General features: G+C 66.7%; 55 protein-coding genes (1 of these 55 only partly in view). 37 read left to right on the top strand and 18 right to left on the bottom strand.

Annotated elements, in window-relative coordinates; translation table 11 throughout:
• On the top strand, positions 1–322 hold the end of the coding sequence (locus V2S85_RS09910) for a quinone oxidoreductase (protein ID WP_330702698.1). The gene continues 647 nt to the left of window position 1, outside the view; only the last 322 of its 969 coding nucleotides appear in the window; its start codon lies off the left edge, out of view; it ends in the stop codon at positions 320–322.
• A gap of 175 nt (positions 323–497) precedes the next feature.
• Here V2S85_RS09910 and V2S85_RS09905 read toward each other — a convergent pair whose 3' ends face one another.
• From V2S85_RS09905 to hemE, 5 genes are all read right to left on the bottom strand, one after another.
• Positions 498–1,229, bottom strand: a complete 732-nt coding sequence (locus tag V2S85_RS09905; protein ID WP_330702697.1) for a TerC family protein — start codon at positions 1,227–1,229, stop codon at positions 498–500.
• Positions 1,230–1,244: 15 nt separating this feature from the next.
• Complete coding sequence (rho, locus tag V2S85_RS09900; RefSeq protein ID WP_330702696.1) at positions 1,245–2,501, bottom strand: transcription termination factor Rho; 1,257 nt, start codon at positions 2,499–2,501, stop codon at positions 1,245–1,247.
• Between the two features lie 314 nt (positions 2,502–2,815).
• Positions 2,816–3,157 carry a hypothetical protein gene (locus V2S85_RS09895; protein ID WP_330702695.1) on the bottom strand — a complete coding sequence of 114 codons (342 nt, stop codon included), beginning with the start codon at positions 3,155–3,157 and terminating at the stop codon, positions 2,816–2,818.
• Between the two features lie 7 nt (positions 3,158–3,164).
• Positions 3,165–3,605 (bottom strand): CopD family protein, encoded by a 441-nt coding sequence (locus V2S85_RS09890; protein WP_330702694.1) that lies wholly within the window; start codon positions 3,603–3,605, stop codon positions 3,165–3,167.
• Positions 3,606–3,787: 182 nt separating this feature from the next.
• On the bottom strand, positions 3,788–4,813 hold the full coding sequence (gene hemE / locus V2S85_RS09885) for a uroporphyrinogen decarboxylase (protein ID WP_330702693.1): 1,026 nt from the start codon (positions 4,811–4,813) through the stop codon (positions 3,788–3,790).
• A gap of 322 nt (positions 4,814–5,135) precedes the next feature.
• On the opposite strand from hemE, the gene V2S85_RS09880 reads away from it, so the two are divergent.
• The 10 genes from V2S85_RS09880 to V2S85_RS09835 all read left to right on the top strand — a co-directional run bounded on the left by V2S85_RS09880 (position 5,136) and on the right by V2S85_RS09835 (position 11,561).
• Positions 5,136–5,984 carry a pyruvate, water dikinase regulatory protein gene (locus tag V2S85_RS09880; protein ID WP_330702692.1) on the top strand — a complete coding sequence of 283 codons (849 nt, stop codon included), beginning with the start codon at positions 5,136–5,138 and terminating at the stop codon, positions 5,982–5,984.
• A 10-nt stretch (positions 5,985–5,994) separates the two neighbouring features.
• Positions 5,995–6,579: a nucleoside triphosphate pyrophosphatase gene (locus V2S85_RS09875; protein WP_330702691.1), complete on the top strand. Its 585-nt coding sequence runs from the start codon at positions 5,995–5,997 to the stop codon at positions 6,577–6,579.
• A complete protein-coding gene (gene aroE / locus V2S85_RS09870) occupies positions 6,576–7,430 on the top strand; it encodes a shikimate dehydrogenase (RefSeq protein WP_330702690.1) in 855 nt (284 codons plus the stop codon). Before V2S85_RS09875 ends, aroE begins: the two co-directional genes overlap by 4 nt.
• A 24-nt stretch (positions 7,431–7,454) precedes the next feature.
• Positions 7,455–8,042, top strand: a complete 588-nt coding sequence (gene coaE / locus V2S85_RS09865; RefSeq protein ID WP_330702689.1) for a dephospho-CoA kinase — start codon at positions 7,455–7,457, stop codon at positions 8,040–8,042.
• A gap of 50 nt (positions 8,043–8,092) precedes the next feature.
• Positions 8,093–8,776 (top strand): DNA polymerase III subunit epsilon, encoded by a 684-nt coding sequence (gene dnaQ, locus V2S85_RS09860; protein ID WP_330702688.1) that lies wholly within the window; start codon positions 8,093–8,095, stop codon positions 8,774–8,776.
• Positions 8,777–8,801: 25 nt separating this feature from the next.
• Entirely contained in the window at positions 8,802–9,374 is a 573-nt protein-coding gene (hpf, locus tag V2S85_RS09855; protein WP_330702687.1) for a ribosome hibernation-promoting factor, HPF/YfiA family, read from the top strand.
• A 111-nt stretch (positions 9,375–9,485) separates the two neighbouring features.
• Positions 9,486–9,947, top strand: a complete 462-nt coding sequence (locus tag V2S85_RS09850; RefSeq protein ID WP_330702686.1) for a PTS sugar transporter subunit IIA — start codon at positions 9,486–9,488, stop codon at positions 9,945–9,947.
• Positions 9,937–10,416 carry a PaaI family thioesterase gene (locus V2S85_RS09845; protein WP_330702685.1) on the top strand — a complete coding sequence of 160 codons (480 nt, stop codon included), beginning with the start codon at positions 9,937–9,939 and terminating at the stop codon, positions 10,414–10,416. The genes V2S85_RS09850 and V2S85_RS09845 overlap by 11 nt, the downstream gene beginning before the upstream one ends.
• Positions 10,416–10,757, top strand: a complete 342-nt coding sequence (locus tag V2S85_RS09840) for a DUF1491 family protein (protein WP_330702684.1) — start codon at positions 10,416–10,418, stop codon at positions 10,755–10,757. The genes V2S85_RS09845 and V2S85_RS09840 overlap by 1 nt, the downstream gene beginning before the upstream one ends.
• Positions 10,758–10,940: 183 nt before the next feature.
• Positions 10,941–11,561, top strand: coding sequence for a cell wall hydrolase (locus tag V2S85_RS09835; RefSeq protein ID WP_330702683.1), 621 nt, complete (start codon positions 10,941–10,943; stop codon positions 11,559–11,561).
• Positions 11,562–11,706: 145 nt separating this feature from the next.
• Here V2S85_RS09835 and V2S85_RS09830 read toward each other — a convergent pair whose 3' ends face one another.
• Positions 11,707–13,227: a fumarate hydratase gene (locus V2S85_RS09830; RefSeq protein WP_330702682.1), complete on the bottom strand. Its 1,521-nt coding sequence runs from the start codon at positions 13,225–13,227 to the stop codon at positions 11,707–11,709.
• A gap of 224 nt (positions 13,228–13,451) precedes the next feature.
• Here V2S85_RS09830 and V2S85_RS09825 point away from each other — a divergent pair, with 224 nt between their 5' ends.
• From V2S85_RS09825 to V2S85_RS09810, 4 genes are all read left to right on the top strand, one after another.
• Positions 13,452–14,057, top strand: coding sequence for a protein-L-isoaspartate O-methyltransferase (locus V2S85_RS09825; protein ID WP_330702681.1), 606 nt, complete (start codon positions 13,452–13,454; stop codon positions 14,055–14,057).
• A 2-nt stretch (positions 14,058–14,059) separates the two neighbouring features.
• Positions 14,060–15,538 (top strand): TolC family outer membrane protein, encoded by a 1,479-nt coding sequence (locus V2S85_RS09820; protein WP_330702680.1) that lies wholly within the window; start codon positions 14,060–14,062, stop codon positions 15,536–15,538.
• 51 nt (positions 15,539–15,589) lie between these two features.
• Positions 15,590–16,030: a DUF2497 domain-containing protein gene (locus tag V2S85_RS09815; RefSeq protein WP_330702679.1), complete on the top strand. Its 441-nt coding sequence runs from the start codon at positions 15,590–15,592 to the stop codon at positions 16,028–16,030.
• A gap of 144 nt (positions 16,031–16,174) precedes the next feature.
• A complete protein-coding gene (locus V2S85_RS09810) occupies positions 16,175–16,546 on the top strand; it encodes a (2Fe-2S) ferredoxin domain-containing protein (RefSeq protein WP_330702678.1) in 372 nt (123 codons plus the stop codon).
• 43 nt (positions 16,547–16,589) lie between these two features.
• On the opposite strand, the gene mutS is transcribed toward V2S85_RS09810, so the two are convergent.
• The gene (gene mutS / locus V2S85_RS09805) at positions 16,590–19,187 is read right to left on the bottom strand and encodes a DNA mismatch repair protein MutS (protein ID WP_330702836.1); all 2,598 of its coding nucleotides are present in this window, start codon (positions 19,185–19,187) and stop codon (positions 16,590–16,592) included.
• A gap of 137 nt (positions 19,188–19,324) precedes the next feature.
• On the opposite strand from mutS, the gene V2S85_RS09800 reads away from it, so the two are divergent.
• The gene (locus tag V2S85_RS09800; RefSeq protein WP_330702677.1) at positions 19,325–21,589 is read left to right on the top strand and encodes an NADP-dependent malic enzyme; all 2,265 of its coding nucleotides are present in this window, start codon (positions 19,325–19,327) and stop codon (positions 21,587–21,589) included.
• A 301-nt stretch (positions 21,590–21,890) separates the two neighbouring features.
• Here the strand turns inward: V2S85_RS09800 and trmB are convergent, their stop codons facing one another.
• Positions 21,891–22,607 (bottom strand): tRNA (guanine(46)-N(7))-methyltransferase TrmB, encoded by a 717-nt coding sequence (gene trmB, locus V2S85_RS09795; protein WP_330702676.1) that lies wholly within the window; start codon positions 22,605–22,607, stop codon positions 21,891–21,893.
• 74 nt (positions 22,608–22,681) lie between these two features.
• Between trmB and V2S85_RS09790 the strand changes: the two genes are divergently transcribed.
• Both V2S85_RS09790 and V2S85_RS09785 read left to right on the top strand, forming a co-directional pair.
• The gene (locus tag V2S85_RS09790; RefSeq protein WP_330702675.1) at positions 22,682–23,080 is read left to right on the top strand and encodes a CidA/LrgA family protein; all 399 of its coding nucleotides are present in this window, start codon (positions 22,682–22,684) and stop codon (positions 23,078–23,080) included.
• Positions 23,077–23,775 (top strand): LrgB family protein, encoded by a 699-nt coding sequence (locus tag V2S85_RS09785; RefSeq protein ID WP_330702674.1) that lies wholly within the window; start codon positions 23,077–23,079, stop codon positions 23,773–23,775. The genes V2S85_RS09790 and V2S85_RS09785 overlap by 4 nt, the downstream gene beginning before the upstream one ends.
• Before the next feature lie 189 nt (positions 23,776–23,964).
• Here V2S85_RS09785 and ctrA read toward each other — a convergent pair whose 3' ends face one another.
• From ctrA to V2S85_RS09770, 3 genes are all read right to left on the bottom strand, one after another.
• The gene (gene ctrA, locus V2S85_RS09780) at positions 23,965–24,660 is read right to left on the bottom strand and encodes a response regulator transcription factor CtrA (protein WP_008832472.1); all 696 of its coding nucleotides are present in this window, start codon (positions 24,658–24,660) and stop codon (positions 23,965–23,967) included.
• Between the two features lie 253 nt (positions 24,661–24,913).
• Complete coding sequence (locus V2S85_RS09775) at positions 24,914–26,281, bottom strand: putative O-glycosylation ligase, exosortase A system-associated (RefSeq protein WP_330702673.1); 1,368 nt, start codon at positions 26,279–26,281, stop codon at positions 24,914–24,916.
• Positions 26,274–26,468: a hypothetical protein gene (locus V2S85_RS09770; RefSeq protein ID WP_330702672.1), complete on the bottom strand. Its 195-nt coding sequence runs from the start codon at positions 26,466–26,468 to the stop codon at positions 26,274–26,276. The genes V2S85_RS09775 and V2S85_RS09770 overlap by 8 nt, the downstream gene beginning before the upstream one ends.
• Positions 26,469–26,533: 65 nt before the next feature.
• On the opposite strand from V2S85_RS09770, the gene V2S85_RS09765 reads away from it, so the two are divergent.
• The 15 genes from V2S85_RS09765 (at position 26,534) to V2S85_RS09695 (ending at position 47,012) form a co-directional block, all read left to right on the top strand.
• A complete protein-coding gene (locus tag V2S85_RS09765) occupies positions 26,534–27,772 on the top strand; it encodes a TIGR04063 family PEP-CTERM/XrtA system glycosyltransferase (protein WP_330702671.1) in 1,239 nt (412 codons plus the stop codon).
• Positions 27,773–27,807: 35 nt separating this feature from the next.
• On the top strand, positions 27,808–29,679 hold the full coding sequence (locus V2S85_RS09760) for a hypothetical protein (RefSeq protein WP_330702670.1): 1,872 nt from the start codon (positions 27,808–27,810) through the stop codon (positions 29,677–29,679).
• A 277-nt stretch (positions 29,680–29,956) separates the two neighbouring features.
• The gene (gene gltB, locus V2S85_RS09755; protein ID WP_330702669.1) at positions 29,957–34,594 is read left to right on the top strand and encodes a glutamate synthase large subunit; all 4,638 of its coding nucleotides are present in this window, start codon (positions 29,957–29,959) and stop codon (positions 34,592–34,594) included.
• Between the two features lie 19 nt (positions 34,595–34,613).
• Positions 34,614–36,047 (top strand): glutamate synthase subunit beta, encoded by a 1,434-nt coding sequence (locus V2S85_RS09750; RefSeq protein WP_330702668.1) that lies wholly within the window; start codon positions 34,614–34,616, stop codon positions 36,045–36,047.
• Between the two features lie 277 nt (positions 36,048–36,324).
• Positions 36,325–36,633, top strand: a complete 309-nt coding sequence (locus V2S85_RS09745; protein WP_330702667.1) for an antibiotic biosynthesis monooxygenase family protein — start codon at positions 36,325–36,327, stop codon at positions 36,631–36,633.
• Positions 36,634–36,676: 43 nt separating this feature from the next.
• Complete coding sequence (locus V2S85_RS09740) at positions 36,677–37,417, top strand: sterol desaturase family protein (RefSeq protein WP_330702666.1); 741 nt, start codon at positions 36,677–36,679, stop codon at positions 37,415–37,417.
• Positions 37,372–37,809, top strand: coding sequence for a DUF2141 domain-containing protein (locus V2S85_RS09735; protein WP_330702665.1), 438 nt, complete (start codon positions 37,372–37,374; stop codon positions 37,807–37,809). Before V2S85_RS09740 ends, V2S85_RS09735 begins: the two co-directional genes overlap by 46 nt.
• A gap of 41 nt (positions 37,810–37,850) precedes the next feature.
• The gene (locus V2S85_RS09730; protein ID WP_330702664.1) at positions 37,851–39,152 is read left to right on the top strand and encodes an MFS transporter; all 1,302 of its coding nucleotides are present in this window, start codon (positions 37,851–37,853) and stop codon (positions 39,150–39,152) included.
• 91 nt (positions 39,153–39,243) lie between these two features.
• On the top strand, positions 39,244–40,590 hold the full coding sequence (locus V2S85_RS09725; RefSeq protein WP_330702663.1) for a hypothetical protein: 1,347 nt from the start codon (positions 39,244–39,246) through the stop codon (positions 40,588–40,590).
• A 105-nt stretch (positions 40,591–40,695) separates the two neighbouring features.
• Positions 40,696–42,057, top strand: coding sequence for a M48 family metalloprotease (locus V2S85_RS09720; RefSeq protein ID WP_330702662.1), 1,362 nt, complete (start codon positions 40,696–40,698; stop codon positions 42,055–42,057).
• A gap of 65 nt (positions 42,058–42,122) precedes the next feature.
• Positions 42,123–42,812, top strand: a complete 690-nt coding sequence (locus V2S85_RS09715) for a DsbA family protein (protein ID WP_330702661.1) — start codon at positions 42,123–42,125, stop codon at positions 42,810–42,812.
• A 370-nt stretch (positions 42,813–43,182) separates the two neighbouring features.
• On the top strand, positions 43,183–44,343 hold the full coding sequence (locus V2S85_RS09710) for a sensor histidine kinase (protein ID WP_330702660.1): 1,161 nt from the start codon (positions 43,183–43,185) through the stop codon (positions 44,341–44,343).
• 46 nt (positions 44,344–44,389) lie between these two features.
• Positions 44,390–45,187 (top strand): LytR/AlgR family response regulator transcription factor, encoded by a 798-nt coding sequence (locus V2S85_RS09705; protein WP_008831834.1) that lies wholly within the window; start codon positions 44,390–44,392, stop codon positions 45,185–45,187.
• A gap of 266 nt (positions 45,188–45,453) precedes the next feature.
• A complete protein-coding gene (gene nadC, locus V2S85_RS09700; RefSeq protein ID WP_330702659.1) occupies positions 45,454–46,314 on the top strand; it encodes a carboxylating nicotinate-nucleotide diphosphorylase in 861 nt (286 codons plus the stop codon).
• Positions 46,311–47,012, top strand: a complete 702-nt coding sequence (locus V2S85_RS09695) for a ribonuclease T2 family protein (protein ID WP_330702658.1) — start codon at positions 46,311–46,313, stop codon at positions 47,010–47,012. Before nadC ends, V2S85_RS09695 begins: the two co-directional genes overlap by 4 nt.
• Before the next feature lie 157 nt (positions 47,013–47,169).
• Here the strand turns inward: V2S85_RS09695 and V2S85_RS09690 are convergent, their stop codons facing one another.
• Complete coding sequence (locus V2S85_RS09690) at positions 47,170–47,625, bottom strand: nucleoside deaminase (protein ID WP_330702657.1); 456 nt, start codon at positions 47,623–47,625, stop codon at positions 47,170–47,172.
• A gap of 113 nt (positions 47,626–47,738) precedes the next feature.
• Here V2S85_RS09690 and rpmB point away from each other — a divergent pair, with 113 nt between their 5' ends.
• Positions 47,739–48,023, top strand: coding sequence for a 50S ribosomal protein L28 (gene rpmB / locus V2S85_RS09685; RefSeq protein ID WP_330702656.1), 285 nt, complete (start codon positions 47,739–47,741; stop codon positions 48,021–48,023).
• An 87-nt stretch (positions 48,024–48,110) separates the two neighbouring features.
• Here the strand turns inward: rpmB and V2S85_RS09680 are convergent, their stop codons facing one another.
• The 4 genes from V2S85_RS09680 to xseA all read right to left on the bottom strand — a co-directional run bounded on the left by V2S85_RS09680 (position 48,111) and on the right by xseA (position 51,802).
• On the bottom strand, positions 48,111–49,064 hold the full coding sequence (locus tag V2S85_RS09680; RefSeq protein WP_330702655.1) for an esterase-like activity of phytase family protein: 954 nt from the start codon (positions 49,062–49,064) through the stop codon (positions 48,111–48,113).
• 103 nt (positions 49,065–49,167) lie between these two features.
• The gene (locus tag V2S85_RS09675; RefSeq protein WP_419198188.1) at positions 49,168–49,992 is read right to left on the bottom strand and encodes a M23 family metallopeptidase; all 825 of its coding nucleotides are present in this window, start codon (positions 49,990–49,992) and stop codon (positions 49,168–49,170) included.
• An 82-nt stretch (positions 49,993–50,074) separates the two neighbouring features.
• A complete protein-coding gene (locus V2S85_RS09670) occupies positions 50,075–50,278 on the bottom strand; it encodes a DUF2093 domain-containing protein (RefSeq protein WP_330702653.1) in 204 nt (67 codons plus the stop codon).
• A gap of 27 nt (positions 50,279–50,305) precedes the next feature.
• A complete protein-coding gene (xseA, locus tag V2S85_RS09665) occupies positions 50,306–51,802 on the bottom strand; it encodes an exodeoxyribonuclease VII large subunit (RefSeq protein WP_330702652.1) in 1,497 nt (498 codons plus the stop codon).
• A 5-nt stretch (positions 51,803–51,807) separates the two neighbouring features.
• Here xseA and purD point away from each other — a divergent pair, with 5 nt between their 5' ends.
• On the top strand, positions 51,808–53,091 hold the full coding sequence (gene purD, locus V2S85_RS09660) for a phosphoribosylamine--glycine ligase (protein ID WP_330702651.1): 1,284 nt from the start codon (positions 51,808–51,810) through the stop codon (positions 53,089–53,091).
• Positions 53,084–53,569: a hypothetical protein gene (locus tag V2S85_RS09655; protein WP_330702650.1), complete on the top strand. Its 486-nt coding sequence runs from the start codon at positions 53,084–53,086 to the stop codon at positions 53,567–53,569. The genes purD and V2S85_RS09655 overlap by 8 nt, the downstream gene beginning before the upstream one ends.
• 57 nt (positions 53,570–53,626) lie before the next feature.
• Here V2S85_RS09655 and V2S85_RS09650 read toward each other — a convergent pair whose 3' ends face one another.
• Together V2S85_RS09650 and V2S85_RS09645 are read right to left on the bottom strand one after the other, a co-directional pair.
• Positions 53,627–54,133: an exonuclease domain-containing protein gene (locus V2S85_RS09650; RefSeq protein WP_330702649.1), complete on the bottom strand. Its 507-nt coding sequence runs from the start codon at positions 54,131–54,133 to the stop codon at positions 53,627–53,629.
• 17 nt (positions 54,134–54,150) lie between these two features.
• Entirely contained in the window at positions 54,151–55,143 is a 993-nt protein-coding gene (locus V2S85_RS09645) for an adenosine kinase (RefSeq protein WP_330702648.1), read from the bottom strand.
• Between the two features lie 292 nt (positions 55,144–55,435).
• On the opposite strand from V2S85_RS09645, the gene V2S85_RS09640 reads away from it, so the two are divergent.
• Positions 55,436–56,023 carry a hypothetical protein gene (locus tag V2S85_RS09640; RefSeq protein WP_419198184.1) on the top strand — a complete coding sequence of 196 codons (588 nt, stop codon included), beginning with the start codon at positions 55,436–55,438 and terminating at the stop codon, positions 56,021–56,023.
• The last annotated feature ends 401 nt before the right edge of the window (positions 56,024–56,424 follow it).

Genomic DNA, 56,424 nt, shown 5'->3' with positions numbered 1-56,424 from the left:
GGCGAGCTGGGACGCCTCGCTCGCCAGCCTGCGCCGGCGCGGGACCATGGTAAGCTATGGCAATGCCTCGGGCGCGGTGCCGCCGATCGCGATGCTCGATCTCATGAAGGGCGGCTCGCTCTATGCCACGAGGCCGACGCTGGCGGACTACGTCGCCACGCCGGAAGCACTGGCGGCGAGTGCGGCGAAGCTGTTCGAAGGCATCGCATCGGGCGTGCTGATGCCGAAGATCGGGCAGACTTTTGCGCTGGCGGATGCGGCGCAGGCGCATCGGGCTTTGGAAAGCCGGGCTACGACTGGGTCTACTGTTTTGATTCCATAGGAAGACAATCCTGGGGCCATGGGCCCCAGACCCCCGAACTGTCGTCGTATCGCCCTGCGGCACCGGAGGTGTAGCAGGGCTTTTTCATGCCATGAGCACACAACGTCGCTGCGCGCGTGCGGTCGACGGTATGGGGGTCTGGGGCCCATGGCACCAGAATCTCCCTTAATTCCTGTCAGAACAACGAAACGATCCCGAGCGCCGGATCGACCCACCCTTCGTAGATCATCTTCACCGCGACATAGAGGATCACGGCAAGTCCGACCCAGGCGATCCAGCGATAGCGCTCGATGTACCGTGCAATGAAGTTCGCCGCGAGGCCCATCATCGCCACCGCCACGATCAACCCGACGATCAGGATTCCGGGATGCTCGCGCGCCGCGCCGGCCACGCCGAGAACGTTGTCGATCGACATCGACACATCCGCCACCGCCACCGAAATCGCCGCCGAAGCAAAGCTCCTGGGCGATTTGAGGCCGGAATGCTCGTCCCCTTCGATCTCGGGAGAGCCGGCCGAATGGGCGTCGGAGTGGCTGATCTCGCGGTACATCTTCCAGGCGACCCACAACAGCAGCAGGCCGCCCGCGAAGATCAGGCCGACGATGCCCAGCAGCCAGGTCACCACCAGCGCGAAGCCGATACGCAGAACCAGCGCGGCGATCACGCCGATGGCGATGACTTTCCTGCGCTGGTCCGCCGGCAGCCCCGCCGCCAGTGCACCGACGACGATCGCATTGTCGCCGGCCAGCACCACGTCGATCATCAGCACCTGGAGGAACGCGGAAAGCGCCGCCGGGGTGCCGATGTTCGAGAAGTCGGTGACGATGTGGTGCCAGATCTCCGCCGGGCTCTGGATTCCCCCAGCGATCTGGGGTGCCGCGGCGAGGATCGTCAGGATATCCAACATCGTCTCCCGGGACGCTTACTGGTTCATCGTGGCGAAGAAGTCCTCGTTGGTCTTGGAGTCCTTCATCTTGTCCAGCAGGAATTCCATCGCATCGACGGTGCCCATCTGCATGAGGATACGGCGCAGCACCCACATCTTGGTGAGCTGGTCCTTGGGGACGAGCAGCTCTTCCTTGCGGGTGCCGGACTTGCCGACGTCGAGCGCCGGGAAGATGCGCTTGTCGGCCACCTTGCGGTCGAGGACGATTTCCGAGTTACCGGTGCCCTTGAACTCTTCGAAGATGACTTCGTCCATGCGGCTGCCGGTGTCGATCAGCGCCGTGGCGATGATGGAGAGCGAGCCGCCTTCCTCGATGTTGCGCGCGGCGCCGAAGAAGCGCTTGGGGCGCTGCAGGGCGTTGGCGTCGACACCGCCGGTCAGCACCTTGCCCGAGCTGGGCACCACGGTGTTGTAGGCGCGGCCGAGGCGGGTGATCGAGTCCAGCAGGATGACCACGTCGCGCTTGTGCTCGACGAGGCGCTTGGCCTTTTCGATCACCATTTCGGCGACCTGGACGTGGCGCTGCGCGGGTTCGTCGAAGGTGGAGGAGATGACCTCGCCCTTCACGCTGCGCTGCATGTCGGTGACTTCCTCGGGTCGCTCGTCGACGAGCAGGACGAGGAGGAACACCTCGGGGTGGTTGTCGGTGATGGCCTTGGCCATGTTCTGCAGCAGCACGGTCTTACCGGTGCGCGGCGGCGCCACGATCAGCGCGCGCTGGCCCTTGCCCTGCGGCGAGATCAGGTCGATCACGCGGGCCGACTTGTCCTTGACCGTGGGGTCGAGGCTGTCGAGCTTCAGGCGGCTGTCAGGATAAAGCGGCGTCAGGTTGTCGAAGTTGACGCGGTGGCGCACGGCGTCGGGATCGTCGAAATTGACGCTCATCAGCTTGGTGATGGCGAAGTAGCGCTCGCCTTCCTTGGGGGCGCGGATTTCGCCTTCGACGGTGTCGCCGGTGCGCAGGCCCCATTTGCGGACCTGGTTCGGCGAGACGTAGATGTCGTCGGGCCCGGCGAGGTAGTTCGCCTCGGCGTTGCGCAGGAAGCCGAAACCGTCGGTCAGCACTTCGATCGTGCCCTGCCCGATGATTTCCTCGCCGTCTTCGGCCACTTCCTTGAGGATGGCGAAGATCAGATCCTGACGGCGCAGCGTGGAGGCGCTTTCGACGCCCAGTTCCTCTGCCATTTCGACCAGCTCGGCCGATGACTTCTTCTTGAGTTCCTTGAGATGCATTTCTTGAGATTCCAGATGGATTTAGAGTGTCGGCCGGCGGGATCATCGGGCTTGGGGAAAGCGGATCCAGGCAGGAGACAAAGGCTCGCGCCCTGTTGCCGGAACGAGCCCAGATAAGCGTTCGCAAGCGCGCGGTCAACGAGTCAATCCGCGAGATGGCACCGGAGCGGGGCGAGTGGAGAATTGCCTTCGGACATGGACCGGCACCTCGTGCGGCCGGGGGCTTCGACAAGCTCAGCCTGAGCGGGAATTGAAGCCCAGTTCTCCAACCCGCTCAGGCTGAGCTTGTCGAAGCCCCCCGGTCCAGCGCGCCGTTACTTCGCACCCCCGAACTTGCCCTTCCACGCCTCGAACTGCCCCGCGAGCGGATCCAGCTGCGCATGGCAGCGCGCCTTGTCCGCCTGATAGGTTTCCGGCCCGTACCCCGGCGCATGGAGGATCGCATCGATCCCGGCGGCGATATCGAGCTGCGGATCGCGCGCCTGGATCCGGCCGAAGTAGTAGAGCGCCCCGCCGTCCACTTTCTCGCGCAGGTCGCCCTGCACCTTGCCGGCCGCGACCGAGAGATAGGCCAGGCAGTGTAGATCGTCCTGCTCCGCCTGCGGCAGCGCGGACAGGGACAACGCGGCGGCTAGCAGGGCAGCGATCACGGGCATCACTCCTTCAGAACGGTTTCACGACCACCAGGATGACGATCACCACCGCCGCCAGCCCCGGCACTTCGTTCAGCATGCGCAGCGTCTTGCCGCTCAGCGGACGTTCGCCCCGCGCCAGCTTCTTCGCATAGCCGACCAGCCAGCCATGATAGCCCGAGAGGCCCAGCACGAACAGCAGCTTGGCATGGAGCCAGCCTTCGCTGAACGCGCCGATCGCCAGAGCCGTCAGCACGCCCAGAACCCAGGTGAGGATCATCGAGGGCGTCAGGATGATCTTCCGCAGCTTGGCCTCGCGATCGACCCAGCGGGCCTCTTCCGGCGATCCTGCGTCCGATTCCTGATGGTAGACGAAGTAGCGCGGCAGCATGAACAGCCCCGCCATCCAGAAGATGACGAAGATGACGTGCCCGGCCTTCAGCCAGGGATAGAGACTTGCGAGAATTGCCATGGTGGAAAACCCTTTAGCGAGTCATTCCGCCAGTCTCAACCGAAGCCTTGAACCGCGAGGCCTTCCCCCTGAATCGTCATTGCGAGCGAAGCGAAGCAATCCAGAGCCGCGTAAACCGCCCTGGATTGCTTCGCTTCGCTCGCAATGACGAAGGGTCGGGGTATTTCGAACTTGTGGAGCGCTCAGCGTTCCCAGCCACGGACGGTCGCCAGCAGCTGCTCGACGTTGGGGATCGGCGTGAACTGGCCGATGCCGTGGCCGAGGTTGAAGACGTGGGGCCGATCCGCGAAGGCGTCCAGCACCGCCAGCGCCTGTCGATCCAGCTCCTCCCCGCCCGCCAGCAGCAGCAGCGGGTCGAGATTGCCCTGCACCGGCATGCCTGAAGGCAGCTCGCGCGCGGCCCAGAGCGGGTCGATGGTCTCGTCGATGCCGACCGCGTCCACCCCGGTCTCGCGGGCATAGGCGGGCAGCTTTTCGCCGGAACCCTTGGGGAAGCCGATGATCGGAGTCTGGGGATGGCGCGCCTTCACGGCGGCGACGATCGCTGCATTGGGCGCGATCACCCAGCGTTCGAACTGCGCCGGAGACAGGCTGCCCGCCCATGAATCGAACAGCTGCACGGCTTCCGCGCCGGCTTCGATCTGGCCGCACAGGTATTCCACGGTCACCTGAATCACCGCGTCGATGATCGCCCCGAAGGCGGCGGGATCGCGATAGGCCATCGCCCGGGTGTCGTGCTGGTCGCGGCTGCCCTCGCCGGCGACCATGTAGGTGGCCACGGTCCAGGGCGATCCCGCGAAGCCGAGCATCGTCTTGTCGGCGGCCAGCTGGCTGCGGACCTTGCGGACGGTCTCGTAGATCGGGGACAGCCGCTCGGGCACCGGACTCAGGCCGGCGAGCGCGTTGTCCACCAGGCGGGGAGTCAGCTTCGGCCCTTCCCCGGCAAGGAACTGGAGATCCTGTCCCATCGCGTAAGGGACGATGAGGATGTCCGAGAACAGGATCGCCCCGTCGAATCCGAAACGGCGGATCGGCTGCAGCGTGATTTCGGCGGCCGCGTCGGTATCGTAGACCAGCGCGAGGAAGCCGCCCTTTTCGGCGCGCAATTCGCGGTATTCCGGAAGGTAGCGGCCCGCCTGGCGCATGAGCCAGATCGGCCGCTTGCCTGCGGTGTTTCCGCGCAGAGTGTTGAGGAGAATTCCGGGCATCGCGTCACGTCCCAACAAAAAATAGAATTTTTATAGAAGGATGATGGAGTCTGTTGGCCCTGTGGATATCGGGGATTGGCGCGCCTTGCCCGATTTACCCCCGGTTGAACAGGTCGAAGAGTCATATGCGACTCTTGGACGAGAGTGAGTCAACGAAAGGTTGTTCGCCTTGTCCACAGGGTGTGGGAAGAGTCGGCCCGCCTGTCCAGAAACTGACTCGGTGAATCCCCATAGCGGGCAGGAATCGCCCGAGCCGAGTTGTCACCGGAACGCTCCCATGGTTTATGCGGCCACATATCCACAAGGAGCCCGATAGCCGCCCATGGCGCGTTTCCACCTGCACCTGCTGTCAGATTCCACCGGCGAAACGCTGGAGATGATCGCCAAGGCCGCGCTCGCGCAGTTCGACGACGACGGCGACGTTCTGCGCCATTTCTGGCCGATGGTCCGTTCGCAGCAGCACCTCGACCGCATCATGGGAGAGATCGCCTCCAATCCGGGGCTGGTCTTCTTCACCCTCGTCAACGAGGAGACGCGCGGGCGGCTGGAGGAAAAGTGCCAGCAACTCGGCCTGCCCGCGATCGCGGTGCTCGATGGCGTGACCGACGCGCTGGAAGCGCTGCTCGGCCAGGAAGCCAAGGGGCGCCCCGGCCGCCAGCACCGGCTCGACGATGCCTATTTCGCCCGCGTCGATGCGATCCAGTTCACCATCGCCCATGACGACGGCGTGCTGTGGGAGGAATGGGAAGAGGCCGACATCGTGCTCGCCGGTGTCTCTCGCACTAGCAAGACGCCGACCTCGATCTACCTGGCCAATCGCGGGTACAAGGTGGCGAACATCCCGATCGTGGTGGAAAGCCCGCCGCCGCCACTGCTCTATGGCCTGAAGCGACCGCTGGTGGTGGGGCTGACCACCGCGCCCGATCGCCTCATCCAGATCCGCCGCAATCGCCTGCTCTCGCTCAGCCAGTCGCCCGATACCGACTATGTCGCGACCGATGCGGTGGAGAGCGAGCTGAAATATGCGCGGCGCATGTTCGCGGACAACTCCTGGCCGGTGATCGACGTCACCCGCCGCTCGATCGAGGAGACCGCCGCGGCGGTCATCAACCTCTATAACGAACGCAAGGCCGCCGGGCAGTCCGGACAAGTCGGCCCGAAGCCCATCTGACAGGTTTTCCATGATCGTTCTTGCATCCCAGAGCGGCTCGCGCCGTGCCATGCTCGAGGCGGCCGGCATCCCGTTCCGTGCGCAGCCTGCGCATATCGACGAGCGCGCCCTTGAAGCGAGCCTCGAAGGGGCCGCTGCCGCGGAAGTCGCGGTCGCGCTGGCGACGGCGAAGGCGCAACATGTTTCACGTGAAACATCGGGCGCGGTGGTGCTCGGCAGCGACTCGCTCGTCTCCTGCGGTGGCCGCCGGTTCGACAAGCCCGCCAGCCGGGAGAACGCCGCCGAGCACTTGCGGTTCTTTTCCGGCAAGGTGATGGAACTGCACAGCGCGGCCGCCCTCGTCCGGGATGGCGAAGTGCTGTGGGCCGAGGCCGCGCTCGCGCAGTTGCGGGTGGCCGAGTTGTCCGACTCCTTCATCGCCGGCTACCTCGACGCCGAATGGCCGGAGGTCGCCGCCTGCGTCGGCGTGTTCCGCATCGAGGGGCGCGGCGTGCAGCTGTTCGAGGCGATCGACGGCGACTATTTCACGATCCTGGGCATGCCGCTGCTCAAGGTGCAGTCGGCGCTGCGCCGTCTGGGAGTGCTGGTGCGATGACACGGTATGCCGAAGTCATCGGCGATCCGATCGCGCAGTCCAAGTCGCCGATGATCCACAATTTCTGGCTGGCCGAACTGGGGCTCGAAGGTCGCTACGACCATTGCCTGGTCAGGCTGGAGGATCTCGCCGAATACCTGGCCGGGCGGCGTGCCGATCCCGACTGGCGCGGTTGCAACGTGACGATGCCGCACAAGCTGGCGATAGCGCGGTTGATGGACCGGCTCGATCCCCTCGCCGCGCGGATCGGCGCGGTGAATACGGTCGTGCGCGAGGCCGACGGCAGCCTGACCGGCTACAACACCGACGCCCCCGGCTTCCTGGAGCCGGTGCGCGCGGAGCTGGACAAGGTCCACCTGTTCCGCATGGCGCGGGTGCTCGGCACCGGCGGCGCCGCGCGCGCGATCGTCGCGGCGCTGGCGCAGGAGCATTTCGTGATCGTGCTGGCCGGACGCGATCCCGACAAGGCGCGCGCGATGCTCGATGAACTCGCGCCCGGCGGCGAGCACCATGCCATCGGGCTCGATCATTTCGCCGACGCCACCGATTTCGCCTTCGACGATCGCGAGCAGTGCTTCGACCTGGTCATCAACGCGAGTCCGCTGGGCATGACCGGTCAACCGCCACTGGCCTTCGATTTCAGCCACGCGCCGCCGCGCAGCGTGGTTTACGACATCGTCACCAGCCCGCTCGACACGCCGTTCCTGCAGCAGGCGCGCGGGGCCGGGTTCCAGACGGTGGACGGGCTGTCGATGCTGATCGGCCAGGCGGATGCGGCCTTCACGCATTTCTTCGGCGCCCGCCCTCCCCGCGATCGCGACGCGGCGCTGCGCGAACTGATCCTGAAATGAAGATCCGCTCATGAAAATCCGCTCATGAAAATCCTGGGCCTGACGGGATCGATCGGCATGGGCAAATCGACGGTCGCGCAGATGCTGCGCGACCTCGACGTGCCGGTCTTCGATGCCGATGCCGCCGTCCACCAACTGCAGGGTCCGAACGGTGCGCTGGTGCCACTGATCGAGGCGGCCTTTCCGGGCACTACGGATGCTTCAGGTGTGGTTAGGCCCCTGCTGGGTGCCGTTGTGTTCCAGGACAAGGACAAGCTGGCGGTGCTGGAGCGAATCGTCCACCCGGCGGTGGCGGCGATGCGCGGCGATTTTCTCCGGGACAATGCGGAGGCGCCACTGGTCGTCTTCGACATCCCGCTGCTTTACGAAAAGACCGGCGACAAGGGCCTCGATGCGGTCGCGGTGGTCTCCGCCCCTGCCGCGGAGCAGCGCCGCAGGGTGCTCGCCCGGCCCGGCATGACGAGCGAAAAATTCGAGCAGATTCTGGCACTTCAGGTTCCCGACGCGGAGAAGCGCGCGCGGGCCGACCACGTCATCGATACCGGCACTTCGCTCGAAGCGACGCGCAAACAGGTGGCCGGTATCGTGAAGGCGCTGACCCGAGGGCAATAAACCTCTCCAACCCCTTGCACATCCTTCTGCACAGGCAGATATGGAGAGGGATGAGAGAGATCATCTTCGACACCGAGACGACCGGATTCGACCCGAAAAATGGGGATCGCCTGGTGGAAATCGGTTGCATCGAGATGGTCAACCGGGTGCTGACCGGCCGTACCTATCACGCCTATTTCAATCCCGAGCGCACGATGCCGGCCGAAGCCGAGGCCGTGCACGGCCTGTCCGACGCCTTCCTCGCCGACAAGCCGCTGTTTGCCGCCGGCGCGCTGGAATTCCTCGACTTCATCGAGGACAGCCCGATGGTGGCGCACAACGCGTCCTTCGACTTCAACTTCATCAATGCCGAACTGGCGCTTTGCGGCCTGCCTGCGGTTTCGCGCGACCGGATGGTCGATACCGTGGCGCTGGCCAAGGTCCGCCACCCCGGCGCGAAGCTCTCGCTCGACGCGCTGTGCACGCGTTACGGGATCGACCGCAGCCACCGCACCAAGCACGGCGCGCTGCTCGACTCCGAACTGCTTGCCCAAGTTTACGTGGAACTGCGGGGAGGCCGTCAGATCGGCCTCGAACTTTCTGCAGAAACCACTGAGATCGTGACGGAAATCAAGGTTCTCAATACGAAGGACCGTATCTTCCGTCAGCCGCGTCCCCACGCGGCTACCGAGGCGGAACTCTTAGCGCACGCGGAGTTTCTCAAGTCGGTCGATACCCCGCTCTGGGGTGCCTGAACTCTAAGTCTAAGGAGAAACGCCCATGGATATCCGCGTCTCTGGTCACCAGGTCGAAACCGGCGAGGCCCTGCAGGTCCACGCCAACGACAAGCTCACGGCGATCATCGAGAAGTATTTCAACCGGGCGCTGTCGTCTCACGTCACTTTCGGCCGCGCGCCGGCCGGGGCGTTCAAGTGCGACATCATCATGCACGTGATGCAGAACCTCGTGCTCAAGGGCAGCGGCATGGCGCAGGACGCGCATGTCGCCTGCGACCAGGCCGCCGAGAAGATCGACAAGCAGCTGCGCCGTTACAAGCGGCGCCTCAACGACCGTTCCGAACAATCCGCCTTCGCCGTCGCCGCCGAAGATGCGGCCTACACGATCTTCGAGGAGCCGATCGCCGACAACGACGCGGACGACTATGAGGCAGATGCTCCGGTGGTCATCGCGGAGACCCGCGTGGACGTTCCGGAGGCGACCGTTTCGGATGCGGTCATGATGCTCGACTTGCGCAATACGACGGCACTGCTGTTCAAAAACGCTGGCACCGGCCGACATAATATGGTCTACCGCCGCGGTGACGGGTCGATCGGCTGGGTCGAACCGCACTGAACGCTTTTCGCGTACCGCTTCTGATCGACAGAGAGGAAGAAGAACCCCCGGTTTCCGGCCGGGGGTTTGGGGGCATGCAACACTGGCAACCGGTCTAGTATCAGAAACGCAATGAGTGGGCTTTTTTCGCTGCTGCCCGAGGCCGTCATCACGGCCGATGCGGACGGCAAGGACATCATCCTGGACCAGCTCGCGAGCCGGTTCGCCGCGGTCTATGGTCTCGACCATCAGGCCGTGCTGGCGCGCATCGTCGAGCGGGAGAAGCTCGGCAGCACCGGCTTCGGGCGACGGATCGCGATCCCCCATGCCCGCATGGCCGGGCTGACCCGTCCGGTCGCGGTGTTCATGCGCCTGGCCTCGCCGGTCGAATTCGAATCCGCCGATGGCATGCCGATCGACCTCGTGTTCGGCCTGCTCTCGCCCGAGGGCGCCGGCGCGACCCATCTGCATGCCCTGGCTGCGATCTCGCGCATGATGCGGGACGAGCGCATGCACGAGGCGCTGCTGGCCGCTCCCGGGACCGAGGCGCTCTACAGCCTGCTGAGCAACGTCATCGACCGCGATGCCGCTTGAAGACACGGCAGGCGGCACCGGAGGCGCGCAGCTGCACTGGCGCGCGCTGGAAGGTCTCTATGCCTCTGCGCCGATCAACCAGCTGTTCCGTTCGGAGCTGGAAATCGTCGCCGATGGCCATGCACGCATCACGTTTTTCGTCGAGCCCGACTGCTTTCACGCGGCCGGCGCGGCGCATGGCACAATCTACTTCAAGATGCTGGACGATGCGGCCTTCTATGCCGCCAATACCCACGTCACGGACCGCTTTCTGCTGACGACCTCGTTCAACATGCACCTCAGCAAGCCGATCAAGGGTGGTCGCATCGTTGCAGAGGGACGCTGGGTGAGCGGGCGCCGCCGCGTGATGGTGGCCGAATCCTGGCTGACCGACGAGGACGGCGACGAGTGCGGGCGCGGCACCGGCACCTTCATGCGTTCGCGTATCGCCCTGTCCAGCCTGCCGGGCTATGCGGTGCCGCAGGGTTGATGGACGCGCGTCTCCCGGCTCACCTGGAAGTTTCCGCGTTGATTCGCCGGGTCAATGCCGAGGGCGGGTTCGCCACGGTGCTGGCCAAGGGTGAGCCCGACGCGGGGACGATCCTTGCGGTCCTGTCGCGCAATGGCGCGGATCAGCGTCTCTACGAGCGCATGCCCGAACTCGACGGCACCCGTCGCTGGCGGTGTTCAAAACGGCAGGACGTTGAAAACCCGTTCGAATTCCAGGAGTACCTGGACCGAAGGCGGCGGCAGGATCCCGATGTGTGGATCATCGAACTCGATGCCGCAGACGCCGAACGCTTCATCGGCGTGGACGCCAGCGCGGGTTGACTTGCCCGGCGCACGCCCTAAAGGCCGCTTCCACTGACGCGAAAGCGGCGTGGGCGGCACTTCGGCAGCCCTGCTAGCACGCAGACGGGGAATCGTCGGCAGGCTCGACGGATACTGAACGCCATACCTGGCTTTCCGTTCCAGCCTGCGTCGGACCGGTTCACCGCCTTTGATCAAGTTTGAATGCGAAAGAAAGTTGAGTGGGCGAGCGCGATTGCGCTGGCCGCGACGGTTCTCACCGCTCTTCTAGGCGCCACGGGTTCGGGCGCGGCAGCATCGGATTTCATTCCGACGCTGATCGAAACGAAGCCCGCCCCGCAGTTCGTTTCCCAACCCATCGTCCAGGCGCTTTCCGCCGACGAGGTTGAGGATACCGACACCCCCGATGCGGATTCCCTCGAACAACTGGTGTCCCAGCAGGATGCACCGGACGACATGTCGCGCGACATGCGTTGCCTGGCCGGTGCGATCTACTTCGAAGCGCGCGGTGAATCGCTGGAAGGCCAGCTTGCGGTAGGCCGCGTGATCGTCAACCGTACCAAGTCGGGCCGTTTTCCGGCCAGCTATTGCGGCGTCGTCTACCAGCCATCGCAGTTCTCTTTCATCCGTGGCCGCTCGATGCCTGCCGTGCGCGAGAATTCGCCTAGCTGGCAGGAAGCCGTCGCCATCGCCCAGATCGCCGACGACGGGGCCTGGAAGAGCAAGGTCAAGGGCGCCCTCTTCTTCCACGCCAAGCGCGTTTCCCCGCGCTGGAGCAAGCTGACCAGGCTTGCCCAGGTGGATAACCACGTCTTCTATCGCTGAAGCGTCCGGGGAAGTCCTGAGGCTTCCTTTGAGCCGCAAGGTGGGCAGAAACAAAACACCCCAGGACAGCATAGGCCGTCCTGGGGTGCTTTGTTTCTGGGCCCCGTGATCCCATGGCGCCGTGCCGGGATCACGGGATGCCGGATCACGCCAGCAGGTGTTCCTCGGCGATCCTGGTCTTCCACACCGGCGGGGCCAGCGTGTGGACGTTCTTGCCTTCGCTGTCGACGGCCACGGTCACCGGCATGTCCTGCACGGTGAATTCGTAGATCGCCTCCATGCCGAGGTCCGCGAAGCCGACGACCTTGGCTTCCTTGATCGCGCGCGCGACGAGGTAGGCCGCGCCGCCGACCGCCATCAGATAGGCCGACTTGTGCTTGGCGATGGACTCGGTCGCCGCCGGACCGCGCTCGGACTTGCCGATGCTGGCGAGCAGGCCGAGGTCGAGCATGGTGTCGGAGAACTTGTCCATGCGGGTGGCGGTGGTCGGACCGGCGGGGCCGACGACTTCCTCGCGCACCGGATCGACGGGTCCGACGTAGTAGATCACGCGGCCCTTGAAATCGACCGGCAGTTCCTCGCCCTTGGCCAGCATGTCGGCGATGCGCTTGTGCGCGGCGTCGCGGCCGGTCAGCATCTTGCCGTTGAGCAACAGGCGATCGCCCTGCTTCCAGCTCTGGACTTCCTCAGCGGTCAGCGTGTCGAGGTTGACCTTGATCGCTTCCTTGCTGGGCTTCCACTCGACCTTGGGCCATTCGTCGAGGTTCGGCGTCTCGAGGAAGCTCGGGCCGGAACCGTCCAGCGTGAAGTGCGCGTGGCGGGTGGCGGCGCAGTTCGGGATCATCGCGACGGGCTTGCCCGCGGCATGGCACGGCCAGTCGAGGATCTTGACGTCGAGGATCGTGGCAAGGCCGCCCAGGCCCTGCGCGCCGATGCCCAGCGCGTTGACCTTGTCGAAGATCTCGATGCGCAGCGCCTCGATGTCGTTCTGCGGGCCGCGCTGCTTGAGCTGGGCCATGTCGATCGGCTCCATCAGGCTCTGCTTGGCGAGCTTGACGCAGTGCTCGGCGGTGCCGCCGATGCCGATGCCCAGCATGCCCGGCGGGCACCAGCCGGCGCCCATCTGCGGCAGCATCTCGATCACCCAGTCGACGATGGAATCGCTGGGATTCATCATCTTGAACTTGGACTTGTTCTCCGAACCGCCGCCCTTGGCCGCGACGTCGACCGAGATCTTCGAGCCCGGGACCATCTCCACCGACAGCACGCAAGGGGTGTTGTCCTTGGTGTTGCGGCGGGTGAAGGCGGGGTCCGCCAGCACCGAGGCGCGCAGCTTGTTCTCGGGGTGGTTGTAAGCGCGGCGCACGCCGTCATCGACCACGTCCTGCAGCGAGCGGTCGGATTCGAGGCGGCAGTTCTGGCCCCACTCGATGAAGACGTTGACGATGCCGGTGTCCTGGCAGATCGGGCGGTGACCCTCGGCGCACATGCGGCTGTTGGTCAGGATCTGGGCGATGGCGTCCTTGGCCGCCGGGCCCTGTTCCGCTTCGTAGGCGTCGCCCAGCGCGCGGATGTAATCCATCGGATGATAGTAGCTGATGTACTGCAATGCGTCGGCGACGGACTCGATGAGGTCCTCTTCGCGGATGGTCACCATTTCTGTCATGGAATTCTCCGGTCTTCTTGGCCCGATCTGGCGGATAACGTCGGATTTTTGCCGCTCCATAAGCCGCATGGCGGTGATCGTCAAAGTGCTTGATCGGATCGACGGGCGTTGTTTCATGGGGCTTGGCCTGAGAGGCGGGTTCGCTTAGAAGCGGCCGCATAGTGTCGTCTTCGCGATTGCAGCGATCTGCCGCAAGCCCCGCGAGCGAGTGAGGGAATACACGAATGACCTTGACCGAGGACCGGTCGGCTCCTGCCACCGACTTTGCCGCAGCCCGCCGTGCCATGATCGTCAGCCAGCTGCGCACCAGCGGCGTGAACGAGCCGTGGGTGCTGGAAGCGATGGCGAATGTTCCACGTGAAAACTTCGTGCCCGCCGAACTGCGCGACGCCGCCTACATCGACCGCGCCGTGCCGCTGGGCGAGGGCAGGTTCCTCGGCGCTCCGCTGGTGCAGGGCAAGATGCTGCAGGAAGCCGCGCCCGCGCAGGCCGACAAGGTGCTGCTGGTCGGCGACGGTGAAGGCTACCTCGCCACGCTGCTGCGCCCCCTGGTCGGTTCGCTCGATTCCGTGGCCCCGGCCGCTGCAGGCGATGCCGGCGCGGGCGAATACGACCTGATCGTCGTCGACGGCGCCATCGAAGTGCTTCCCGATGGCCTGTCCGCGCGCCTTGCCGATGGCGGCCGGGTCGTGACCGGGCTCGTCGATCGCGGCGTGACCCGGCTTGCCGCCGGCACCAAGGCAGGTGGCGTGACCTCGCTGCTGCCGCTCGCCGAACTGGGGATTCCCGTGCTTCCCGAATTCGCCGCTCCCAAACGCTGGAGCTTCTGAGCATGGCCCGGTTCGCTAAGCGTGCCGGGCTGCTCGCGGGGGGATGTCTGACAGGCTGCCTGATGGTGGCAGCGGCCGGCGCGCCAGCGCGGGCTGACACCCTGCGCGATGCGCTAGTCTCGGCCTACAAGACCAACCCCACGCTCGAAGCCGCGCGCGCCCAGCAGCGCGCCACCGATGAAGGCGTGCCGATCGCCAAGGCCGCCGGCATGCCCTCGGCCAGTGCCAGCGGCACGTACACCGAGTATCTCAAGCAGAGCGAAAACTCGTTCAACGCCCCGCTGCGCACGTTCAGCGCAGGTGCCGACCTCGGGGTGCCGATCTACTCGGGCGGCGCGGTGAAGAACCGCGTCAAGGCGGCCAGGATACGCGTTGGTGCGGGTCAGGCAGACTTGCGCGCCACCGAAGCCTCGGTGTTCTCGCAAGTCGTCGCCGCTTACATGGACGTGATCCGGACCGAGGCGATCGTCGGCCTCAACCGCAAGAACGTCAGCGTGTTGAAGACCAACCTCGATGCCACCGGAGACCGGTTCGAGATCGGCAACCTGACGCGCACCGACGTGGCGCAGTCGCAGTCACGCCTCGCCGTCGCGCAGAGCGACCTGCTGACCGCCGAAGCCAATCTCGCTGCCGCGCGCGAAACCTATATCCGCCTGATCGGCACCGCGCCGGGCTCGCTGGAGGCGCCGCCGCCCTTGCCTGGGCTGCCCGGCACGGCCGACGATGCCTCGGCCATCGCCCTCGATTCGAACCCCGACCTGATCGGTGCGCGCGAGCGTACGCGGGCCGCGGAAAAGGACATCGACGTCGCAGGGGCCAGCCGGCTGCCGACGCTGAGACTGTTCGGCCAGGGCAGCTATAACAACTATTTCAACACGCTTGCCCGCGGCGTTCCCAGTTCGGGGGTGACCCAGCACGATTCCGCCGCGCAGGCGGGCGCACAGCTGTCCATCCCGATCTTCCAGGGCGGCCTGCCCGCCGCCCAGCGCCGTCAGGCACAGGCGACGGCCTCGGCCTCGCTGGAGCAGGAGATCGCCACCGAGCGCGACGTGATCGCCCAGGTCCGCTCGGCCTTCACGTCCTACGTCGCGTCGAACGACCTGATCCGCTCCTCGCAAGTGGCGGTGGATGCCGCAACCCTAAGCCTCGAAGGCGTGCGGGCGGAGAATTCGGTGGGCCGCCGGACGATCCTCGACATCCTCAACGCCGAGCAGGAACTGCTGAACGCGCAGGTCACGCTGGTGACCGCGCGGCGCAATGCCTATGTTGCCGGTTTCACCCTGCTGGCGGCGATGGGCAAGGCCGAGGCGCGCGACCTCAATCTCGATGGCGGCATGCTCTACGACCCGAACGTCAATTACGAGCGGGTGCGCGGCAAGGTCTTCGACTGGGACGATGATGACGCTCCCGTCGCCCGATCGACGCGCACCGTTGACACGGCGGTGCAGGACGGCAAAATCCCCGACTCGCAGGAGCCCTGATCCCGATTCGGGAGCAGGCTTCGCGCGCGGTGAACAGGGATTTTCTAGCCAATGCGTCAGAACGGTGAGCCTTCGGTCGAGGAGATCCTCCAGTCGATCAAACAGGTCATCGCGCGTGACAGTCGCCTGGAGACCCGCACCGGCCGCACTGAACGCCTGATGCGAGAGCCCGAACCGACCTTCGAGGAGGAGGACGACGACGTTCTCGAACTTCAGGAGACGGCGCAGATTCCGTCTTCGGTCGAGGACGATGCCCCTCTCCTTCCCCCTCAGGCGCGCGATTCGATGCGGGAATCGCTGGCCGCGCTCGCGATGCTGTCAGAGCCCGGCGCCCCGCCCCAGATCGTCCGTTCGGGCGAGACCTCGCTGGAAGCATTGGCGCGCGAACTGCTGCGCCCTGCCCTGGCCGAATGGCTCGATCGCCACTTGCCGCCGCTGGTCGAGCGGCTCGTCGCAGCGGAGATCGCACGGATCGTCGGCAAGAAGGGCTGACGCTTTCGCGCTGGCGGGGCTGGACCTTGGGCAGCGGGCTTCCTACCTTCGCTGCATGTCAAAGCCCTGCCTTGCGTTGCCTGATACTGCGCGCCATCCCCTCTGTTGCCGTGCCGAGCGGACAGGGCGATGGAGACTGCAGGCATGACCGCGATCCGCGATATCGAAAAGGCCGAGGCGGCATTCGCCAAAACCGGCAGCGACGTGATCCGCCGCCACATCTTCATCTGCGCGGAGCCGCAGAAGGGTGAGTGTTGCTCTCCCGAGAAGGGACAGGCCGCGTGGAAGTATCTGAAGAAGCGGCTCAAGCAGCTCGGGCTGGATGGTTCGGGCGGCGTCGCGCGCACCAAGGCGGATTGCCTGCGTATCTGCCATGCGGGCCCGGTCGCGGTCGTCTGGCCCGATGGTGTGTGGTATCATTCGTGTGACGAAGACGTGTTGGAGACGATCATCCAGCGCCACCTGATTGGTGGCGAGCCGGTGGAGGAATACCGGCTGCACGCCCCTTCCCGGTAAACGGGGATGAGTTCATGGCGCGCTGCGCATGCCATGATGAACCTCAGCCTTCGCTGCCTGCCTCGCGCTTGAGGTCGTAGAGGATTTCCAGCGCATCGCGGGGCGAGAGGGCGTCGATGTCCATGTCGCGCAGCTTGTCGCGCAGGGCGTCGCACTCTTCCTCGCGGTTTTCTTGCGCGGCGGCGAACAGCGGCAGGTCGCCGAGGCCCGCCGCGAGGCCGCCGGTTTCGGCGCGGCCTTTCTCCAGCTTCTCCAGCACCGACTTGGCGCGGCTGATGACCTTGGGCGGAACCCCGGCAAGACGCGCCACAGCGAGGCCGTAGCTGCGATCTGCCGGCCCTTCAGCCAGTTCGTGGAGAAGCACCAGGTCGCCCTTCCACTCGCGCGCGCGGACGTGGTGGAGCGAAAGCGCCTCGCAGGTCTCGGCCAGCCGCGCCATCTCGTGATAGTGCGTGGCGAAAAGGCAGCGGCAGCGGTTGGTTTCGTGCACCGCCTCGGCGACCGCCCACGCCAGCGCGAGGCCGTCATAGGTTGACGTGCCGCGCCCGACTTCGTCGAGGATCACGAAGCTGCGCTCGCTCGCCTGCGCAAGGATGGCGGCGGTTTCCACCATCTCGACCATGAAGGTCGAACGCCCCCGCGCGAGGTTGTCCGAAGCGCCGACGCGGCTGAACAGGCGGTCGACCATGCCGATCCGCGCCGCCTTGGCGGGCACGAAGCCGCCTGCCTGCGCGAGCAGCACGATTAGCGCGTTCTGGCGCAGGAAGGTCGATTTACCGCCCATGTTCGGGCCGCCGATCAGCCACAGCCGGTCATGGCTGGCGAGGCGGCAGTCGTTCGCCACGAAGCGCTCGCCCTGGCTTTTAAGCGCCGCTTCCACCACCGGATGCCGCCCGCCCTCGATCTCCAGCGCAAGGCCATCGACCACTTGCGGGCGCGTCCAGTTGCCCTCGGCGGCGCGTTCGGCCTGACCGGCGGCAACATCGATGCGGGCCAGCGCGGCGGCGGTGCGGGCGATCTCCCGCCGCGCGGCGACGGCCTCGGCCACCAGCGTCTCGAAATGTGCGTCCTCCGCCACGAGGGCATGGCCGCCTGCCTCGGTGATGCGCGCGGCTTCCTCATGCAGCGCCAGCGCGTTGAAGCGCATCGCGCCCGCCATCGTCTGGCGGTGCGAGAAGCCGCTGTCCGGCTCCATCAGCTTGTCGGCGTGGCGCTGTGCAACCTCGATGAAGTAGCCGAGCACGTTATTGTGCTTGATCTTGAGCGAGGCGACGCCGGTTTCCTCGCGGTACTTCGCCTCCAGCGCAGCGATGGCACGGCGGGCATCGCCCGACATCAAGCGCAGTTCATCGAGCGAGGCGTCGTAGCCGCTGGCGATGTAGCCGCCCTGCCCGCGTTCGGTCGGAGGCGTCTCCACCAGCGCGCGCGAGAAGTGATCGACCAGTGCGCCATGCCCGCCAAGATCGGGCAGCACCCGGTCCAGCAGCACCGGCACGTCATCCATCTGCCCCAGCCGGTCGGCGATCCGACGCGCCCCGCTCAGGCCATCCCGCAGCTGGCCGAGATCGCGCGGAGAACCGCGCCCCGCCACCACGCGGCCCAGCGCGCGGCCCACGTCGGGCAGTGCCCGCAGCGCGGCGCGCATGTCCTCGCGCAGCAGCGCATCGCCGTGGAGCCATTCGACCAGTTCCAGCCGCTCGGCGATCGCCATGCGGTCGGTCAGCGGGGCCGAGAGGTCGTCGGCCAGCTGGCGCGCGCCCGCGCCGGTGACGCAGCGGTCGATCGCGTCGATCAGGCTGCCCTTGCGTCCGCCGCTTGAGGCTTCGAGGATTTCGAGGCTGGCGCGCGTGGCTTCGTCCATCGCCAGCGCGGCGTCACTCGCGCGCGCCTCGGGCGGGAGCAGCAGCGGCAGCTTGCCCCGCCCGACATGGTCGAGATAGGCGATGAGCCCCCCCGCAGCCGCGAGCATCGCCCGCGTGAAGGCCCCGAAGCCGTCGAGCGTGGCTACGCCGTGGACCAGCTTCAGCCGCTCCTCGCCGCCGTCGGAGGAGAATTCGTGGCCGCCGCGCCCGATGGCGCCATCGGGAGCCTGATCCCAGCCCTCGGGCACCACCAGCTCGCTCGCGCCGAGGCGGGCCAGCGCCGCCGCCAGCCGCTCGGGCGCGCACTCTTCCAGTTCCATGCGGCCGGTGGAGATGTCGCAGGCCGCGATGCCGACGATCCCGCGAACTTCGCAGGCCGCCGCCAGCACATTGGCGCGGCGCGGCTCCAGCAGCGCTTCCTCGGTCAGCGTGCCCGCCGTGACGAAGCGCACGATGCCGCGCGCGACCAGCGACTTGGAGGCGCGGCCCTCCTTGCGGGCGCGCTCCTTGGCCTCTGCAGGCGTCTCGGTCTGTTCGGCGATGGCGACGCGGCAGCCTGCCTTGATGAGCCGCGCGAGGTAGCCCTCGGCCGCGTGCACCGGCACCCCGCACATCGGGATCGGCTGCCCCAGATGCTCGCCGCGCGTGGTCAGCGCGATGTCGAGCACCTGGCTCGCCGTCTTCGCGTCCTCGAAGAACAGCTCGAAGAAGTCGCCCATGCGATAGAACAGCAGGCAGTCACCTGCCTCTTCGCGCAGCGCAAGGTACTGCGCCATCATTGGAGTCGCGCCGGAAGTCATGCCAGCAGCGTTAGCGGCGCACCTGTCATTTTGGGAAGCGCGGTAGGACATCCTTTCCCCTATCGCGTCGCGATTTCATCCGTTAGGGCCTCTGGCAAATCTGGGGAGATCAAGCTTTGTCCGATAAGTCCAAGGTCCAGTTCACCGATCGCGAGGCGCTGTTCTACCACCAGACCCAGCGCCCGGGTAAGATCGAGATCATCGCCTCCAAGCCGATGGCGACCCAGCGCGACCTCAGCCTCGCGTATTCGCCGGGCGTCGCCGTGCCGGTGCAGGCCATCGCCGACGATGCCGCCACCGCCTACGACTACACCGCCAAGGGCAACCTCGTGGCGGTCATCTCCAACGGCACCGCGATCCTGGGCATGGGCAACCTCGGCGCGCTGGCGTCGAAGCCGGTGATGGAAGGCAAGGCCGTCCTGTTCAAGCGCTTCGCCGACGTCGATTCGATCGACATCGAGCTGGCCAGCGAGGACACCGATGCGCTGATCGAGGCCATCGCGATGATGGAGCCCAGCTTCGGCGGCATCAACCTTGAAGACATCAAGGCGCCGGAATGCTTCATCATCGAGCAGACCTTGCGCGAACGCATGAACATCCCGGTCATGCACGACGACCAGCACGGCACCGCGATCATCGCGGCGGCGGGCCTCATCAACGCCTGCCTCATCACCGGCCGCAAGCTGGACGAGATCAAGGTCGTGGTGAACGGCGCGGGCGCCTCGGCACTGGCCTGCACCTCGCTCATCAAGTCGATGGGCGTGAAGCATGAGAACGTGCTCGTCTGCGACACCAAGGGCGTGATCTATCCGGGCCGCGAGCGCGTGGACCAGTTCAAGTCCGCCCACGCCGTCTCGACCGACAAGCGCACGCTGACCGAAGCCCTCGTTGGCGCTGACGTCGTCCTCGGCCTCTCGGCCAAGGGCGCGATCACGCCCGAGATGGTCAAGTCGATGGCGCCCGAGCCGATCATCTTCGCGATGGCCAACCCGGACCCGGAGATCACCCCGCCCGACGCCAAGGCGGTGCGCCCCGACGCGATCGTCGCCACCGGCCGTTCGGATTACCCGAACCAGGTCAACAACGTGCTCGGCTTCCCCTTCATCTTCCGCGGCGCGCTCGACGTGCGGGCGACCGCGATCAACGAGGAGATGAAGATCGCCGCCGCCACCGCCATCGCCGAACTGGCGCGCGAGCAGGTCCACGAGGACGTCGCGGCGGCCTACGGCGGCGAGACGCAGCAGTTCGGCCGCGACTACATCATCCCTGCGCCTTTCGACCCGCGCCTGATGGAAGTGGTGCCGATGGCCGTGGCCAAGGCCGCGATGGATTCGGGCGTCGCCCAGAAGCCGATCGAGGACTTCGAGGCTTATCGCGACCAGCTGAAAGCCCGCCTCAACCCGACCACCTCGGTGCTCACCCGCGTCTACGAGCAGCTCAAGGCCAACCCCAAGCGCGTGATCTTCGCCGAGGCCGACAACGAAGTCGTCCTGCGCGCCGCGATCCAGTACCGCGACTTCGGCTACGGCGAACCGATCCTGGTGGGCCGTACCCAGGCGATCCTCGACAAGATGGCCGACCTCGGCGTCCCCAACCCCGAGAGCTTCCACATCGAGAACTCGATGGTCTCCGAGCACGTCCAGCCGATGGTGGAGATGCTCTACGACCGCCTGCAGCGCCGCGGTTTCCTGAAGCGCGACGTGCAGCGCATGTGCAACACCGACCGCAACATCTTCGCCTCCGGCCTGCTCAAGCTGGGCGTCGGCGATGCGATGGTGACGGGCATGACCCGGCCCTTCGCGCAGTCGATGAAGGAAGTGCGCCGCGTTCTCGACCCGGCCGAGGGCGAACTGCCCTGCGGCATCCACATGATGGTCGGCAAGAACCACACCGTCTTCATGGCCGACACCACCATCAACGAGCGCCCCACCGCCGAGGAACTGGTGGTCATCGCCAAGGAAACCGCCGCCGTCGCCCGCAAGCTGGGCCACGAACCGCGCGTTGCCTTCCTCAGCTACTCGACCTTCGGCAACCCGGCAGGCAAGTGGCTCGACGCCACGCGCGAGGCGATCCGCATGCTCGACGAGCAGCAGGTCGACTTCGAATACGAGGGCGAGATGGCCCCCGACGCGGCGCTGAACCCGAAGATCATGGAACTCTACCCGTTCTGCCGCCTGTCCGCTCCGGCGAACGTACTGGTCATGCCGGGGCTGCAGTCGGCCAACATCTCGGCCAAGCTGCTCAAGGAGATCGGCGGCACGACCTCGATCGGGCCGATGCTGCTGGGCATGGAAAAGCCGGTGCAGATCGTGCCGATGACCGCCATCGCGCCGGATGTGCTGACGTTGGCGGCATTGGCGGCTGCGGGGATTACGGGCTAATTTGAAGGGGAAAATGCAGGGGTTTACCACCCCTGCACCCCGTACACCGTCGGTGTCATGCGCGAAGCGACGTCGTTCCGCCAAGGCTTCGTCGGGAGACTTATAAAGCCTGCGGCGCGATTCCGCTGGCATATCCCCACCCTCGTCATTGCGAGCGCAGCGAAGCAATCCAGCGCGGAGTAACACTGCCCTGGATTGCTTCGCTACGCTCGCAATGACGAATGGGGAGGACGTAGCCCCCAACGCCGCTGCACGCGCAGCGACGACAGTATGGGGGTCTGGGGCGATGGCCCCAGGACTTCTACTTCCGCCTGTACCGGAAGTACCACACCTCATGCCCGTAAACCGTACGCGCCTTGTGCTCGTAGCGAGTCTGCGGCCAACCGCCGGGGCGAACCTGAAAGTCGCCGGGCTTCTCGCATAGCCACTCGAACTGTTCGGTATGCCGCTGCATCACCATCAGTGCGTGGCGCAGGTAGATCGCGTGGTCGGTGCCGAAGCGGAACTCGCCGCCGGGCCTGAGCTTGGCGGCGAACATGTCGACCGGACCGTCGTTCATCATCCGGCGCTTGGCGTGGCGCGCCTTGGGCCAGGGGTCCGGGTGCAGCAGGTAGAGGAACGAGAGTGAGCCGTCCGGAATGCGCGCCAGCGCTTCCAGTGCATCGCCGTGATGGATGCGCACGTTGCCGATCGGCGGGTGCGCTCCGTTGTCGCCGCTGACGTGGGTAAGTGCCTGCGCCACGCCGTTGAGGAAGGGCTCGGCGCCGATGAAGCCGTGGTCGGGCAGCATGTCGGCGCGCTGCGCCATGTGTTCGCCGCCGCCGAAGCCGATCTCGAAGTGGAGCGGGCGATCGTCGCCGAACAGCACCTGCGCGGTGATCGGGCCTTCTTCGGGCATGGAGATACGGGGAAGCAGGTCGTCGACGAGGCCCTGCTGCGCGGCGCGCAGGGGCTTGCCCTTGGCGCGGCCGTAGAGGCGGTTGAGCGTGGTCGGATCGCCTGATTTGTAAGCCGTCATGGCGCGCGCCGATACACAAGGGGGCCGGGACTCGCAATCGCGCATAGTTGCGCGGCGCAACTTGGCGGACCGAAATGCGGATTGCCGAGCATGTGTCGCCCTGCTTTATCCCGGTCATGCTGCGCGCCATCTTCCTCCTTCTCGCCTGCCAGCTTGCGGGCGAAGCGATCCATCGCATCACGAGCCTGCCCCTGCCCGGCGCGGTCATCGGCATGGTCCTGCTGGTCGGATGGCTGGCGCTGGTCCCGCGAGAGCGGCCGACGCTGACCGTGGTGACCGGCTGGCTCACCGCGCACCTGTCCATCATGTTCGTTCCCGCCGCCGTCGGGCTGATCGAGGAAGGCCCGGTTCTTTCGCGGTACGGCGTGGGGCTGGTGACGGCCACGGTCGCCTCCACGCTGCTGACGCTGATCGTGACGGCGCTGGTATTCCGCTGGGCTTTTGCCCGCTTCGTGCCGGAGGGCGAGGCGTGAGCGATCCCGCACTGCTGGCGACGCCGCTGCTCTGGCTGACGGTCACGCTGGGCGTGTTCGAGGTCTTCGACTCCCTATCGAAGCGCTGCAACCGCCATCCGCTGCTGCATCCGGTGCTCTGGACCACCCCGGTGCTGATCGCCTTGCTGCTGGCGAGCGGCACCTCCTACGAAACATACAAGGCCGCGACGTTCCCGGTCAGCTTCCTGCTCGGCCCGGCGGTCGTCGGGCTGGCGGTGCCGGTCTGGCGCGAGCGGGCACGCATTCGCCGGCTGGCCATACCGATCGTGCTGGCGCTGGGTGCGGGCGCGGTGACCTCGATCGTCAGCGCGGTCGGCGTGCTGGTGCTGTTCGGCGCGCCGCGCGAGATCCTCGCCTCGATCGCGCCGAGGGCGACCACCACGCCCGTCGCGATGGCCGTGGCGGGGCAGCTTCGCGGTGTCCCGGCGCTGGCGGCGGTGATCGTGCTGTTCGCGGGCGTCTTCGGCGCGATGGTCGCGACGCCGCTGCTCAATGCGCTGGGTCTGGGTGACTACCGCGCGCGCGGCTTTGCCCTCGGCGTTGCCGCACATGGGATCGGCACCGCGCGGGCGTTTCAGGTGGACGCGACGGCTGGCGCGATGGCGAGCTTGGCGATGGCGCTCAATGCCGTGGTGACGGCGGCGCTGCTGTCGGTGGTGGCGCTGCTAGTTTGAGGGTGTGCGTGGCCGCCGGGGGCTTCGACAAGCTCAGCCTGAGCGGGGTTTAGAAACCAGCTCTCAAAACCGCTCAGGCTGAGCTTGTCGAAGCCCCGGCGGCAAGGCCCAGCCGCTCACAAAACAACGGCCCGCCCCTCGAGAGGGCAGGCCGCCTTGGTTCCTGCAAGGGGTGCAGGGTAATCTGGCTTATGCCGCTTCGGCAGCTTCGTCCGGATCGCGCAGGACGTAGCCGCGGCCCCACACGGTCTCGATGTAGTTGGCGCCGCCGCAGGCATGCGCGAGCTTCTTGCGCAGCTTGCAGATGAAGACGTCGATGATCTTCAGTTCAGGCTCGTCCATGCCGCCGTAGAGGTGGTTGAGGAACATTTCCTTGGTCAGCGTGGTGCCCTTGCGCAGCGAGAGCAACTCCAGCATCGCATATTCCTTGCCGGTCAGGTGCACGCGGGCGCCATCGACCTCGACCGTCTTGGCGTCGAGGTTGGTGACCAGCTTGCCGGTGCGGATGACCGACTGCGAGTGGCCCTTCGAACGACGCACGACCGCGTGGATGCGGGCGATCAGTTCCTCGCGGTGGAACGGCTTGGTCACGTAGTCGTCCGCGCCGAAGCCGAACGAGCGGACCTTGCTGTCCATCTCCGAGATGCCCGACAGGATCAGCACCGGCGTCTGCACCTTGGCGACGCGCAGCTTCTTCAGCACGTCGTAGCCGTGCATGTCCGGCAGGTTGAGGTCGAGAAGGATGATGTCGTAGTCATACAACTTGCCCAGATCGAGGCCTTCCTCGCCCAGATCGGTGGAGTAGACGTTGAATCCTTCCGCCGTCAGCATGAGCTCGATAGCCCGGGCCGTGGTCGGTTCATCCTCGATCAGCAGCACTCGCATGGGTCGGTTCCTTCTTGCCCCCGATGCCCGCGGCTGACGCAGCCTTTGCGGACATTGCGTTGTATTAACCATATGACCAATGAAGGTTAAAGGTTAATTCGTCGTAAACGCCGGATTTTCCCTTAAGGATTTTTAATGGGTTGGTCGGCGTCGAGGCGCGCGAGCCGCGCCACTGCTGCCCAGAACGGTGGATGCTGGTTAATGTTAAGGATGCTCGGATCAAAAATGCAAACGATTTGATCCGGCGCGTATCTTAACCTGCCGCCTCGCCCGGCACCCGCATGGGCCGGGGCGCAAAGCGTTGCCGCGCGGCCGGGCGGTCGATCCGCTTGAGGTAGCTCCACAGTCCGCACTGCAGGCCGATCAGCATCAGGATGAAGGGCTGGAAGGCGATGCCCACGAACAGCGAGCCGATCATGTAGACCACCTGCGCCAGTTGCAGCGCCACCGCCAGAGGTGCCGCCCATGCCTCGTGCGACTCCTGGCGATCCTTCCACCGACGCCGGATCATCTCCATCTGGACAAGGCCGGAGATCTGCAGCAGCAGCCAGAGGGCAAAGCCGGGATAGCCCTGCTCGCCCAGCATCTCGAAATAGCTGGAGTGGAAGGCGCGGCCGGTCTCTATAATCGGCGTGCGGGTGATGGTGACATTGCTGCCGGTCCTGGAGGTGGAGACGGTGTCATAGGCGACCTTGCTCGACAGGTAGACTTCGAATCCGCCGCCGAAGGGATGGTCCTTGGCGTAGCCCATCGTCCACTTCCACACGCCGATTCGCGTTCCCGCCGACTGATCGGACTGGTGATCCTCGATCGTGTTCATGCGCGCCAGGAAGCTCTGCGGCAGGAACGGCGTGGCGATCACCACCGCCAGCGCCATGCCCGCCGAGAGCGCGACCCGGTGCTTGGCGGTGCGCAAGTAGAGCCCCGCGAGAATCCCCAGGCAGACGAGGCCGGTGCGCGCCTGCGTCCCGATCGGGATCAGCGAACAGGCGAAGATCAGCGCGGCGGTGAACAGCCACACCCGCCAGTCGGAGGGAAAGATCGTCCCGTACTTCGCCAGCCACACCGCCACCGGGATCAGCGCGATGGCGACGCACGAGATGATCGAGCCTTCATAAAGGCCGGTGTTGTTGTCCACGAAGATGCGCAAGGTGCCGTAGCCGCTGCCGCCCATCGCGGTCTTGAGCCCGCCGTCGATGATGAGCGCGCTGGCCGAAAGCACCATGACCAGCGCCACCGCCTCGATCCTCAGGCGGGTGCGCAGGGTCAGCGGCAGGAACATCGCGAAGACCAGCGCCTTCCACACCCACGACCATTTGGTCAGCGCTTCCACCGGATAGTCGGCGCGCAGCGTGGTTATGGCGCAATAGAGCAGCAGCACCCCCATCAGCCCCTGCCGCCAGGTAAAGCGCGAATCGCTCTTGTCGTCGAACACCAGCCAGCCGAGGAAGGCCGCCGAGAAGGCGATCAGCGATGTCGGGAGTTGCGTCAGGAAGCCCCAGGAGATGATCTGCGGGGCGACGATGTCGACATAGAGATAGCACAACACCCAGATGAACGGCCGCTTGAGGCCGAGCAGGATGAGGCAGGCGAAGAAGCCGGTGAGCCCGAGATTAAGCATCGCCGTCCGATTCCCCGGTCGATTCGCCCGCCGCCGCGCGGTTCACCCGCATCGGCGTGCCCGGCCCCCGGCGCTTGCGCGCATTGAGGTCCGGCCCTTCCGAATCGAGGTCCGGACGCCACACCAGGCGCCATGCCGCAAGCAGCAGCAGTCCGTGCGATATGGCGAGGGCCAGGATATCAACCATTGCCAGCCGGTTAGCAGACCCAAGTTGACGCGGCGTTAAGCGTTCCCCGCTAGGAAATGCGACCTATGACCCGCATTCTTCATGTGCTCGACCATTCGCTGCCGATCCACAGCGGCTACACCTTCCGCACCCGCGCGATCCTCAAGGCGCAGCAGGCGCTGGGGCTCGACGTGCGGGCGGTGACCGGCCCGCGCTACAACGAGGGCGATGGGGTGGTCGAGGAACATGACGGCCTCCTGTTCCACCGCGCCGGCGGCAAGCTGTCCGGCCCGGTATCCGGTGTGCCGGGCCTGCGCGAATGGCGCGAGATCGGCCTGTTCGCGGCGGGCATCGACAAAGTCGTGCAGCAGTGGCGTCCCGACGTGATCCATGCGCACAGTCCCGTGCTGTGCGGCCAGGCCGCGCTGAAGGTGGCACGCAGCTACGGGATTCCCCTCGTCTACGAGATCCGCGCCTTCTGGGAGGACGCCGCCGTGGGCAATGGCACCGGGACCGAGGGCTCGCTCAAGTATCGGCTCACCCGCGCGCTGGAAACGCATGTGGTGCGCGAGGCCGATGCGGTGGTGACCATCTGCGAGGGCCTGCGGGCCGACCTTGCCGCCCGCGGCATTCCCGAAGGCAAGATCACCGTCATGCCCAACGGGGTCGACCTTGCGCTGTTCGGCACTCCCCTTCCGCGCGACGAGGACTTCGCACGGGAATTGGGTCTGGACGGCCCGGTGATCGGCTTCATCGGCAGCTTCTACGACTATGAAGGGCTCGACGTGCTGATCGACGCGATGCCCGCGCTCGTCGCCCGCCAGCCGCGCGCAAAGCTGCTCATGGTCGGCGGCGGCCCGCGCGAGGAGGCCTTGCGCGCGCAGGCCGCGGCCTCCCCGGTGGCGGAGGCGATCCGCTTCGTCGGCCGCGTGCCGCACCATGAGGTCGACCGCTACTACGCGTTGTGCGACGTGATGGCCTATCCGCGCAAGAAGAGCCGCCTGACCGACCTCGTCACGCCGCTGAAGCCCCTCGAGGCGATGGCGCAGGGCAAGCTCGTCGCGGCCAGCGACGTCGGCGGCCACCGCGAACTGGTGACCGATGGCTTGACCGGAGTGCTGTTCACCCCCGACGATGCACAGGCCTGCGCCGATTCGCTGGCCCGGCTGCTCGATGCCCGCGAAGACTGGGAATCCTACCGGAACGCGGGCCGCGAACATGTGGAAACCCGGCACGACTGGGCCGAGAACGCCCGTCGTTATCCTCTCGTTTACCAAATGCTGGCAGCAAAGACCGATCAAGCAGGGCTGGGAGCCGCCGCCTGATGGCGCGCAAAGGTCCAACACACGAGGTAATTCCAGTGGCCGATTCCAGAGGCTCCGACCAGCCGATCACCCGCCACCCGCTGTTTCCCGCCATCGTCGCGCTGTGGTTCGGCGCGCTCGCGGGGCTGGGCAGCATCGTCGTCAGTTCCTCGACGATCGAGGGCGTGGTGATGCTGCTGGGGATCGACAAGGTGATCCCGATGGCCGCGCCGCCGCTCGGCACGACCATGCGGATCCTGCTGGCGCTGGGCATGACCGGCCTTGGCGCCGCGATCGGCGGCGTGATCGCGCGCCGCATCTCCAGAGGCGCGCCCGCGCTCCAGCGCCGTGACGGCATCGAGGCCGAAGCAGTCGAGGATACCGGGGAGCAGCCGGCACCGGTCGCCACCGGAACCCGCCGCCGCCGCGCCCTGGCGATCGAGCCCGAGGCCGCCCCGGCGGCCGAGGAGCGCGCGCCGCTGCCCGGCGACGTCGCCGCGACGATCGAGGCCGCGCAAATCCTCAACGTCGCCGAATTCGACATCGACAGCTTCGACGAAGCCCCCGCCGAAGCGGTTTTCCACCGTCCCGCCGCGTTCCAGAGCGCCGCTCCCGAACCGGTCGCCGCAGAGGACATCGACGAGAGCGACAATCTGCCCGCCTGGCTCGATGCCGAGTCCGCATGGCGCGATCCGGCGCCGGGCTTCACCTCCCAGCGCGGCGTGTTCACCACGCCTCCGGGCGCGCAAGTGTTCCAGGCGCAGCTCGAAGCCGCCGAGGAAGCCGGCCAGAAAGCATCCGGGGCCGAAACCGAGGTCACCGCGCCGATCGGCAGCCGCTTGTTCGAAGCCTATTCGCGCGAACTTTCGCCGCGTGCCGACGATTCGGTCTCGGTATCGATCTCCGGCGCCGAGCCCGGATTCAAGCTCCTGCCGCGCCTGCCGCAAGGCGACTGGACGGCACAGAACGACACCGAGGCGGCACCTAGCGACACCCAGCAGGACGAAAAGGCCGAAGCTGCGGACGATAGCGCCGTCGATGCGCCCGCGTTCGCTCCGCACGTCGCCGCCGCCGAAGAGGTCGATCCGGCCCCGCTGGCGCAAGCCGCCGAGGAAGCCCCTTTCGAAGCGCATGGCGCCGCCGATCGCATCGTCCGGACCGATCTCGGATCGCTGTCGCAGGTCGAACTGCTCGAGCGGCTCGCACTTGCCATGGAGCGCCGCCGCGAGGAAGCGCGCCGCGCCGCGGAGGCGGTCGCGATCGTGCCGGAAGCCGTCGTGGCCCCGTTCGCCGCTCCGGTGATCGGGCATGAGGTTGCGGAAGGTTTCGTCGAAACGCAGCCGCAGGAGCCCGAGGCAGCCTGGCCGCCGGTTTCGCCTGTCGCTGCGATGCCGACGACGCTGCGCCCGGTCGGGCTCGACCCGATCGGTGACGATCATGCCGAGCCGCTGCCCGGCTACGTGCCGCCGCGTCATATCGGCCTGGCTTCGCAGGCGGACGGCTACGGCGAAGAGGCGCCGGGCTTCGACCCGCACGCCGCGATTCCCTTCCCGTCGAGCCCGTTCACGGCGGACCCCGAGGCTGAGGATGAGGACGAGGACGTCGTCCTGCAGCAGGGCTATTCCTCGCTGCTGAACCTTTCGCGCCACGCGGCGGTGCGCAAGCCGTTCCTCCAGTTCGGCGAACCCGACGAGGCCGGCGACGAGATCGCCCACGCAACGCCGGTCGTGTCCGCCGAGGATGCTGCCGATGCCACCGACGAACCCGCTCCCTTCGGCCGCCCCGTGCTGCTGCCCGATCCCGTGGGCGAGGCCCCGCCGGAACCCGAGGAGCGCCCCTTCGATGCTCCCCGCAACGATCCGGAGGCCACCGAACGCGCCTTGCGCGCGGCTCTGGCCACGCTCCAGCGGATGAGCGGAGCGGCCTGAGTCCCTTTACAGCGTTGCTTTCTGAACACACAAAACCCCCGTCCGGCGCAATCCGGGCGGGGTTTTTGATAATAAAATGCCGAGAATACCGTCATTCGCGCCATGTTGCTGCGCGGCCCATCTTGTTCGCCATTGCAAAACGGTCCCTGAATCGTCATGGGGACCGTGGGGTCACTATGCCGCGTGGGGTCGTTCGCACGATTCGGTGCGAGTCCGCAGGCATGCCCAGTGATCCCCTGCCAAACGGCGCCAAAAAACACAGGATGGGTTTATATCGATGGGATTTCCTAAGCCCCAGGGCCTCTATGACGCGCGCAATGAACACGACGCCTGCGGTGTGGGCTTCGTCGCCCATATCAAGGGCCAGAAAAACCACGCGATCATTACCCAGGCTCTGGAGATTCTGAAAAACATCGACCACCGCGGTGCGGTGGGCGCCGACCCCCTGCTGGGTGACGGCGCGGGCATCCTGACCCAGATTCCCGATGCGCTGCTGCGCACCTGGGCCACTTCCGAGGGCCTCGAACTGCCGCAGGCGGGCGACTACGCGGTCGCCATGTGCTTCCTGCCGCAGGACGATGCCTCGCGCGAGATGATCGTCTCGGTGTTCGAGAAGTTCATCAAGAAGGAAGGCCAGCACCTGATCGGCTGGCGCGACGTGCCCGTCACGCTCGACGGCCTCGGCAAGACCGTGCTCGAATCGATGCCGGTCATCCGCCAGTGCATCGTCGGGCGCGGTGAAAGCTGCGCCGACCAGAACGCCTTCGAGCGCAAGATCCTGGCGATCCGCAAGCAGACCCAGAACCCGCTGGCGGCGCTGGCCGAGAAGCATGACATGCCGGGGCTCACCGAGCTTTACATGCCCAGCTTCTCGACCCGCACGATCGTCTACAAGGGCCTGCTGCTGGCGACCCAGGTGGGCTCGTTCTACGACGACCTGCGCAACCCGGAATTCGTCTCGGCTCTGGGCCTCGTGCACCAGCGCTTCTCGACGAACACCTTCCCGAGCTGGAAGCTGGCGCACCCGTTCCGCTTCATGGCGCACAACGGCGAGATCAACACCGTTCGCGGCAACGTGAACTGGATGAACGCGCGCCGCCGCACCATGGAATCCGAGCTGCTCGGCGCCGACCTCGACAAGATGTGGCCGCTGATCCCGCACGGCCAGTCGGACACCGCGTGCCTCGACAACGCGCTCGAACTGCTGATCGCGGGCGGATACTCCATGGTTCACGCCATGATGATCCTGGTGCCCGAGGCATGGGCGGGCAACCCGCTGATGACTCCGGAACGCCGCGCGTTCTATGAATACCACGCCGCGCTGATGGAGCCGTGGGACGGCCCGGCCGCCGTCGCCTTCACCGATGGCCGCCAGATCGGCGCCACGCTGGACCGCAATGGCCTGCGCCCCGCGCGCTTCCTCGTCACCGACGACGACCTGTGCGTCATGGCGTCCGAGAGCGGCGTCCTTCCGATCAAGGAAGACAACATCGTGCGCAAGTGGCGTCTCCAGCCCGGCCGCATGCTGCTGATCGACTTCGAGGAAGGCCGCATCATCGAGGACGAGGAGATCAAGACCAAGCTGGCCGAGGCCGAGCCCTACGAAGAGTGGCTCGACCGCACGCAGTACAAGCTGGCCGATCTCGACGTGATCGAACCCGAACTGGCCGAGCTGCCCAAGCCCACCGGCACGCTGCTCGATCGCCAGCAGGCGTTTGGCTACACGCAGGAAGACACCACGCGCTTCCTCGAGCCGATGGCCGTGAACGCCGACGATCCGCTCGGCTCGATGGGCACCGACACGCCAATCCCGGTGCTGTCGCACAAGTCGCGACTGCTCTACGACTACTTCAAGCAGAACTTCGCGCAGGTCACCAACCCGCCGATCGACCCGATCCGCGAGGAACTGGTGATGAGCCTGGTCACCATGATCGGCCCGCGCCCGAACCTGCTGGGTCATGACGCCGGCACGCACAAGCGCCTCGAAGTCAGCCAGCCGATCCTGACCGACCTTGGCCTTGCCAAGATCCGCTCGGTGGAGGCCGCGCTCGACGGCGCGTTCCGCACCGGCACCATCGACATGACCTGGGACGCCAAGACCGGCGCCGCAGGGCTTGAGCTGGCAATCAAGGAAATGTGCTGGGCCGCGACCGAAGCGGTGCTGGCGGACAAGAACATCCTGATCCTGTCCGACCGCAGCGTCGGCCCGGACCGGATCGCCATGCCCGCGCTGCTGGCGACGGCGGCCGTCCACCACCACCTCGTCCGCCAGGGCCTGCGCATGCAGACCGGCCTTGTCGTGGAAACCGGCGAAGCGCGTGAAGTTCACCACTTCTGCGCTCTGGCGGGCTACGGCGCCGAAGCGATCAACCCCTACCTCGCGCTGGAAACCATCGAGGAAATGCGGGTGCGCAAGAACCTGCCGGTCTCGGCCGAGCAGGCGGCGAAGAACTACGTCTACGCCATCGGCAAGGGCATCCGTAAGGTCATGTCCAAGATGGGCATCTCGACCTATCAGTCGTACTGCGGCGCGCAGATTTTCGACGCGGTCGGCCTGTCCACGGCGTTCGTAGATAAGTACTTCTCCGGAACCGCCACCACCATCGAGGGTGCGGGCCTTGCCGAGATCGCGGAAGAGACCGTGCGCCGTCACGATGCGGCTTACGGCGACAACCCGGTCTTCAAGAACATGCTCGACGTGGGCGGCATCTACGGATCGCGCGTGCGCGGCGAGGAACATGCCTGGACCAGCGAGAACATCGGCCTGCTCCAGCACGCCGTTCGCGGCAACGTGCCTGAAAAGTACCGCGCCTTCGCTCAGACCATCAACGACCAGTCGGAGCGCATGCTCACGATCCGTGGCCTGATGGACTTCGTGCCCGGCCAGTCGATCCACATCGACGACGTCGAGCCCGCAAGCGAGATCGTGAAGCGCTTCGCCACCGGCGCGATGAGCTACGGCTCGATCAGCTGGGAAGCGCACACCACGCTGGCCGTGGCGATGAACCGCATCGGCGGCAAGTCGAACACCGGCGAAGGCGGCGAAGACCCCAAGCGTTTCAAGCCGCTGGACAACGGCGACACCATGCGCTCGTCGATCAAGCAGGTCGCCTCGGGCCGCTTCGGCGTCACCACCGAGTACCTGGTCAACGCCGACGACATCCAGATCAAGATGGCGCAGGGCGCGAAGCCCGGCGAAGGCGGCCAGCTGCCGGGCGACAAGGTGGACAAGACCATCGGCGCCACCCGTCACTCGACCCCGGGCGTCGGCCTGATCTCGCCGCCGCCGCACCATGACATCTACTCGATCGAAGACATCGCGCAGCTCATTCACGATCTCAAGAACGTGAACCCGACCAGCCGCGTCTCGGTCAAGCTGGTGTCCGAAGTGGGCGTGGGCACGGTTGCGGCTGGCGTCTCCAAGGCGCGTGCGGACCACATCACGATCTCGGGCTACGAAGGCGGCACCGGCGCTTCGCCGCTGACCTCGCTGACGCACGCGGGTTCGCCTTGGGAAATCGGCCTCGCCGAAACCCAGCAGACCCTGCTGCTCAACAACCTGCGCAGCCGCGTGGTGGTCCAGGCCGACGGCGGCCTGCGCACCGGCCGCGACGTCGCGGTTGCCGCACTGCTGGGCGCGGAAGAGTTCGGCTTCGCCACCGCACCGCTGATCGCGGCGGGCTGCATCATGATGCGCAAGTGCCACCTCAACACCTGCCCGGTGGGCGTGGCCACGCAGAACCCGGTGCTGCGCGCGCGCTTCACCGGCCAGCCCGAGCACGTCATCAACTACTTCTTCTTCGTGGCGGAAGAACTGCGCGCGATCATGGCCGAACTCGGCTTCCGCACCATCCCCGAGATGGTCGGCCGCGTCGATCGCCTCGACATGAAGAAGGCGATCAGCCACTGGAAGGCCAAGGGCGTTGACCTGTCCAAGGTGCTCTACCAGGCACCGCTGGGCGACGGCCCCTCGCTGGGCTGGAGCGAAGTGCAGGACCACGGCCTCGAACACGCGCTCGACAACGTGCTGATCGAGGGCGCTGCCGATGCTCTGGAAAAGCGCGAAGCCGTCCGCATCGAAAAGCCCGTCATCAACGTCAACCGCACGGTCGGCGCGATGCTCTCGGGCGAGGTGGCGCGTCGCTACGGCCATGACGGTCTGCCCGACAACACGATCAACGTGAAGCTCACCGGCGTCGCCGGCCAGAGCTTCGCCGCCTGGCTTGCCCACGGCGTCACGCTCGACCTGACCGGCGATGCCAACGACTACGTCGGCAAGGGCCTGTCGGGCGGCCGCGTGATCGTGCGCCAGCCGAGCCATGTGAACCGTGATCCGCTCAAGAACATCATCGTCGGCAACACCGTGCTCTACGGCGCGATCTCCGGCGAGGCGTTCTTCAACGGCGTCGGCGGCGAGCGCTTCGCGGTCCGAAACTCGGGCGCGATCGCGGTCGTCGAAGGCTGCGGCGATCATGGCTGCGAGTACATGACCGGCGGCGTGGTGATGGTGCTGGGCAAGACCGGCCGCAACTTCGCGGCGGGCATGTCGGGCGGCATCGCCTACGTCTACGACGAGGACGGCGAGTTCGCGAAGCTGGTCAACCCCTCGATGGTGGACCTGCAGCCGATCTCGGCCGAAGCCGACGAAGATGAGGGTACGGGCCGTCCCCAGCAGCGCACCGTCTCGGTTCGCGACCTGGGCATGGGCGACATGCTGCGCCACGATGCGGAGCGCCTGCGCATCCTGCTCGAACGCCACCACCTGCACACCGGCTCGAAAAGGGCCCGCGCATTGCTCGACGACTGGGCAACCACGCTGGGCAAGTTCGTCAAGGTGATGCCGCGCGACTTCGCGAAGGCCCTGCGCCAGCAGGAGGCCGAACGCCTCGAAGCCGCCTCGGTCGCAGCAGAATAAGATTTAGGAACGTATCACAATGGGCAAGGAAACTGGCTTCCTCGAACTCGACCGCAAGGACCGTACGTACGGTCCGGTCGAGGATCGCCTCAAGAACTACAACGAGTTCGTCGTCCCCCTCTCGCCCGAGGCGCTGAAGGCACAGGCGTCGCGCTGCATGAACTGCGGCGTGCCGCACTGCCACACCGGCTGCCCGGTCAACAACATCATCCCGGACTGGAACCACCTGGTCTACGAGGACGACTTCCGCAACGCGCTGGAAGTCCTCCACTCGACCAACAACTTCCCCGAGTTCACCGGCCGCATCTGCCCCGCCCCGTGCGAGGCGGCCTGTACGCTGAACATCATCGACGAGCCCGTGACCATCAAGTCGGTGGAATGCGCGATCGTCGACAAGGGATGGCAGGAAGGCTGGATCACCCCGCAGGTGCCTGAAAAGCGCACCGGCAAGGCGGTCGCCGTCGTCGGCTCCGGCCCGGCGGGCATGGCCTGCGCCCAGCAGCTGGCCCGCGCCGGTCACTCGGTCACGCTGTTCGAGAAGAACGACCGCGTCGGCGGGCTGATGCGTTACGGCATCCCCGACTTCAAGATGGAGAAGCACCTCATCAACCGCCGCCTCGTGCAGATGATGGCGGAAGGTGTCGAGGTGAAGACCTCGGTTGAAGTGGGCGTCACCGTCTCGGTCGCCTCGCTCAAGGAAAACTTCGATGCGGTGGTCTTCGCCGGCGGTGCGGAAGACCCGCGCCCGCTCGCGATCCCCGGCTTCGAGCTTCCGGGCGTGCGCTACGCGATGGAGTTCCTGACCCAGCAGAACAAGCGCAACGCCGGCGACGACGAACTGCGCGCCGCCCCGCGCGGCACCCTGTCGGCCACCGGCAAGCACGTCATCGTCATCGGCGGCGGCGATACCGGTTCGGACTGCGTGGGCACCTCCAACCGCCAGGGCGCCGCTTCGGTTACCCAGCTGGAGATCATGCCCAAGCCGCCGACGATGGAAGACAAGGCGCTGTCGTGGCCGTTCTGGCCGCTCAAGCTGCGCACCTCCTCCAGCCACGAGGAAGGCGCCACCCGCGACTGGGCCGTGCTGACCAAGCGCGTCATCGGCGACAACGACGTCAAGGGCCTCGAATGCGTCCGCGTCGAGTGGAAGGGCGGCAAGATGCAGGAGATCGAAGGCAGCGAGTTCACGCTCGAAGCCGACCTGATCTTCCTCGCCATGGGCTTCCTCGGCCCCCGCAAGGCCGGCATGCTCGACCAGTCGGGCGTCGAGCTGGACGCGCGCGGCAACGTGAAGGCGAACGTCTTCGAATACCGCACCAGCGACGAGAAGATCTGGTCCTGCGGCGACATGCGCCGCGGCCAGTCGCTGGTCGTCTGGGCGATCCGCGAAGGCCGCCAGTGCGCGCGTTCGGTGGACGAGGCGCTGATGGGCGTGAGCCAGCTCCCGCGCTGATTATCTGCGTTATCGGATTGAGAGGGGGCGTGCCGAAAGGTGCGCCCCTTTTTCGTTGCGCCTTGCCGTGGGGGCTTCGACAAGCTCAGCCTGAGCGGGATTAAAGGTATTGGCTACACCCCCTCTGTCCAAGAGCCGATAAGGTGTTCTCTCAAATCCGCTCAGGCTGAGCTTGTCGAAGCCCCCGCCGCACGCACCACGCCGGCGCGATCACTTGCCTCGCCACCTTGACCGCGCCCCCTGCCCCCGGCTCTCTCCCGCCAAAGGGAGACCCGTCATGCTGCTGGAAATCGCCGAGATCGAAGTGCGCCCCGGCGCCGAGGACCAGTTCGCCGCCGCCATGCGCGGTGACGGCATCGGCCACCTCGCCGCGTGCGAGGGCGTGGTCTCCGCCCGCTTCGGGCGCGGGGTGGAGAACCCGTCCAAGTTCACCTTCAACGTCGTGTGGACCTCGATGGAAGCGCACCGGAGCGCCCGTACCCTCGACGCATTCGGCAGGTTCCGTGCCTGCTTCGGTGATCTCACCACCGGCGGCGCCATGAGCCATTATCTGATGGACGATGCGGTTACAGGCGCATCGGCCTGATTTCCCTTCCCCTCCTTCGCACAAAGGCATAATCCCGCGCCCCATGGCGCGCGACGCTTCCCTGCTGGCGATACTGGCTTCCGCTCTCGCGATGACCGCGATCGTGGGCCTGCGCTACCTCGTCACCTCCGGGATCTTCGCCTGGATAACCGCGCGCGTGCATCCGGGGCATTACCGGGGCCTCGATCGCCAGATCCGCAGCGAGATCGCCTGGTCGCTGGCATCCGCCGCGATCTACGGCATCCCCTCGGGCGTGGTCGCCTGGGGCTGGCGCGAGCATGGCTGGACGCGGATCTACACCGATGTACACGACTGGCCGCTGTGGTGGCTGCCGGTCTCGGTGCTCGCCTGCCTGCTGCTCCACGACACCTGGTTCTACTGGACCCATCGCTGGATGCACCGCCCCCGCGTGTTCCGCCTGGCGCATGCCGTCCACCATGCCAGCCGCCCGCCGACCGCCTGGGCGGCGATGAGCTTCCACCCGATCGAGGCACTCACCGGCGCCGTGGTGATTCCCGCGCTCGTGTTCGTCGTCCCGATCCATGTCGCGGCGCTGGGCACGGTGCTGACGATCATGACGGTGATGGGCATCACCAACCACATGGGCTGGGAGATGTTTCCCCGATGGATGGTCCATTCGCCGCTCGGCCGCTGGCTCATCACCGCCAGCCATCACCAGCAGCACCACGAAAGTTATCGATGCAACTACGGGCTCTACTTTCGCCACTGGGACCACTGGTGCGGCACCGACGCCGGGCTGTCGCGGGCGTTCTCCTCGCCCTGACCGCCGCCAATGCACCGCCGGACGCCCATGTGTCGGTCGCGGTTACGGATATGCGGTCGGCCAGGGGGCAGGTTCTCGCCTGCCTGACGGCGCGGGCCGATGCCTTTCCGGACTGCCGCAAGGATCCGCTCGCCCGCAAGCTGACGGTGCCCGCGAGCGATGCGGCGGTGCTCGATTTCGGCGCGGTGCCGGCGGGTCGCTATGCGGTTTCGCTGATCCATGACGAGAACGGCAACGGCAAGCTCGATACCCGCCTGATGATCCCGCGCGAAGGCTATGGCTTCTCGCACGATGCGCCGGTGCGGATGGGCCCGCCCAGCTTCCGCAGCGCCGCGTTCGACGTGGGGGCGGAAAATGTTCGCCTGGCGATACGGATGCGATATCTGCTCTGACCGCCCTTGCCCCGCTTTCCCGTGCGGCTTAGGCCCGACGCGTGAGACGGGACGAGGACAGGATCGAGCAGGCCGTGGAGAAGGCGGTCGACGCGGCGACGACGGGGCTGGTCCCGCCGCCGCCCGCCGGGGCGTTCTCGCCGTTCCGCTATCCGGTGTTCCGCGCGATCTGGACCGCCAACCTGTTCTCCAACCTCGGCTCGACGCTGCAGGGCGTGGGCGCGGCCTGGCTGATGACCGAGCTGACGCCGTCGCATCAGCTCGTCGCGCTGGTCCAGGCCTCGGCGACGGTGCCGATCATGCTGTTCGGCGTCTTCGCGGGCGCCATCGCCGACAACTTCGACCGCCGCCGCGTCATGCTCACCGCGCAAGTGGGCATGCTGGTGGTCTCCGCCGCGCTGGCGGTGCTGGCTTATGCGCACTTGCTGACGCCGTTCCTGCTGCTGGCCTTCACGCTCAGCGTGGGCATCGGCACCGCGCTCAATTCCCCGGCGTGGCAGGCCTCGGTTCGTCAGCAGGTGGCACCGAGGGAAGTGCCGCAAGCGATCGCGCTCAACTCGATCTCCTTCAACATCGCGCGGTCGATCGGGCCGGCGGTGGGCGGCATGCTGATCTCGATCTGGGACGTATCGTTCGCCTTCGCCTTCAACGCCTTCAGCTATGTCGGGCTGATCTGTGTGCTGCTGTGGTGGAAGCCGGAGGCCCGGCCGATCGAGCGCCGCCCGATCCTGCCCGCGGTGGCCGTGGGCATCCGCTACTGCGCCACCAACGGCCCGGTGCGGCGGATCCTGATGCGCGGCTTCGCGCTGGGCTTCAGCCTTGCCGCCTACCAGTCGCTGTTGCCGACCGTGGTGAGCGGGCCGATGCATGGTGACGAACTCGACTACGGGTTGATGCTGGGCCTGTTCGGCATCGGCTCGATCATCGCCGCCCCGTTCACCGGCCCGCTGCGCCGCCGGATCGGGCTTGAGGGCATCCTGGCGGCGGGCGCGGCGATGTTCGTCGTCTCGCTCTCGGTCGTCGCCGAAGTGCCGGGCGTGCTTTATGCGCTGCCGGCGGCGTTCCTGTCCGGCATGGCCTGGGTGATGATCCTGACGACGCTCAACACCGCCGTGCAGCTGCGTTCTCCCGATGCTATCCTGGGGCGGTGCCTGTCGATCTACCAGGCGGTGACCTTCGGCGGCATGGCGCTGGGATCGTGGGCGTGGGGCACCATGGCCGACTGGAAGAGCGTGGCCTTTGCGCTCCATGCCGGCTCTGTGTTCCTGATCGTGTCGTTCGTGTTGCTGCGTGTCGTTGCCCCGCTGCCCAAGCCGGGCGAGGGAGTTCTCGACCAGCGCTGAAATCGCGGGTTCCCCGGCAGGCGCGGCTTAATCCTTAATACACCATGTTGCGCCAGAACGGGCACTCTACAGGGGTGAGTCGGGACGCGACATGGACGGTTTGGGCGGTGAATTTTCCGGGACGGGCGATGGCGGGGCGGCGGACGCCCCGGAATCCCCGACGCCGGTCCGCAAGCCGGGCAATGACGAGCGCCGCATGCAGGTGCGCGCCTACAACTTCTGGGCAAGCCTGCTGGGCGAGAAGACCTTCCCCGACATCGCCGACCTCGATCCCGCCAACCTGCCGGACTTCGGCCCGCGCAGTGTCCTGCTCGATTTTTCCGACGGCATCGAGGATCCCGCCATCCCCTATGTCGGCGCCGCGCTGGCAGCGGAATGCGAGGCCGAAGGGCCGATCCGGCGGCTGGCGGATGTGCCGGGCGGCTCGCTCCTCTCGCGCATCACCGACCACTACATGCAGATACTCGCCAACGAGGCGCCGATCGGGTTCGAGGCGGAATACGTCGGCTCGCGGGGGATGACGGTGCTCTACCGCGGCATCCTGATGCCCTTTTCGCGCGGGGGCGAGCGGATCGACTACATCTACGGCGTCATCAACTGGAAGGAGAGCGCCGAGCCCCTCCGTGTCGCCGCCCCCGACGAGGAGGCCCCTGCCAGGTTGCGCGCGCCCGAGCCGCTGACCGACTGGGCCGACGGGCCCGCCATGTTCGACACGTCATCGTGGGACCGCAACGGACCGGGCGCGACCGATTTCGCGCTGCCGGCGATCGATGCCCATGGATCGCTGGAGCTTCCGCGCCCCGGCTTCGCGTTCGAGGCCGAGCCGACCGCCTTCGCCGAGGCCGAGATGGGCCTTGCCGACTGGCTGGCATCGGCCCGAGAACAGGCGCTGCTCGCCCGGCGCAGCGAGGAACGATCGCACCAGGCGCTCTACGAGGCGATCGGCCGCGCCTACGACTTCGCGCTGGCCGCGCGCGAGGCGCCTGAGGACTTCGCCGAACTGATCGAGGATGCCGGTATCAGGATGCAGGAGCGCGCGCCGCTGGGGCCGGTGGTCAAGCTGGTCTTCGGCGCCGATTACGACAAGACGCGCCTGGCCGAATTCGCCGCCGTCCTCGCGCATGGCCAGCGCCTCGGCCTGACCCGGGGCACGCTGGCGGCGCATATGGGCGCGGCGCCCGGCGGCCTCAAGGCGCTGGTGCGCGAGGAACGCCGCCTGCGCCGCGAGGAAGCGGGCATCCTGCCGACCGATTCGCGCGCGCGCCTCGCCAGCGACTTGCGCACCATCGAATCCCGCCCCCTCGCCGAGATCGCGCGCGAGGGCGAGGAGTTCACCGTGCTCGTCGCCCGGCGCCTGCCCGGCGGCGAGATCGTGCTGGTGGGCGAAGTGGACGACGATACCCTGCTCCAGCGCGCCGCGAAGCGCCTGCTAGGCTGACCGCCATGTCATGACGGCGGCGCGGGGCCCCTCGACACCGTCCCGCCACGCGTGCATGCAAGCCTCTTCATCGCCGGTTAAGCCCTCCGGCCGCCAAGAGGACCGATGCCCAAGCTGCGACTTTCTGCATTGCGCGCGGCGATCGCCATGCTGCTGGGGCTGGCGCCGCTGCCGGCGGCCGCGCAGTCGATCCTGCGCGACGCCGAGACCGAAGCCCTGCTGCGCGACATGGCCGCGCCGCTGGTCAAGGCGTCCGGCCTGCAGCCCGGCAACGTCGATATCGTGCTCGTCAACGATTCCTCGGTGAACGCCTTCGTTGCCGGAGGGCAGGCGGTCTACGTCAACTCCGGGCTGATCGACCAGGCCGACACCGCCGCCGAAGTGCAGGGCGTGATCGCGCACGAACTGGGGCACGTCACCGGCGGCCATGCCGTGCTCAACATGGGCGGCAAGAGCGCCACCAACATCTCGCTGCTCTCGCTGCTGCTGGGCGCCGCCGCGGCCGCCGCCGGAGGAGGCGAGGCGGCGCTGGGCGTCATCATGGCCGGCCAGCAGGCGGCGATGGGGAAGTATCTCGCCTATAACCGCTCGCAGGAAGCCTCGGCCGACGCGGCGGGCGCGCAGTACCTGTCGGGCGCCGGCATCAGTGGACGTGGCTCGCTGGAGTTCTTCAAGAAGCTCCAGAACATGGAGTTCCGCTACGGTTACCGCGCCAAGGACGGCGACGAATTCTACTCCACCCACCCCCTCACCGGCGATCGCATCACCACGCTGCAGGACACCTACGAGAAGGACGCGGCCTGGACCCGACCCGACGATGCGAAGATGCAGGCGCGCTTCCTGCGGGCCAAGGCCAAGCTGTTCGGCTTCCTGGCCGAACCCTACCAGGTCTTGCGCAAGTACCCGGCGACCGACACGACCATCCCCGCGCGCTATGCCCGCGCCTATGCCTATCACCGCGAATCCAGGTTCGCCGAAGCCCGCGCCGAGACCGAGGCGCTCATCAAGGCCGATCCCGACGATCCCTACTTCCTCGAACTGGACGGCCAGATCCTGCTCGAGGCGGGCAAACCCGGGGAGGCCTTGCCGATGCTGCGCAAGGCCACCGACCTGTCCGGCAACTCGCCGCTGATCGCGACGCTGTTCGGCCATGCGCTTATGGCGACCGAAGACCCCGCCAACTACAAGGAGGCGCAAGGCGTCCTCAAGAACGCGGTGGCGCGCGATCGGGAGAATCCGTTCACCTGGTACCAGCTCGGCATGATCTACGCCGCCAACGGCGACATGCCGCGCGCCTATCTCGCCAGCGCCGAGCAGCAGGCGCTCTCCGGCCGCATGGAAGAAGCCCTGCGCAGCGCCCAGGCGGCCGAGGCCGGCCTGCCCCAGGGCTCGCCCGACTGGCTACGCGCGCAGGACATCGAGATGCAGGCCCGCGCCGAACTGGAACGCGACAAGAAGCGGCGCTAGGGCCCATTCAGATCAGGCGCATCCGCCGCCCCGAACTCCCATCACGACAGGTATTTCCCTTTATCATGAGCACCGCCACCAAGTTCGCCGCCACCGCCGCAATCCTCGCCGTCGTGGGAGTGGGGGGCTGGCTGGGCGGCCGCATCGCGGTCGAGCGCGTGGTTCACGACTACATTCTCGAAAACCCCGAGATCCTGCCTCAGGCGATGGACGAACTGCGCCGCCGCGAGGCCGCCAAGGCGCTCGGCGGGGTCCGTCAGGCGGTCGAGACGCCGTTCCCCGGCGCGGTGCTCGGCAACCCGAACGGCAAGGTCACGTTGGTCGAATTCTCCGACTATGCCTGCGGCTATTGCCGCCAGAGCCTGCCCGACGTCGCCCAGTTGATCGCGAAGAATCCGGATCTGCGCATCGTCGTACGCGAGCTGCCGATCATCGGCCCGCAGAGCCCGGAGGCCGCCCGCATGGCCCTTGCCGCCGCCGAGCAGGGCAAGTACGCCCAGTTCCACGATGCCATGTACAAGGCCGGGCAGGTCGATGCACCGACCATCGCCGCCGTGGCGAAGGCAATCGGGCTCGACCTCGACCGCGCCCGCCGGATCGCCGCCAGCCCCACCGTTGAGGCCGAGATCGGCCGCAACCTCGAAATGGCGCAGCGCCTCGGCTTCTCCGGCACGCCCAGCTGGATCGCCGGGGACCGCCTGATCCCCGGCGCGGTTGGTTTTGACAGCCTGTCCGAGGCGGTCAAAGCGATGTGAAGCAATTAACTGGATGCTGGAAAATAGTTAGCGCGATTGCGCCAGCGCCTCAGCCAAAGCAGTTTCCGAAGAAGATATCCCGCGCCAACGCCATATGAGCCCAGAAACCGGATACATTATAGTTGCAGGCCGCTGGCGCTGCGTATGCTACTCCGGCAGAAGCGCAAAGCATAACCGCCGCCGCGGCTGCAAACACAGTTCCACGTGAAAAATTCCGCTTCATAACTCTCTCCGATCATCAGATAGATAGGCCCATTAATCAGGCTCAAAATTTTGTACTGATTAAATCCGGTGCATGAGATTAAAAATCTGTAATTTAGCGATAAAACTGCCCGGTAATGCACTGATTCACATAGCGTATGAGTTCAAAATGAGCGTCCTGCCGATCCAGCCCATTCCCTTCTTCGCCAACAAGGACCGCGCGTTCTGGCGCCTTCAGTTCATCGGCTGGGGCGGCGCGATGGTGCTGCGCACGATGTCGACGCTGGCCAACAACCAGTCCTCGGCTTCGCTGGTGCTGGTCGTCATCGCCACGATCACGGGCTTCTCCGTCTCGCTGGTGCTCTCGGTGATCTATCGCGCGCTCATCAGGCGTCGGGCGATCATCACCTGGGGCCTGACCGCCCTGATGCTGCCGGTCGCGGTGGCGCTGCACGCCTTCATCGACGCCTGGGTCATCTCGCTCTGGCGCGGGGAGGGAGACAGCTTCGCGCAACTGTTCCTCGGCGTCTTCTACTTCGATGCCACCCTGCTGGGCGCCTGGACCGCGCTCTACTACATGGTGAACTTCTACCTTCAGGTGGAGGAGCAGAACGACCAGCTGATCCGGCTGGAGAACCAGGCCACCAGTGCCCAGCTGGCGATGCTCCGCTACCAGCTCAACCCGCACTTCCTGTTCAACACGCTGAACTCGATCTCGACGCTGGTGCTGCTGAAGCAGACCGAGCCCGCCAACGCGATGCTCAGCCGCTTGTCCTCGTTCCTGCGCTATACCCTCATAAACAAGCCCTCCGCGCGGGTCACCGTGGAGCAGGAGGTCGAGACCCTCCAGCTCTACCTCGATATCGAGCGGATGCGCTTCGAGGAGCGGCTGCGCACCACGTTCACCATCGATCCCGCCACCGAAACCGGACTGCTGCCCTCGCTCCTGCTCCAGCCGCTGGTCGAGAACGCGATCAAGTACGCCGTCAGCCAGCAGGAAGCGGGCGCGGAGATCACCGTCGCCACGCAACTCGTCGGGCCGATGCTTCGCATCACCGTCTCGGACACCGGGCCGGGCTTGCAAAGTCCCACGACCGACAACAGGCTATCGGGCATGACCTACGATGGAGGGGAGCCGGTTTCCACCGGCGTGGGATTGTCCAACATCCGCGACCGCCTGTCGCAGGCCTATGGCGAGAACCACCGCTTCGAAACGATCGAACCGCTGGAAGGCGGCTTCGCAGTCGTGATAGAACTCCCTTTCGAGCGCCGCGAAACCACCGAGGACATGCCCGAACCAGCGCGTCAGCCCGTTCAGATGGCGCGATGAAACAATCCTGCCCCGTGCGCGTTAGCCGCACCGGAGACACATACCTATGACCATTCGCACGATTCTCGTCGATGATGAGAAACTCGCAATCCAGGGCCTGCAGCTGCGGCTCGAAAAGTACCCCGACGTCGAGATCATCGACACTTGCGCGAACGGGCGCGAGGCGATCCGCAAGATCAAGACGGAAAAGCCCGATCTCGTCTTCCTCGACATCCAGATGCCCGGCTTCGACGGCTTCTCGGTCGTGAAGGGCGTGATGGAGATCGAACCGCCGCTGTTCGTCTTCGTCACCGCCTATCAGGAACACGCCGTCCGCGCCTTCGAGGCGAACGCGGTGAACTACCTGATGAAGCCGGTGGACGAGAGCAAGCTGGACGACACCCTCGCCCGCGTGCGCCAGCGCCTGTCCGAAAAGCGCAGCTCGGAAGAAGCGGAAAAGCTCAAGACGGTCCTCGCCGAAGTCGCCCCCGATGCGGTGGATCACATGCCCGAGGAAACCGACCCGAACTCGGACCGCTACGAAAAGCTCATCAATATCAAGGACCGCGGGCAGATCTTCCGGATCGACGTGGATTCGATCGAGCATATCGAGGCCGCGGGCGACTACATGTGCATCCGCACCGCCGACAACTCGCTGATCCTGCGCGAGACGATGAAGGACCTCGAACGCCGCCTCGACCCGCGCGTGTTCCAGCGCGTGCATCGCTCGACGATCGTGAACCTGAACCAGGTGCGTCAGGTGAAACCGCATACCAACGGCGAATGCTTCCTCGTGCTCGATTCGGGCGCGCAAGTGAAGGTTTCGCGCTCGTACCGCGATGTGATCGCGCGGTTCGTGCACTGAGGTCTTGAAGGGATAGGCAGGGGAGCATGGCCCCCCCTGCACCCCCGTTACCGTCGTCGCCCGTGCGCGACGCTTCGTTGGGGATTCAACCCAAACTTCGCAATGACGAAATGAGTTAGAAGCGCCGCAGGCTAAACCCCCTATTCAACCGCACTGAACGCCCCTGCGCGCGCGACGACGACAGTTCCGGGGTCTGGGGCAATGGCCCCAGAACTTCCCTCTTTCTTCACTCGACAACCCCTTCAGAACGCGCAAAGAACCCGGCCATGACCCAGTTCGCGCTTCCCGCTTTCGACCTCGTCGCATTCGTCACCTCCACCCTTGCCGAAGACCTCGGCGAAGGCCTTCCCGGCGGCGGGCGTGACGTCACTTCGGAAAGCGTGATCGACGCCGAGGCAAGGTTCTCCGGCTTCATGGATTCGCGCGATGCCATCACCGTCGCTGGCCTGCCGATCGCGGCCGCGTTCTTCCGCAAGCTCGACCCGGCGATGGCAATCGAAATCCTCGTCGAGGAAGGCACGCAGGTCGCGCCCGGAACCCAGTTGATGCGCCTCACCGGCAACGCCCGTGCCATGCTCACCGGCGAGCGCAGCGCCCTCAACACCGTGCAGCACCTCTCGGGCATCGCCACGATGACCCGTGAGTACGTCGATGCCATGCAAGGCCATGCGACGCTGCTGGACACCCGCAAGACCATCCCCGGCCTGCGCCATCTGGAGAAGTACGCCACCCGCATGGGCGGTGCCAGGAACCACCGCATGGGCCTGTGGGACGCGGCGATGATCAAGGACAACCATGTTCTCGTCGCAGGCGGAGTCGGCCCGGCGGTGGCCCGCGCGAAGGCCGCAGGCGTGGCGCAGATCATCTGCGAGGTGGACCACCTCGACCAGATCGAACCCGCCATCGCTGCGGGCGCGCATCACCTGCTGCTCGACAACATGGGCCCGGACATGCTGCGCGAGGCCGTCGCGCTGGTGGGGGGCCGTGTCCCGACCGAGGCTTCGGGCGGCGTCAATCTCAAGACCATCGGCGCGATCGCCGCCAGCGGCGTTACCTACGTCTCGGTGGGCCGCCTGACGCAGAGCGCACCGGCCGCCGATATCGGGCTGGACTTCACGCCGCTGTGAAGGCCGCCGCCGCCCTGATCGCGGCGCTTGCCTTGCTGCCCGCGCCCGTGTGGGCACAGGCCTATCAATGCGCCGTCCCGCGCGTGGTCGCTCCGGTGAAGCCGCCCGTGCCCGACGGACCGGTGCGGCGCACGGCGATCGGCGGCTATACCCTCGCGGCGAGCTGGTCGCCCGATTACTGCAAGACCAGCGGCGACACGCGGTCGATGCAATGCAACCGCGCCAATGGCCGCTTCGGCTTCGTCCTGCACGGGCTCTGGCCCGAGGCGGCGCGGGGGCCCTCGCCGCAGTGGTGCGGCGCGCAGACCGCTCCTTCGCCGCAAGTGCTGCGCGAGAACCTGTGCATGAGCCCCTCGCCCGGCCTGCTGGCGCATGAGTGGGCCAAGCATGGGAGCTGCATGGTCGCCACCCCGCAGAAGTACTTTCGCGTCAGCGCGATCCTGTGGCGTTCGATCCACTGGCCCGACGCCGACCGCCTCTCGCGCCGCAAGGATCTGACCGTGGGCGACCTGCGCGAGGAATTCGGCGCGGCGAATCGCGGATGGCCGCGCGAGGCGGTGGGGGTGGAAATCAGCCGCACCGGTTGGCTGCGCGCGGTGCGGCTCTGCTACGGCAAGGACTTCCGCCCCGCGCGGTGCCAGGCGCGGCAATATGGGCCCGGCGATTCGGCTGCGTTGAAGATCTGGCGCGGCTTGTAAGGACCGTCAGCGTAAGAAGCGGGGGCTTCGACAAGCTCAGCCTGAGCGGAATTGGCAGGTTACACGATCTCCACCCAGCTTGAGCGTGATTGGGAGGTTTACCCTACCTCCGCTCACCCTGAGCTTGTCGAAGGGTCAGGCGCGACCTGTCGAGTTTTCACCGCCGCGCCTGGAAGAACGCGCGCAGCATCTCGGCCGCCTGCGCCTCGCCCATGCCAGCGTAGACCTCCGGTCGATGCAGGCACTGCGGATGCTCGAACACCCGCGCGCCGTGCTCCACCGCGCCGCCCTTGGGGTCCGGCGCTGCGTAGTAGAGCCGCGCGATCCGGGCGTGGGCAATGGCGCCGGCGCACATCGCGCAAGGCTCCAGCGTCACCCACAGCTCGCAGCCTTCGAGGCGCTCGTTGCCGAGAATCCGGGCGGCGGCGCGAATCGCCTCGATCTCGGCATGGCTGGTCGGATCGTGGCGCTCGCGCGGGCCGTTGCGGCCGACGGCAAGGACACGGCCGTCCTTCACCACCACCGCGCCGATCGGCACTTCGCCGGAATCGGCGGCCTCCTGCGCTTGCGCGAGGGCGAGAGCCATGTATTCGGGAAGCGGCCAGCGAGTCATGCGCCTGCGCTAGCCCGCGAAAAACCTGTGCGCAACTTGACCTTGCCCGGGGGAATCGGTAAGGGCGCGCCTTCCCGTACTTACGGCAAACAATTTTTCGAGCGAGAAAGACCATGTCCCGCATCTGCGAACTGACCGGCAAGGGCCGCCAGGTTGGCTGCAACGTCAGCCACGCCAACAACAAGACCAAGCGCGTGTTCCTGCCCAACCTGCAGAACGTGACGCTCCTGTCGGAAGGTCTGGACCGCAGCTTCAAGTTCCGCGTCTCGACCCACGGCCTGCGTTCGGTCGAGCACAACGGCGGCCTCGACAACTGGCTGCTGAAGACCTCGGACGCCAAGCTGTCGCCGCGCGCCGTCAAGGTGAAGCGCGACCTCAAGAAGCAGCAGGCCGCCTGATTTCCCGCTCTCCTGCGGGGGAGCGCATCAGGAATATAGGTTTGGAAAAAAGCGTGCGAAGCTTGGCTTCGCGCGCTTTTTTCGCGTTCATTCCGGCCAGGGCAGGCGCTTGGGATCGACGGTCAGCTTCCATAGCAGCGTGCGCTGGAGCACGCGCATCATGTTGTCGTCGGACATCACCCAGATGGTGATGCGGCCATCGGGCTGCGGTACGGCGGCGATCGCTTCGAAATTATCGACCGGCAGCACCGAGGCAAGGGAGGCCAGCGGCACCGAATGCCACGTCCTGCCGGGCCGGATCCGCCGCGTGTCGGCGATCACGATTCGTCCGGCGAAGCGCAGCGGAAATGGCCAGAGCAGCCGCCGCATCAGGATCAGCGCGCGCCCGTCGGGCAGCAGTGTCATGTCCACGACGGAGAAATTGTCCGGCCCGTCGAACCGGAACGGCTGTCCGTGGGGATGCTCGATGGGGTCGCCGGCGAACAGCACCGCGTCGTGCAGGCGCGGTTCGATCAGCGTCGGCGGAATTTCGCGGATTGTCACGAAGCGGCCGTCCGGCAACCGGGACAGCGCTTCCGGGCCGGTGTTGACGCCCCAGCCGCGCATCCCGGTCGGCGCCACCTCCCCGGTCGCGGCCAGCTTGGGCGAGAGCCTGACGATGCTGTTACGCCCCTCCAGTCCCACCCAGTAGCCACCCGTCGCGGGATCGCGCGTCGCCGATTCGACATCGCGTGCGGACTTGTTCGCCGCCTTGCGCTCGAAGCGTATCCAGTTCGCGCGGGGTTTCGTGCCGGCCACGCCGGGCGGTGCGAAGGACAGCGTGTCGCCCGAATCGTTGAAGGCGAGCAGCCGCCCATCCGGCTCGGCCACCAGCGCCGAATAGCCGAAGACCATCGGATGTCGCGATTTCACCTGCCACATGCCTTCCAGCCGGAACGGGCCGAGATACCCGGCCAGTTCACGTCGATCCGGCAGGGGCAGGGCGATCACCGCGTCGATCAGCGGCAGCTTGCCCCGGTGCTCGACGCGGGGCGAACGCATCCACGTAACGCCAAGCAGCAGCGCCAGGACAGGAAGGAGAATTATGCTGCGGCGCACAAGGGCTGAATACGCGCAAACGCCGGCTTGGCAAGCCGGATCGCGTTCAGTTTCGAGGTCCGGTGAACAGCAGCGGGTCCAGCCGCGCGTCGTTCCACTTGATCGACCAGTGCAGGTGCGGGCCAGTGGCGCGCCCGGTCATGCCGATCCGGCCGATCATCTGCCCCTGCTTCACATGCTCGCCCTCCTTCACCAGGATCTGCGAGCAGTGCAGGAAAGCACTGTTGAGGCCCATGCCATGGTCGAGCATCAGCAGGTTGCCCTCCAGCGTGAACGGCTTGTCCGCCGCCAGGATGACCACTCCGTCCGCCGGTGCGACGAAAGGTGCACCGCTGCCGCCCGGCGCGATGTCGAGGCCAGAATGATAGGCTCCCGGCTCCCCGCGATAGATCCGCTGTGAACCGAAGCGGCCGGAAATCCGCCCCTGCGCAGGCCAGATGAACTTCTGCCGCCACCCCTGGGCATCGGTGGCGAGGGTCCGCGCGGCCTCGATTCGGGCGAGTTCGGGGCGACGTAGCGTCATGAATGCCTCGGTCGGGCCGCCCGGCTTGCGCGCGATATCGACGTTCTCGATCTGCCATGCGCGCGGCGCCACGGTCAGGCGCTGTTCGCCCAGCGTGCCATTGGCGTAGGACAACCGCAGCACGGCCTGTGGGCCGGCGTCGCGGTCGAAGGCTACGAACCAGCCGCCATCCGGGGCGATTCTCACCGGGGTGCCATCCAGCGAAAGCGATCGCACGCCTGCGGGCACCGTCCCGCGAATCCAGCCGCCCTGCGTCAGTTCACCGGCGAACGGCAAGGACACCGGCCGGGCCGGCGCGGCGGGCGCCACGGGAGCGACGCCGCCGGGCTGCGCCGCCCGCAATGCCATCGGAGGAACGACCAGCGCGGTACCGACAGCGACCGCGAAGCCCAGGGCAAGCCCCCATGCGCGGCTGTTCATGGCGGGAAATTCAGGCCTGACCGAGCAGCCGCCGCGTGGCGATCTCCGCCGAAGCATAAGCTTCCTGCCGCTCCACGCTCCAGTAGCGGAGCGATTCCAGCGACACTTTCTCGCCGGTCACGGCGCAGGCGACGTAGTGACCGGGGCTGAGCACGCGAAAGCCGTTGGGGCCATAGGCAAGCTTGGCGGGGCGGTCTGCAGAGGACATCAACATGGCCGCGATCCTAGCAGAGCCGCCGCCTCAGAACAAATCGCCCTGTCGTGCCGTGCCGGAAGTCTGTCGTGCAGGCTTGGGCGGCGTGGTGCGCGGTGTGGGAGAGGCGGCGGGCATGTCCTCCCCCGTCGTCACCGCAAGTTCGCCGTCCCGGAACTCGATCACCAGCTTGCCCGCGCGTGCGGCCGCTTCGCGCGTGGTGAGGGCATTGCCGTCATGGGCCTTCACCAGAGCATAGCCGCGCTGCAGCGGCAGGCGCGGGTCGAGCTGCGGCAACACGCGGTTCACCGGCGCCAGCGCATCGCGCGCCAGCATCCAGCGCCGTTCGAGCAGGCGCGGGGTCAGGCCGATGCGCGCCAGCCGCTCATCGCAGATCTGCACGCGGTGGCGCAGCAGCGGCAGCGAGAGACGGCCCGCGACCTGCTGCAGCGAACGCCCCTTGGCGGCGGCGCGGTCCTGCAGGCCCCGGCGCAGGCGTTCGGAGAGTTCGTCCAGCTTCTGGGCCTTGGCGGCGAGGATCGCCTCAGGCTTGGGCAGGCGCTGAACGCGCGCCTCAAGCCGCTCGCGGCCGAGCACCACCGGGCGCAGCGCGCAGCGGCGCATCCGCAAGCCCATCTCGTCGATCTGGTTCACCAGTTCGGCACGCACCGGCACTGCCATTTCCGCCGCAGCGGTGGGCGTCGGTGCGCGGCGGTCGGCGGCATGGTCGCACAAGGTGGTGTCGGTCTCGTGCCCGACCGCCGAGATCACGGGGATCGTCGAATCGGCGACGGCGCGCACGACGATCTCTTCGTTGAAGCTCCACAAGTCCTCGATCGAACCACCGCCGCGCGCGACGATGACGAGGTCTGGACGCGGCACCGGCCCGCCGGGCTGGATGGCCGAGAAGCCGCGCACCGCATTCGCCACTTGCGCCGCCGCGCCCTCGCCTTGCACCAGCACCGGCCAGACCAGCACCCGGCTGGGGAAGCGGTCGGCAAGGCGGTGGAGGATGTCGCGGATCACCGCGCCGGTGGGCGAGGTGACGACGCCGATCACTTGCGGCAGGTAGGGCAGCGCGCGCTTGCGCTCGGGCGCGAACAGGCCCTCGGCGGCAAGGCGGGCGCGCAGTTTTTCGAGCAGCGCCAGCAGCGCGCCTTCGCCCGCGATCTCCATCGTCTCGATGACGATCTGGTATTTGGAGCGGCCGGGATAGGTCGTCAGCTTGCCGGTGGCGATGACCTCGACGCCGTCCTCGGGGCGGAAGGCGAGGCGCTGGGCGCCGCCTTTCCACATCACCCCGTCGATCACCGCCTTGTCGTCCTTGAGCGCGCAGTAGAGGTGGCCGGAGGCCGCGCGCTTCACGCCCGACAGCTCGCCGCGCAGGCGCACGAAGCCGAAGCGGTCCTCCACCGTGCGCTTGAGGAGATTCGAAATCTCGCTGATCGAGAGCGGCGCGGCGTTGTCCCCGGCCGTGTCCTTCGCTACCAGCCCCCCCGAACGACCGTCGTTGTAATCATCGTCGTAGAATTGATCGGAAGGCACGGGAAATGAACATCCTGCTACTGGGCTCGGGCGGCCGCGAACATGCGCTGGCCTGGAAGCTGGCGCAATCCCCGCGCTGCGATACCCTGTGGGCCGCCCCCGGCAACCCCGGCATTTCGAGCCTCGCGACGTGCATCGACCTCGACGCGACCGACCACGCCGCCGTGCTGGCCTTCTGCGAGGCGAACGTGATCGGCCTCGTCGTCATCGGCCCCGAGGCGCCGCTGGTGGACGGCCTTGCCGACTCGCTGCGCGGCGAAGGCTTCGCGGTGTTCGGCCCCGGCAAGGCAGCGGCGCAGCTCGAAGGCTCCAAGGGGTTCACCAAGGACCTGTGCGCCCGCGCCAATATCCCGACCGGCGGCTACGAGCGCGTCTCCAGCGAGGCGACGGCGATGGCCGCGCTGGCGAAGTTCGGCACCCCCGTCGTCATCAAGGCCGATGGCCTTGCAGCGGGCAAGGGCGTCACCGTGGCGATGACCATGGAAGAAGCCGAAGCCGCCGTGCGCGACATCTTCGCCGGGCGCTTCGGTGAAGCAGGCGCGGAAGCGGTGATCGAGGAATTCCTCGAAGGCGAGGAAGCCAGCTTCTTCGCGCTGACCGACGGCTCCACCATCGTCCCCTTCGCCTCGGCGCAGGACCACAAGCGCGTGGGCGACGGTGACACCGGCCCCAACACCGGCGGCATGGGCGCCTACAGCCCGGCCAAGGTGCTCACCCCCGAACTGCAGGCCGAGGCGATGACGAAGATCATCGCGCCGACCGTGCGCACCCTCGCCAACGAGGGCATGCCCTATTCCGGCGTGCTGTTCCTCGGCCTTATGCTGACCCCCAAGGGGCCGCAGCTGATCGAGTACAACTGCCGCTTCGGCGACCCGGAATGCCAGGTCATCATGATGCGGCTCGAATCGGACCTCGTCGAACTGCTGCACGCCTGCGCCGAGAACCGCCTGGCCGCGATCGAGCCGCCGCGCTTCTCGGACGACGTGGCGCTGACGGTGGTGATGGCCGCCGACGGCTACCCCGGTACCCCGGCCAAGGGCGGCGCGATCCGCAACGTGGCCGAGGCCGAGGCGAACGGCGCCAGGGTCTTCCACGCGGGCACCGCGCTGAAGGACGGTGAACTGGTCGCCAGCGGCGGGCGCGTGCTGGCCGTCACTGCCCGCGCGGGCAGCGTGACCGAGGCGCAGGCCAAGGCCTATGCCGCCGTCGACGCGATCGATTTCCCCACCGGCTTCACCCGCCGCGACATCGGCTGGCGCGAAGTGGCGCGCGAAAAGAGCCATGCTTAAGCACGCCGACCCGATCCTGAAGCTGTGCCTCGCGCTCGGCGCCCTGATGGGCGGGGCGGGCGTGGGCTACTACTACGGCATCTACCTGCCCGCGCAGGACATCCACCAGCAGACGCTGGCGATGGCGGAGAAGCAGTCCAAGGCCGCCGAACAGTCCCGCGCGCTGGCCGAACGCGCCCGGCGTGAACAGGAGGCACAGGCGGCCTACGGCCAATGCACGGATCTGGCCGAAAGCGCTTATCGCCAGCGCTGGACGCAGGCCTGCCAAGCGATGCACGACGCCGATCAGGCCGCCTTCGACGACTGCGCCGACGACCTGTTCAGTACCCGCAGCGGTTGCCTTGCCAAGCATCCGATCCGCCCGGCGCAGGACTGCGCGCTGCCCTCGCAGACCGCGCAGTCGCTTTCAGAGGCGCGGGATCAGAGGAAGGCGCAGTGCGCCGCGCAATTGCAGAGCGCGCAGCGGGGCGGGCATTAAGCACCAACCCCGCTCAGCCTGAGCGGGAACGGAGCGAAAAAGCAAGGCGGGCGGCGATCACCCCACCTCGCCGTCCACCAGCAGCTTCACCACCATCGCCAGCCGCTTGGCATCCTCTCGCGCCAGATGTTCCTTGGGCAGCAGGCGCTTGGCCTCATCCAGCGCGGCGACCACCTGCGGGCGCGAGAAGCCGTGGTCCTTCAAAAACTCGCCGAGGTAATGCACCGGGAACGGCGGCTTCGTGCCGATCGCCTGGCACAGCACTTCCAGCCAGTACTGGTCGAGATCGGCATCGGCGTAAACGGTGCAGTTGCCTACGAATTCCGCCATCTCAGCCAGAACCTGCGCGGGCGGCAGGCCCTCGTCGTCAAGCATCTGCTGGCTGATGCCGTGCAGCGCCTCGGCCTCGTCCGACCAGTCCCAGTAGCGCCAGGTTTCGGCAGGCTTGATGAGCCAGGCCCGGTTCGAACCGTCGATCCGCGCCACCGCGACCTCGATGGGATAGGACTGCCCATATTCGGGCAGGCAGCTCGCTTCGAAGTCGATCAGCGCGGGACAGCTCAAACCGGCGGTTCCTTTCGTTACATCCGCGCCGCGACGAAGTCCGCGAGGTCACACTCAGGACGCGCGCCGTAGTGCGAGATGATCTCGCTCGCGCAGATTGCGCCCATCTTGAGGCTTTCCTCAAGCCCCTTGCCGCGCACGTGGCCGTAGAGGAAGCCCGCCGCGAACAGGTCGCCCGCGCCGGTGGTGTCGACCACTCGCTCGATCGGCTGCGCGGCGACTTCCGCCCGCTCGCCGCCGGAAAGCGCCACGGCGCCCTCGGCGCCCTTGGTGACGACCAGCACCGAGACCTTGGCCGCCAGCATCGCGATGCCGTCCTCGAACGAAGACAGGCCGGTCAGCGTCGCCAGCTCGGTCTCGTTGCAGAACATGAGGTCGATCAGGCCCTCGTCGATCAGCGACAGGAAATCGCCGCGGTGCATGTCGATGATGAACGATTCCGACGGCGTGAAGGCGATCTTGCGGCCGGCGGCGCGCGCCGCCGCGATCGCCTTGCGCATCGCCGCGCGCGGCTCGACCGGGTCCCACAGGTAGCCTTCGAGGTAGAGCACGGCCGCCTCGGCGATCGTCGCATCGGCCACCATGTCGGCGGACAGCAGGTGCGAGGCGCCGAGGAAGGTGTTCATCGTGCGCTGGCCGTCGGCGGTGACGAAGATCAGGCAGCGCGCGGTCGGCGTCTCGCCGGCGCGGGCGGGAACGTCGAACTCGATGCCACCGGCGCGGATGTCGTGGGTGAAGACCTCGCCCAGCTGGTCGTCGGCGACCTGGCCGATGAAGCCGCACTTGGCGCCCAGCGCGGCGAGGCCCGCCAGCGTGTTGGCGGCCGACCCGCCCGAGACTTCGCGGGCCGGGCCCATCGCGTCGTAGAGGGTGCGGGCCTGATCGCCGTCGATCAGCTGCATGCCGCCGCGCACCAGGCCGAGTTCCTCGATCTGCGCGTCCGAGCAGTTGCCGATGACGTCGATGATGGCGTTGCCGATGGCGATGACGTCCAGACGGGGTTGCGTCATGGGGTGGGTAAGTCCTTCAGTGGAGGCCGGAAACAGGTCCGGGAATTTCGATTGCCCGAGCGACTAGCGCGGGGCCGGATGCGCTGCAAGGTGACGCAGGTTTACACGGTTGACACGGTCCAGAGGGAAAAGGTGTCACCTTGCGGCGATTTTGAGCCATTTCGGGCCCGAAAGTGTCACCTTGTGCCGCAAAGGTGTCACCTTGTGCAGGCAATGTGTCACCTTGCAGGCGCAAAGTGTAACCTTGCGCGCGGCGCAAGTTGACAGGTCTGGGAAACGGGTGATCCGGAACATGGCACCAGAATACCCCGCCGCCGCGTCTGTAGGAAAGCCGCCGTTCCCCGCAGGCGCAAGTGGTTCGGGCGATGGCCCGTTGACTTGCCCCTGCCGCCGGGCGATGCCGCAGGCGATCATGAGCACGACGTCTTCCGGGAGAGTTCCCCTGCAGCCCCGCTTCCTTCTTCCGCTTGGTGCGGCTGCGCTGGCGCTTGCCCTGTCGGCCTGTTCGTCGACGGGCGGCAGTGTGGCGAGCACGCCCGCGCCGTCACCCGGCAAACGGATCAAGGGCGTCCCCGTCACCCGCCAGCCGACCCGCGCCGCACCGCGCGACGCCGCTGTGCAGATGGCGCCGGGCCTCGAAGGCGTGATCGGCGCCAACCAGAGCCAGCTCACCCGCATGTTCGGGGAGCCCCGCCTGGACGTGTGGGAAGGCGACGCGCGCAAGCTGCAGTTCACCGGCACCGCCTGCGTGCTCGACGTGTTCCTCTATCCCAGCACGACGTCGAAAGAGCCGCACGCCACCTACGTGGAAACGCGGCGTTCCTCGGACGGGCAGAACGTGGACCGGGCCGCGTGCGTGGCGGCGCTGCGACAGAGGTGAGGATTGGTTCTGCCGATGCCCTTATTCGTGAAGTGTTTCAGGGCTACCCCGGGATTGGGTGGTGACTTGCGATCACCCCACCCTGACCGCTCAGGCTGATTTGGGTGGAAAGTGTACTTTTCCCGATAGGCTTCGTCATCCTGAACTTGTTTCAGGATCCATCGGGCGGTTGGTGCCGGTGATGTTGAGTCGCAAACTGCTATCTCGGTTTGCTGATCGGGAACCTGAACTATCGGCTTGATGGACCCTGAAACAAGTTCAGGGTGACGGTGGGTTTGGGTGGGAAGCTGTCGTCAGTTCCTCCCCGGCACGGGGAGGGGGACCACCCGCAGGGTGGTGGAGGGGCACCCTCGGTTTGCATGCCATCGCGTTGATACGCTTCCCAATGCCCGCCGATCGAG

It is taken from the genome of Novosphingobium resinovorum (assembly GCF_036352595.1).
In the GTDB taxonomy this organism is placed as follows: domain Bacteria; phylum Pseudomonadota; class Alphaproteobacteria; order Sphingomonadales; family Sphingomonadaceae; genus Novosphingobium; species Novosphingobium resinovorum_B.
This window is presented reverse-complemented; position numbering and strand designations above follow the sequence as displayed.

Bases quoted from the DNA above. Each gene is read 5' to 3' on its own strand.
- V2S85_RS09875 (WP_330702691.1), top strand. From the start codon at position 5,995: ATGATCGTTCTTGCATCCCAGAGCGGCTCGCGCCGTGCCATGCTCGAG.
- coaE (WP_330702689.1), top strand. From the start codon at position 7,455: ATGAAAATCCTGGGCCTGACGGGATCGATCGGCATGGGCAAATCGACG.
- V2S85_RS09815 (WP_330702679.1), top strand. From the start codon at position 15,590: ATGCGTCAGAACGGTGAGCCTTCGGTCGAGGAGATCCTCCAGTCGATC.
- mutS (WP_330702836.1), bottom strand. From the start codon at position 19,187: ATGATGGCGCAGTACCTTGCGCTGCGCGAAGAGGCAGGTGACTGCCTG.
- V2S85_RS09850 (WP_330702686.1), top strand. From the start codon at position 9,486: ATGAGTGGGCTTTTTTCGCTGCTGCCCGAGGCCGTCATCACGGCCGAT.
- aroE (WP_330702690.1), top strand. From the start codon at position 6,576: ATGACACGGTATGCCGAAGTCATCGGCGATCCGATCGCGCAGTCCAAG.
- V2S85_RS09690 (WP_330702657.1), bottom strand. From the start codon at position 47,625: ATGACTCGCTGGCCGCTTCCCGAATACATGGCTCTCGCCCTCGCGCAA.
- V2S85_RS09675 (WP_419198188.1), bottom strand. From the start codon at position 49,992: ATGGCATTGCGGGCGGCGCAGCCCGGCGGCGTCGCTCCCGTGGCGCCC.
- V2S85_RS09705 (WP_008831834.1), top strand. From the start codon at position 44,390: ATGACCATTCGCACGATTCTCGTCGATGATGAGAAACTCGCAATCCAG.
- ctrA (WP_008832472.1), bottom strand. From the start codon at position 24,660: ATGCGAGTGCTGCTGATCGAGGATGAACCGACCACGGCCCGGGCTATC.
- V2S85_RS09835 (WP_330702683.1), top strand. From the start codon at position 10,941: ATGCGAAAGAAAGTTGAGTGGGCGAGCGCGATTGCGCTGGCCGCGACG.
- nadC (WP_330702659.1), top strand. From the start codon at position 45,454: ATGACCCAGTTCGCGCTTCCCGCTTTCGACCTCGTCGCATTCGTCACC.
- V2S85_RS09845 (WP_330702685.1), top strand. From the start codon at position 9,937: ATGCCGCTTGAAGACACGGCAGGCGGCACCGGAGGCGCGCAGCTGCAC.
- rpmB (WP_330702656.1), top strand. From the start codon at position 47,739: ATGTCCCGCATCTGCGAACTGACCGGCAAGGGCCGCCAGGTTGGCTGC.
- V2S85_RS09680 (WP_330702655.1), bottom strand. From the start codon at position 49,064: ATGCGTTCGCCCCGCGTCGAGCACCGGGGCAAGCTGCCGCTGATCGAC.
- purD (WP_330702651.1), top strand. From the start codon at position 51,808: ATGAACATCCTGCTACTGGGCTCGGGCGGCCGCGAACATGCGCTGGCC.
- V2S85_RS09655 (WP_330702650.1), top strand. From the start codon at position 53,084: ATGCTTAAGCACGCCGACCCGATCCTGAAGCTGTGCCTCGCGCTCGGC.
- V2S85_RS09720 (WP_330702662.1), top strand. From the start codon at position 40,696: ATGCCCAAGCTGCGACTTTCTGCATTGCGCGCGGCGATCGCCATGCTG.
- hemE (WP_330702693.1), bottom strand. From the start codon at position 4,813: ATGCCCGGAATTCTCCTCAACACTCTGCGCGGAAACACCGCAGGCAAG.
- V2S85_RS09745 (WP_330702667.1), top strand. From the start codon at position 36,325: ATGCTGCTGGAAATCGCCGAGATCGAAGTGCGCCCCGGCGCCGAGGAC.
- gltB (WP_330702669.1), top strand. From the start codon at position 29,957: ATGGGATTTCCTAAGCCCCAGGGCCTCTATGACGCGCGCAATGAACAC.
- V2S85_RS09645 (WP_330702648.1), bottom strand. From the start codon at position 55,143: ATGACGCAACCCCGTCTGGACGTCATCGCCATCGGCAACGCCATCATC.
- V2S85_RS09640 (WP_419198184.1), top strand. From the start codon at position 55,436: ATGGCACCAGAATACCCCGCCGCCGCGTCTGTAGGAAAGCCGCCGTTC.
- V2S85_RS09710 (WP_330702660.1), top strand. From the start codon at position 43,183: ATGAGCGTCCTGCCGATCCAGCCCATTCCCTTCTTCGCCAACAAGGAC.
- V2S85_RS09905 (WP_330702697.1), bottom strand. From the start codon at position 1,229: ATGTTGGATATCCTGACGATCCTCGCCGCGGCACCCCAGATCGCTGGG.
- V2S85_RS09775 (WP_330702673.1), bottom strand. From the start codon at position 26,281: ATGCTTAATCTCGGGCTCACCGGCTTCTTCGCCTGCCTCATCCTGCTC.
- V2S85_RS09895 (WP_330702695.1), bottom strand. From the start codon at position 3,157: ATGCCCGTGATCGCTGCCCTGCTAGCCGCCGCGTTGTCCCTGTCCGCG.
- V2S85_RS09790 (WP_330702675.1), top strand. From the start codon at position 22,682: ATGCGGATTGCCGAGCATGTGTCGCCCTGCTTTATCCCGGTCATGCTG.
- trmB (WP_330702676.1), bottom strand. From the start codon at position 22,607: ATGACGGCTTACAAATCAGGCGATCCGACCACGCTCAACCGCCTCTAC.
- V2S85_RS09820 (WP_330702680.1), top strand. From the start codon at position 14,060: ATGGCCCGGTTCGCTAAGCGTGCCGGGCTGCTCGCGGGGGGATGTCTG.
- V2S85_RS09880 (WP_330702692.1), top strand. From the start codon at position 5,136: ATGGCGCGTTTCCACCTGCACCTGCTGTCAGATTCCACCGGCGAAACG.
- V2S85_RS09830 (WP_330702682.1), bottom strand. From the start codon at position 13,227: ATGACAGAAATGGTGACCATCCGCGAAGAGGACCTCATCGAGTCCGTC.
- V2S85_RS09770 (WP_330702672.1), bottom strand. From the start codon at position 26,468: ATGGTTGATATCCTGGCCCTCGCCATATCGCACGGACTGCTGCTGCTT.
- V2S85_RS09750 (WP_330702668.1), top strand. From the start codon at position 34,614: ATGGGCAAGGAAACTGGCTTCCTCGAACTCGACCGCAAGGACCGTACG.
- V2S85_RS09670 (WP_330702653.1), bottom strand. From the start codon at position 50,278: ATGTTGATGTCCTCTGCAGACCGCCCCGCCAAGCTTGCCTATGGCCCC.
- dnaQ (WP_330702688.1), top strand. From the start codon at position 8,093: ATGAGAGAGATCATCTTCGACACCGAGACGACCGGATTCGACCCGAAA.
- V2S85_RS09810 (WP_330702678.1), top strand. From the start codon at position 16,175: ATGACCGCGATCCGCGATATCGAAAAGGCCGAGGCGGCATTCGCCAAA.
- hpf (WP_330702687.1), top strand. From the start codon at position 8,802: ATGGATATCCGCGTCTCTGGTCACCAGGTCGAAACCGGCGAGGCCCTG.
- V2S85_RS09740 (WP_330702666.1), top strand. From the start codon at position 36,677: ATGGCGCGCGACGCTTCCCTGCTGGCGATACTGGCTTCCGCTCTCGCG.
- V2S85_RS09840 (WP_330702684.1), top strand. From the start codon at position 10,416: ATGGACGCGCGTCTCCCGGCTCACCTGGAAGTTTCCGCGTTGATTCGC.
- rho (WP_330702696.1), bottom strand. From the start codon at position 2,501: ATGCATCTCAAGGAACTCAAGAAGAAGTCATCGGCCGAGCTGGTCGAA.
- V2S85_RS09825 (WP_330702681.1), top strand. From the start codon at position 13,452: ATGACCTTGACCGAGGACCGGTCGGCTCCTGCCACCGACTTTGCCGCA.
- V2S85_RS09765 (WP_330702671.1), top strand. From the start codon at position 26,534: ATGACCCGCATTCTTCATGTGCTCGACCATTCGCTGCCGATCCACAGC.
- V2S85_RS09715 (WP_330702661.1), top strand. From the start codon at position 42,123: ATGAGCACCGCCACCAAGTTCGCCGCCACCGCCGCAATCCTCGCCGTC.
- V2S85_RS09725 (WP_330702663.1), top strand. From the start codon at position 39,244: ATGGACGGTTTGGGCGGTGAATTTTCCGGGACGGGCGATGGCGGGGCG.
- V2S85_RS09890 (WP_330702694.1), bottom strand. From the start codon at position 3,605: ATGGCAATTCTCGCAAGTCTCTATCCCTGGCTGAAGGCCGGGCACGTC.